55 protein-coding genes and 1 tRNA gene (2 of these 56 cut by a window edge) are annotated in these 55,602 nt (G+C 70.1%); 37 read left to right on the top strand and 19 right to left on the bottom strand.

Annotated elements, in window-relative coordinates:
• The 3 genes from Ari01nite_RS06710 to Ari01nite_RS06700 form a co-directional block, all read left to right on the top strand.
• Window positions 1-238 carry the 3' portion of a hypothetical protein gene (locus tag Ari01nite_RS06710; protein ID WP_203780159.1) on the top strand. 62 nt of this gene lie to the left of the window's left edge, so only the last 238 of its 300 coding nucleotides appear in the window; its start codon lies beyond the left edge, outside the window; it ends in the stop codon at window positions 236-238.
• Between the two features lie 105 nt (window positions 239-343).
• A complete protein-coding gene (locus tag Ari01nite_RS06705; RefSeq protein WP_275410825.1) occupies window positions 344-1,246 on the top strand; it encodes a S1 family peptidase in 903 nt (300 codons plus the stop codon).
• 164 nt (window positions 1,247-1,410) lie between these two features.
• Window positions 1,411-2,856, top strand: coding sequence for a UDP-N-acetylmuramate--L-alanine ligase (locus Ari01nite_RS06700; RefSeq protein WP_203780157.1), 1,446 nt, complete (start codon window positions 1,411-1,413; stop codon window positions 2,854-2,856).
• Between the two features lie 82 nt (window positions 2,857-2,938).
• Here Ari01nite_RS06700 and Ari01nite_RS06695 read toward each other — a convergent pair whose 3' ends face one another.
• Both Ari01nite_RS06695 and Ari01nite_RS06690 read right to left on the bottom strand, forming a co-directional pair.
• Window positions 2,939-4,318 carry a UDP-N-acetylmuramoyl-tripeptide--D-alanyl-D-alanine ligase gene (locus tag Ari01nite_RS06695; protein WP_275410824.1) on the bottom strand — a complete coding sequence of 460 codons (1,380 nt, stop codon included), beginning with the start codon at window positions 4,316-4,318 and terminating at the stop codon, window positions 2,939-2,941.
• 460 nt (window positions 4,319-4,778) lie between these two features.
• The gene (locus Ari01nite_RS06690) at window positions 4,779-5,300 is read right to left on the bottom strand and encodes a hypothetical protein (protein WP_203780155.1); all 522 of its coding nucleotides are present in this window, start codon (window positions 5,298-5,300) and stop codon (window positions 4,779-4,781) included.
• 576 nt (window positions 5,301-5,876) lie between these two features.
• On the opposite strand from Ari01nite_RS06690, the gene Ari01nite_RS06685 reads away from it, so the two are divergent.
• Window positions 5,877-6,074, top strand: a complete 198-nt coding sequence (locus Ari01nite_RS06685) for a hypothetical protein (protein ID WP_203780154.1) — start codon at window positions 5,877-5,879, stop codon at window positions 6,072-6,074.
• Between the two features lie 698 nt (window positions 6,075-6,772).
• On the opposite strand, the gene Ari01nite_RS06680 is transcribed toward Ari01nite_RS06685, so the two are convergent.
• The 8 genes from Ari01nite_RS06680 to Ari01nite_RS06645 form a co-directional block, all read right to left on the bottom strand.
• Window positions 6,773-7,003: a hypothetical protein gene (locus Ari01nite_RS06680; protein ID WP_203780153.1), complete on the bottom strand. Its 231-nt coding sequence runs from the start codon at window positions 7,001-7,003 to the stop codon at window positions 6,773-6,775.
• Between the two features lie 320 nt (window positions 7,004-7,323).
• Window positions 7,324-8,616 (bottom strand): ThiF family adenylyltransferase, encoded by a 1,293-nt coding sequence (locus Ari01nite_RS06675; RefSeq protein ID WP_203780152.1) that lies wholly within the window; start codon window positions 8,614-8,616, stop codon window positions 7,324-7,326.
• Window positions 8,613-9,155 (bottom strand): hypothetical protein, encoded by a 543-nt coding sequence (locus tag Ari01nite_RS06670; RefSeq protein ID WP_203780151.1) that lies wholly within the window; start codon window positions 9,153-9,155, stop codon window positions 8,613-8,615. Before Ari01nite_RS06670 ends, Ari01nite_RS06675 begins: the two co-directional genes overlap by 4 nt.
• 23 nt (window positions 9,156-9,178) lie before the next feature.
• Window positions 9,179-10,153 carry a nucleotidyltransferase family protein gene (locus Ari01nite_RS06665; RefSeq protein WP_203780150.1) on the bottom strand — a complete coding sequence of 325 codons (975 nt, stop codon included), beginning with the start codon at window positions 10,151-10,153 and terminating at the stop codon, window positions 9,179-9,181.
• A gap of 159 nt (window positions 10,154-10,312) precedes the next feature.
• Window positions 10,313-11,467 (bottom strand): SAVED domain-containing protein, encoded by a 1,155-nt coding sequence (locus Ari01nite_RS06660; RefSeq protein WP_203780149.1) that lies wholly within the window; start codon window positions 11,465-11,467, stop codon window positions 10,313-10,315.
• Between the two features lie 262 nt (window positions 11,468-11,729).
• Window positions 11,730-11,801 (bottom strand) — tRNA-Arg (locus tag Ari01nite_RS06655).
• 55 nt (window positions 11,802-11,856) lie between these two features.
• Window positions 11,857-12,519, bottom strand: a complete 663-nt coding sequence (locus tag Ari01nite_RS06650) for a DUF305 domain-containing protein (protein ID WP_203780148.1) — start codon at window positions 12,517-12,519, stop codon at window positions 11,857-11,859.
• Window positions 12,520-12,521: 2 nt separating this feature from the next.
• Window positions 12,522-13,343 (bottom strand): thioredoxin-like domain-containing protein, encoded by an 822-nt coding sequence (locus tag Ari01nite_RS06645; RefSeq protein WP_203780147.1) that lies wholly within the window; start codon window positions 13,341-13,343, stop codon window positions 12,522-12,524.
• 86 nt (window positions 13,344-13,429) lie between these two features.
• Between Ari01nite_RS06645 and argS the strand changes: the two genes are divergently transcribed.
• The 5 genes from argS to thrC all read left to right on the top strand — a co-directional run bounded on the left by argS (window position 13,430) and on the right by thrC (window position 19,305).
• Complete coding sequence (argS, locus tag Ari01nite_RS06640; RefSeq protein WP_203780146.1) at window positions 13,430-15,094, top strand: arginine--tRNA ligase; 1,665 nt, start codon at window positions 13,430-13,432, stop codon at window positions 15,092-15,094.
• 3 nt (window positions 15,095-15,097) lie between these two features.
• Window positions 15,098-16,483: a diaminopimelate decarboxylase gene (lysA, locus tag Ari01nite_RS06635; protein WP_203780145.1), complete on the top strand. Its 1,386-nt coding sequence runs from the start codon at window positions 15,098-15,100 to the stop codon at window positions 16,481-16,483.
• Window positions 16,480-17,808, top strand: coding sequence for a homoserine dehydrogenase (locus Ari01nite_RS06630; protein ID WP_203780144.1), 1,329 nt, complete (start codon window positions 16,480-16,482; stop codon window positions 17,806-17,808). The genes lysA and Ari01nite_RS06630 overlap by 4 nt, the downstream gene beginning before the upstream one ends.
• A 4-nt stretch (window positions 17,809-17,812) precedes the next feature.
• The gene (locus Ari01nite_RS06625) at window positions 17,813-18,181 is read left to right on the top strand and encodes a VOC family protein (RefSeq protein ID WP_203780143.1); all 369 of its coding nucleotides are present in this window, start codon (window positions 17,813-17,815) and stop codon (window positions 18,179-18,181) included.
• Between the two features lie 74 nt (window positions 18,182-18,255).
• The gene (thrC, locus tag Ari01nite_RS06620; RefSeq protein ID WP_203780142.1) at window positions 18,256-19,305 is read left to right on the top strand and encodes a threonine synthase; all 1,050 of its coding nucleotides are present in this window, start codon (window positions 18,256-18,258) and stop codon (window positions 19,303-19,305) included.
• Here thrC and Ari01nite_RS06615 read toward each other — a convergent pair.
• Entirely contained in the window at window positions 19,297-19,746 is a 450-nt protein-coding gene (locus Ari01nite_RS06615) for a MarR family winged helix-turn-helix transcriptional regulator (protein ID WP_203780141.1), read from the bottom strand. The two genes, thrC and Ari01nite_RS06615, sit on opposite strands and share 9 nt — an antisense overlap.
• A gap of 179 nt (window positions 19,747-19,925) precedes the next feature.
• Here Ari01nite_RS06615 and Ari01nite_RS06610 point away from each other — a divergent pair, with 179 nt between their 5' ends.
• The 6 genes from Ari01nite_RS06610 to Ari01nite_RS06585 all read left to right on the top strand — a co-directional run bounded on the left by Ari01nite_RS06610 (window position 19,926) and on the right by Ari01nite_RS06585 (window position 29,448).
• A complete protein-coding gene (locus tag Ari01nite_RS06610) occupies window positions 19,926-23,201 on the top strand; it encodes an efflux RND transporter permease subunit (protein ID WP_203780140.1) in 3,276 nt (1,091 codons plus the stop codon).
• 68 nt (window positions 23,202-23,269) lie between these two features.
• Window positions 23,270-24,490 (top strand): MFS transporter, encoded by a 1,221-nt coding sequence (locus Ari01nite_RS06605; protein ID WP_203780139.1) that lies wholly within the window; start codon window positions 23,270-23,272, stop codon window positions 24,488-24,490.
• A gap of 35 nt (window positions 24,491-24,525) precedes the next feature.
• A complete protein-coding gene (gene thrB / locus Ari01nite_RS06600; protein WP_203780138.1) occupies window positions 24,526-25,437 on the top strand; it encodes a homoserine kinase in 912 nt (303 codons plus the stop codon).
• A gap of 330 nt (window positions 25,438-25,767) precedes the next feature.
• Entirely contained in the window at window positions 25,768-27,711 is a 1,944-nt protein-coding gene (gene rho, locus Ari01nite_RS06595) for a transcription termination factor Rho (RefSeq protein ID WP_203780137.1), read from the top strand.
• Between the two features lie 134 nt (window positions 27,712-27,845).
• Entirely contained in the window at window positions 27,846-29,015 is a 1,170-nt protein-coding gene (locus Ari01nite_RS06590; protein ID WP_203780136.1) for a nitric oxide synthase oxygenase, read from the top strand.
• 37 nt (window positions 29,016-29,052) lie between these two features.
• Complete coding sequence (locus Ari01nite_RS06585) at window positions 29,053-29,448, top strand: VOC family protein (protein ID WP_203780135.1); 396 nt, start codon at window positions 29,053-29,055, stop codon at window positions 29,446-29,448.
• Here Ari01nite_RS06585 and Ari01nite_RS06580 read toward each other — a convergent pair.
• Together Ari01nite_RS06580 and Ari01nite_RS06575 are read right to left on the bottom strand one after the other, a co-directional pair.
• Window positions 29,445-30,074 carry an RNA ligase family protein gene (locus tag Ari01nite_RS06580; protein ID WP_239162513.1) on the bottom strand — a complete coding sequence of 210 codons (630 nt, stop codon included), beginning with the start codon at window positions 30,072-30,074 and terminating at the stop codon, window positions 29,445-29,447. The two genes, Ari01nite_RS06585 and Ari01nite_RS06580, sit on opposite strands and share 4 nt — an antisense overlap.
• Window positions 30,064-30,432 carry a phosphatase domain-containing protein gene (locus Ari01nite_RS06575; RefSeq protein ID WP_203780134.1) on the bottom strand — a complete coding sequence of 123 codons (369 nt, stop codon included), beginning with the start codon at window positions 30,430-30,432 and terminating at the stop codon, window positions 30,064-30,066. Before Ari01nite_RS06575 ends, Ari01nite_RS06580 begins: the two co-directional genes overlap by 11 nt.
• Before the next feature lie 251 nt (window positions 30,433-30,683).
• Between Ari01nite_RS06575 and rpmE the strand changes: the two genes are divergently transcribed.
• Window positions 30,684-30,911 carry a 50S ribosomal protein L31 gene (gene rpmE, locus Ari01nite_RS06570; RefSeq protein WP_203780133.1) on the top strand — a complete coding sequence of 76 codons (228 nt, stop codon included), beginning with the start codon at window positions 30,684-30,686 and terminating at the stop codon, window positions 30,909-30,911.
• A 64-nt stretch (window positions 30,912-30,975) separates the two neighbouring features.
• Window positions 30,976-32,067 carry a peptide chain release factor 1 gene (gene prfA / locus Ari01nite_RS06565; RefSeq protein ID WP_203780132.1) on the top strand — a complete coding sequence of 364 codons (1,092 nt, stop codon included), beginning with the start codon at window positions 30,976-30,978 and terminating at the stop codon, window positions 32,065-32,067.
• Here prfA and Ari01nite_RS06560 read toward each other — a convergent pair.
• Genes Ari01nite_RS06560 through Ari01nite_RS06550 form a run of 3 tightly spaced genes read right to left on the bottom strand, consistent with a single transcriptional unit; the run spans window position 32,051 to window position 36,161 of the window.
• Entirely contained in the window at window positions 32,051-33,364 is a 1,314-nt protein-coding gene (locus Ari01nite_RS06560; protein WP_203780131.1) for an outer membrane protein assembly factor BamB family protein, read from the bottom strand. The two genes, prfA and Ari01nite_RS06560, sit on opposite strands and share 17 nt — an antisense overlap.
• Entirely contained in the window at window positions 33,361-34,659 is a 1,299-nt protein-coding gene (locus Ari01nite_RS06555) for an outer membrane protein assembly factor BamB family protein (RefSeq protein WP_203780130.1), read from the bottom strand. The genes Ari01nite_RS06560 and Ari01nite_RS06555 overlap by 4 nt, the downstream gene beginning before the upstream one ends.
• Window positions 34,656-36,161: a GGDEF domain-containing protein gene (locus Ari01nite_RS06550; protein WP_203780129.1), complete on the bottom strand. Its 1,506-nt coding sequence runs from the start codon at window positions 36,159-36,161 to the stop codon at window positions 34,656-34,658. Before Ari01nite_RS06550 ends, Ari01nite_RS06555 begins: the two co-directional genes overlap by 4 nt.
• Window positions 36,162-36,242: 81 nt before the next feature.
• Between Ari01nite_RS06550 and prmC the strand changes: the two genes are divergently transcribed.
• Genes prmC through Ari01nite_RS06530 form a run of 4 tightly spaced genes read left to right on the top strand, consistent with a single transcriptional unit; the run spans window position 36,243 to window position 39,405 of the window.
• On the top strand, window positions 36,243-37,118 hold the full coding sequence (prmC, locus tag Ari01nite_RS06545) for a peptide chain release factor N(5)-glutamine methyltransferase (protein WP_438872137.1): 876 nt from the start codon (window positions 36,243-36,245) through the stop codon (window positions 37,116-37,118).
• Window positions 37,119-37,155: 37 nt separating this feature from the next.
• Window positions 37,156-37,845 carry an L-threonylcarbamoyladenylate synthase gene (locus tag Ari01nite_RS06540; protein WP_203780340.1) on the top strand — a complete coding sequence of 230 codons (690 nt, stop codon included), beginning with the start codon at window positions 37,156-37,158 and terminating at the stop codon, window positions 37,843-37,845.
• Window position 37,846: 1 nt separating this feature from the next.
• Window positions 37,847-38,440 carry an arsenate reductase/protein-tyrosine-phosphatase family protein gene (locus Ari01nite_RS06535; RefSeq protein ID WP_203780127.1) on the top strand — a complete coding sequence of 198 codons (594 nt, stop codon included), beginning with the start codon at window positions 37,847-37,849 and terminating at the stop codon, window positions 38,438-38,440.
• Window positions 38,437-39,405: an L-threonylcarbamoyladenylate synthase gene (locus Ari01nite_RS06530; RefSeq protein WP_239162512.1), complete on the top strand. Its 969-nt coding sequence runs from the start codon at window positions 38,437-38,439 to the stop codon at window positions 39,403-39,405. Before Ari01nite_RS06535 ends, Ari01nite_RS06530 begins: the two co-directional genes overlap by 4 nt.
• Window positions 39,406-39,412: 7 nt before the next feature.
• Here the strand turns inward: Ari01nite_RS06530 and Ari01nite_RS06525 are convergent, their stop codons facing one another.
• Window positions 39,413-40,903 carry an SDR family oxidoreductase gene (locus Ari01nite_RS06525; RefSeq protein ID WP_203780125.1) on the bottom strand — a complete coding sequence of 497 codons (1,491 nt, stop codon included), beginning with the start codon at window positions 40,901-40,903 and terminating at the stop codon, window positions 39,413-39,415.
• Window positions 40,904-40,984: 81 nt separating this feature from the next.
• Here Ari01nite_RS06525 and glyA point away from each other — a divergent pair, with 81 nt between their 5' ends.
• The 14 genes from glyA to Ari01nite_RS06455 all read left to right on the top strand — a co-directional run bounded on the left by glyA (window position 40,985) and on the right by Ari01nite_RS06455 (window position 52,838).
• The gene (glyA, locus tag Ari01nite_RS06520) at window positions 40,985-42,274 is read left to right on the top strand and encodes a serine hydroxymethyltransferase (protein WP_239162511.1); all 1,290 of its coding nucleotides are present in this window, start codon (window positions 40,985-40,987) and stop codon (window positions 42,272-42,274) included.
• A complete protein-coding gene (locus Ari01nite_RS06515) occupies window positions 42,271-42,831 on the top strand; it encodes a hypothetical protein (RefSeq protein ID WP_239162510.1) in 561 nt (186 codons plus the stop codon). The genes glyA and Ari01nite_RS06515 overlap by 4 nt, the downstream gene beginning before the upstream one ends.
• Before the next feature lie 256 nt (window positions 42,832-43,087).
• Window positions 43,088-43,249, top strand: a complete 162-nt coding sequence (locus Ari01nite_RS06510) for an AtpZ/AtpI family protein (RefSeq protein ID WP_239162509.1) — start codon at window positions 43,088-43,090, stop codon at window positions 43,247-43,249.
• Between the two features lie 15 nt (window positions 43,250-43,264).
• Entirely contained in the window at window positions 43,265-44,056 is a 792-nt protein-coding gene (atpB, locus tag Ari01nite_RS06505; protein ID WP_203780122.1) for a F0F1 ATP synthase subunit A, read from the top strand.
• A gap of 76 nt (window positions 44,057-44,132) precedes the next feature.
• Complete coding sequence (locus tag Ari01nite_RS06500) at window positions 44,133-44,372, top strand: ATP synthase subunit C-like protein (RefSeq protein WP_203780121.1); 240 nt, start codon at window positions 44,133-44,135, stop codon at window positions 44,370-44,372.
• A gap of 30 nt (window positions 44,373-44,402) precedes the next feature.
• Window positions 44,403-44,951 carry a F0F1 ATP synthase subunit B gene (locus Ari01nite_RS06495; protein ID WP_203780120.1) on the top strand — a complete coding sequence of 183 codons (549 nt, stop codon included), beginning with the start codon at window positions 44,403-44,405 and terminating at the stop codon, window positions 44,949-44,951.
• A complete protein-coding gene (locus Ari01nite_RS06490; protein WP_203780119.1) occupies window positions 44,951-45,772 on the top strand; it encodes a F0F1 ATP synthase subunit delta in 822 nt (273 codons plus the stop codon). The genes Ari01nite_RS06495 and Ari01nite_RS06490 overlap by 1 nt, the downstream gene beginning before the upstream one ends.
• 83 nt (window positions 45,773-45,855) lie before the next feature.
• Window positions 45,856-47,544, top strand: a complete 1,689-nt coding sequence (gene atpA, locus Ari01nite_RS06485; RefSeq protein ID WP_203780118.1) for a F0F1 ATP synthase subunit alpha — start codon at window positions 45,856-45,858, stop codon at window positions 47,542-47,544.
• Between the two features lie 3 nt (window positions 47,545-47,547).
• A complete protein-coding gene (locus tag Ari01nite_RS06480) occupies window positions 47,548-48,477 on the top strand; it encodes a F0F1 ATP synthase subunit gamma (protein ID WP_203780117.1) in 930 nt (309 codons plus the stop codon).
• Complete coding sequence (gene atpD / locus Ari01nite_RS06475; protein ID WP_203780116.1) at window positions 48,477-49,919, top strand: F0F1 ATP synthase subunit beta; 1,443 nt, start codon at window positions 48,477-48,479, stop codon at window positions 49,917-49,919. Before Ari01nite_RS06480 ends, atpD begins: the two co-directional genes overlap by 1 nt.
• A gap of 92 nt (window positions 49,920-50,011) precedes the next feature.
• Window positions 50,012-51,151, top strand: a complete 1,140-nt coding sequence (locus Ari01nite_RS06470) for an LCP family protein (RefSeq protein ID WP_203780115.1) — start codon at window positions 50,012-50,014, stop codon at window positions 51,149-51,151.
• A 101-nt stretch (window positions 51,152-51,252) separates the two neighbouring features.
• Window positions 51,253-51,534: a F0F1 ATP synthase subunit epsilon gene (locus tag Ari01nite_RS06465; protein ID WP_203780114.1), complete on the top strand. Its 282-nt coding sequence runs from the start codon at window positions 51,253-51,255 to the stop codon at window positions 51,532-51,534.
• Window positions 51,535-51,541: 7 nt separating this feature from the next.
• Window positions 51,542-51,997 carry a DUF2550 domain-containing protein gene (locus Ari01nite_RS06460; RefSeq protein WP_203780113.1) on the top strand — a complete coding sequence of 152 codons (456 nt, stop codon included), beginning with the start codon at window positions 51,542-51,544 and terminating at the stop codon, window positions 51,995-51,997.
• Between the two features lie 22 nt (window positions 51,998-52,019).
• Window positions 52,020-52,838 carry a PhzF family phenazine biosynthesis protein gene (locus Ari01nite_RS06455; RefSeq protein ID WP_203780112.1) on the top strand — a complete coding sequence of 273 codons (819 nt, stop codon included), beginning with the start codon at window positions 52,020-52,022 and terminating at the stop codon, window positions 52,836-52,838.
• 42 nt (window positions 52,839-52,880) lie between these two features.
• Here Ari01nite_RS06455 and Ari01nite_RS06450 read toward each other — a convergent pair whose 3' ends face one another.
• Complete coding sequence (locus tag Ari01nite_RS06450) at window positions 52,881-53,453, bottom strand: cob(I)yrinic acid a,c-diamide adenosyltransferase (RefSeq protein WP_203780111.1); 573 nt, start codon at window positions 53,451-53,453, stop codon at window positions 52,881-52,883.
• 42 nt (window positions 53,454-53,495) lie between these two features.
• Between Ari01nite_RS06450 and murA the strand changes: the two genes are divergently transcribed.
• Window positions 53,496-54,782, top strand: a complete 1,287-nt coding sequence (murA, locus tag Ari01nite_RS06445) for a UDP-N-acetylglucosamine 1-carboxyvinyltransferase (protein ID WP_203780110.1) — start codon at window positions 53,496-53,498, stop codon at window positions 54,780-54,782.
• 29 nt (window positions 54,783-54,811) lie between these two features.
• Here the strand turns inward: murA and Ari01nite_RS06440 are convergent, their stop codons facing one another.
• Entirely contained in the window at window positions 54,812-55,168 is a 357-nt protein-coding gene (locus Ari01nite_RS06440) for a hypothetical protein (protein ID WP_203780109.1), read from the bottom strand.
• Window positions 55,169-55,320: 152 nt separating this feature from the next.
• Between Ari01nite_RS06440 and Ari01nite_RS06435 the strand changes: the two genes are divergently transcribed.
• Window positions 55,321-55,602 carry the 5' portion of a 3-hydroxyacyl-CoA dehydrogenase family protein gene (locus Ari01nite_RS06435; RefSeq protein WP_203780108.1) on the top strand. 567 nt of this gene lie beyond the right edge of the window, so 282 of the gene's 849 nt are visible here — the first part of the coding sequence; its start codon is at window positions 55,321-55,323; its stop codon lies beyond the right edge, outside the window.

The following is a 55,602-nucleotide window of genomic DNA, read 5'->3' as shown; positions in this document are numbered from 1 at the left end:
GCCCGCGGTGGTCGAGGCTGCGAAGGCCGACTACGCGCGAGCGAAAGACCAGCTAGAAGAGTTCACCGGCAAGGTCCGGGATCTGCTCGCTGCCGGTTGGACTGACTTCGAAGCCGTCGCAGAGGTGTACGGCACTATGCGCACGCAGCCGGGCACCCAAATGACCCTGCTCAGCGCCGTCGCCCTCGTACGGCTCGCGAAGACCCCCACGCCATCACTGGGTGAACTCACTGAGTAACGCGTGGCACCGGATCGCCCAGACGAACGCTGACGATCCACCCCTCAGGCAACCCGACACACCACCCGTGTCGGGCCGTGCAATCTCACGCATCGAAAGGTATCGATGAAACTCCTCAGACGATCAACGATCGCCGTGGCCGGCATTCTCGGCACGCTTCTCCTGGGGGCTGCCCCTGCCCTCGCGATCGTTGGCGGGCAAGAAGCGACGCGCTCGTATCCGGGAATGACCGCGGTGGCGGTGGACTACCCGGGACTGGGCATCCTCAAGTGCGGTGGCAGCCTGATCACCCCCAGGTACCTGCTCACTGCCGCCCACTGCGTGTCCGACTTCACCGTTGAGCCGACCGTGGTGCCCGTGGCCCCGGAGCGGATCACGGTACGGATCAACTCGCGCAACCGGCTCAGCGGCGGGCAAGAGGCGGTCGGCGCGACGGTGCTGATCCATCCGGACTGGGCCTGGCTCCAGCCCACCGGCCAGCCGATCGCCGACATCGCGCTCGTCAAGCTGGACCGGGCTGTCGCCGGGCCGCTGATGCCGCTGTCCTGGGCGCGCAGCGCTCGGAGCGGGCCGAGCCGGCTCATCGGGTGGGGACTCCCGGAATTCCCGGTGCCGGCCGGCACCGAGCTGCCCGAGATGCTGCGCCAGCGCGACGTCACCGTGCTGCCCGACGAGGACTGCGCCGGCGGCCTGATCAGCGCGGGAGAGATCTGCACCAGCCCCGGCGCGTGCTTCGGCGACTCGGGCGGCCCGGCGCTGCAATGGCTGAGCCTTACCGACCGCCGCACCAAGCAGTTCAAGTCGGTCGGCGTCGCCAGCCGCGAGACCAGCGGGACCAACCCGTGCGGATCGCCGATCATCTACACCGTTCCCGCGTTCTACATGCGGTGGATCGTCACGACGATCGTCTCCGGCACGGTCGCGCCGAGTAGGCACGTCCGGACGTTTTCCGCGCAGGCGACGACTCCCGCCGACGAGTTCACCTTCCTCATGAAGCCGACTCCATAGCGAGCAACACCCTGTGAGCCCCGGTCCAGCTGCTGCGCGCTGCCCGACCGCCCCCGTTCGACGCAGGGTGCGGCGGCTGGACCGGCACACGATTTCGGCCGTTCACCGACCTCCCAACAGGGTCGGCGGCGATACATCCAGTCCGGTTCAACGAGAGGAACGTCATGGGTGACACCGTCACTGGTAACCCCACACTGCACCCGTACTCCGGCCCGATCGACCTGACCCGACCGTACTTCGTCGGCGCGGGCGGTACCGCCATGTCCGCCCTGGCCCAGCTCTGCCAGGCCACCGGCAGCACCGTCGTCAGCGGCAGCGACGCCACCGACTCCGACCGCCTGGCCCGGCTGCGCGATCTCGGCTGCCGTGTCACGGTCGGCCACGAGCAGGCCGCGGTCGAGGGCGCGAGCTGCGTCGTCTACACGACGGTCACCGCGCACACCAGCGAGGTGGCCGCGGCCCGCGTGGCGGGCATCCCGGTCGTGCACCGCGCGCAGGTGCTCCAGGAGATCAGCAAGGACCGGCGGCTGATCGCGGTGGCCGGCACGCACGGCAAGTCCACCACCACCGCGATGATTGCGACCGCGCTGACCGCGCTCGGCGAGGATCCGTCGTACCTGATCGGCGCGGACCTCGACCGGCCGGGCTCCGGCGCCCGTCACGGTAAGGGCGACCTGATCGTGGCGGAGGCGGACGAGTCCGACCACTCGTTGCTGTTCCTGCACCCGCAGGTCGCGGTGGTGACCCGCATTGCGCACGATCACCCGGAGAACTTCGGCGGCCTCGACGACCACTTGGACGCCTACACCCTGTTCGCCGGTGGTCTGCGGGCCGGCGGTGTGCTCGTCGTCGACGCGGACGACCCGACCAGTGCCCGGCTCGCCGAGCGGATCGGCAAGCTGCGGCCGGACGTCAGCGTGGTGACCTTCGGCAACACGCACGCGGCGACGGTGCGGATCGAGTCGATCGAACGGCACGGCTGGTCGACCAAGGTCATGGTCACCACGCCCGGCGATGTGCCGGTGGTGCTGCGGGCGAACACGCCCGGCCTGCACCACGCCCGGGACGCGGTCGCCGCGCTGACCGCACTGGTAAGCGTCGGCGTGAGCGCGGTCGACGCCGCCGAAGCCCTCTCGCAGTTCACTGGGGTGCAGCGTCGCTTCACCACCATCGGGGAAGCCGGCGGCGTCACGGTGGTGGACTGCTACGCCCACCACACCAACGAGATCGCCGCGGACCTGGAGGCGGCTGGCGCGGTCGCGGGCGAGCACCGCGTCATCGCGGTCTGCCAACCCTCCGGCTATCCCCGGGTGCGAGCGTTCGGCGGCGAGATCGGCCGGGCGTTGGCCGACGGCGCCGACTACGCGGTCCTGCTTCCCGTGCACGGCGGCGACCCGATTCCCGGGGTGTCCCAGACGGTCCTCGGCGACGCCGTCGCCGAGGACGGCGGCCAGGTCCGTTTCGCCGATCTCGGCAACGCCGCCGAGGTGGTCACCGGGCTGGCCCGGCCCGGGGACATCGTCGTGCTCCTGGGCACCGGCACCGTCACGGACCTGGCAGAACCGATCCTGCGTCAGGTCGCGCAGGGCGCCATGACCTCGGTCCGATAGTCGTGGGCCGTCCACGGCCATATTCCCTCTGAAACGCGACGGGTGCCCGCGGTCTGCGGGCACCCGTCGTGCATGCGCAGCTTCAGGCGGGCGTGGCCGCCAACTCGGCGGCGACCGCCATCAGGCCAACGCTGTTGGAACCCTTCAGCAGCACCACATCATCAGCACGGACATGCTCAGCCAACGCGGCCCGCGCGGCGGCACTATCCGGCACGTGCAGCGCCGCCACACCACAACGGGCGGCAGTCTCGGCAAGCAGGCCGGCGTCGTCGTTACCCACCGCCAACAGCCAGTCCACGCCGACCTCGGCAACCTTCTCGCCCACCACACGATGGTCAGCGGCCGACGAGTCGCCCAGCTCGTTCATCTGCCCCAGGACGGCAATCTTGCGGCGCCGGCCCGCAGCCAGCCCATCAAGCGCGTTCAACGCGGCAACCATCGACACCAAGCTGGCGTTGTATGCGTCATTGATGACGGTGACACCGTCACGGCCCTCGACCACCTCCATACGGCCCTTCGACACAGCCTCGGCCGCGCTGAGCGCGTCGGCGACGAAGGCCACGTCGGTGGTGAAATGCATGGTGGCCGCCGCAGCCGCAAGGGCGTTCGGGACCAGGTGCGCGCCGTGCAGGCGCAGCGACACCGGCGCCGACCCGTGCGGGCTGTGCAGCATGAACGAGGCCCGACCCACAGCGTCCAAGGTGACGCCCTCGGCCCGGACCGTGGCCTCGGGGCTCAGGCCGAACGTGACCACCCGTGCCTTCGTGCGGTTCGCCATCGCCGCAACCAGCGGATCATCCGCGTTGAGCACGGCGGTGCCCTCGGCGGCCAGCGTTTCCACCATTTCGCCCTTGGCCAGCGCGATGTTCTCCCGCGAGCCGAACTCGCCCAGGTGAGCGGTGCCCACGGTGAGCACCACGCCCACATCCGGCCGCACCAGTGAGGTCAGGTACGCGATGTCGCCCACATGTCGGGCACCCATCTCGAGGACCAGGTATTCAGTGCCCGGAACCAGCCGGGAGACGTTCTCTGGCATACCGGACTCGCTGTTGCGGTTACCGGGCGGCGCCGTCGTCGGCCCCAGCCGCGCGAGCACCTGACCGAGCAGATCCTTGGTCGTGGTCTTGCCCACCGACCCGGTCACCCCCACCACGCCCAAGCCCGGCAGCCGGGACACGATCGCGGTGGCCAGCCGGCCGTACGCCTTAAGCGGGTCATCAACCACGATCGCCGGCACACCGAGCGGACGGGCAGACAACACCACCGTCGCCCCAGCCGCGATGGCCTGCCGGGCGAAGTCATGACCATCGACCCGAGCCCCGGCCAAAGCCACGAACAGGCTGCCGGGCTCGACAGTGCGCGAGTCGAACGTGCACAGCCCTGTCACCCGGGCCTGCGGGTTGGCGTCGTGCAGGGCGCCGCCAACTTCGGCGGCGATTTCAGCGAGAGTCAAAGGCAGCACCCTGGCACGTTACCGCCATCCCACGCGGGGCAGACCGGGGGCATGACGCCGCCAGGCCGCGAAACGCCTGGTTAATCGGATCTTGGTTTGGGACGTGTTCCCGTTGATCTCAGCCGGTTTGGGCGCCACCACCAGCGTCCGAGGGTAGGAAAGCGGCGTGGACCGCCGTGGATGAGGTGCGCTCCGTCCGTAAGCGATCCCACTTCCCCTCCCGATGACCAGCAAGCAGGAAATCGATCCGGCCATCGCCTTCTTCTCCCGGCCGACCCCTCCGAGACCGCAGCCCCGGGGCGGGGTCGCCGCTCCGGGGCCATAGTCGAAAGACGTGCCGTCGTGGTGTCCTGCACCAGGAACACGGTGGTGTTCCTGATGCAGACAACCACGACGTCGATGCATTGTTTCTCCCGGAAGTGCCCCGTTCTGGCTGATCAGCCACCTGAAGCCGGATCCCGGGTCGCGCTCAGCGGCTACGAGGCCGCTTATTCTTACCCCGCGCGTTGATCCGCTTCTCGAACTTGCGCTGGTCCAGAGCGCCGCTGGAGGTGTGGTGGGGGGTGCGCCGACGCAGGTTGACCACCGGCGGCTTGTTGGGGTCGTACGCCTTCTCCATCTTCAGCAGCTTGTGGGCGAACCACCCGGCCGAGCCCAGGACGAACATCGAGAAGATGGCCACCCCCAACAGGGTCCAGCCGGCGTACGGGCTCTGGCTCATCTTGTACGCGAAGAACATACTGCCGCCGACCAGCGCCATCGCCAGCAACGGAATGAACACGTAGCTCGAGAGCTTGAGGCTGACGGCGTAGGTGACGTCACCCAGACCGACCTCAACGGACGCGTGTTCGGAGGGAGTCCCCTCGATCTCGGTGAAGTCGTGGAACTCCTGCGCGGCAGCGCCGCCACCGGGCTCGCCATTGGGCCCGGGCCCCGGCGCGGCTGCTCCCGGACCTTCGTCGCCCGGGTCGCCGGGGGTGAACTCCGCCATGGTCGGGGGGTCCTTTCTGTCGGTGATCGGCGCCTCGCGCCTGAGTACACCGGGAACCGTATCCGGACATCGCACAGTCGGACGAAAGACTGTTATGTAGCTCACACACCTCTAGTAAGCGGATATCCGTACAGATCCTGTGTGATGCACATCACAAATTGTGTCACGACCTAACAAATGCACCTCCGCCTTCGTTTGACGGACGGTGCGGAACGATGGCAAAGTCACTCTCAGTATAGATTGTCTGCATTATCCGTACTGAGAGTTACAACGAGAACTCGGGGGTAGTCATACGTTAACCACCTTCCTTGGATGGCCACAAGGGTCGCAACGTACATGAGTTGGAAGTATGGTTGCCGTATCGCTGACTCACATCTGCGGTACGAACAACCCTCACCCCATCACCCCTCACCCCCGCAGATGTCCGGATCGGAAGGAGTTTCAGTGAACACCCGCCCTCTTGAAGCAGTTGAAACAGTGGCCGGCGCCGACATTGACGACGCGCCTGGGCTGCCGCCCCAAGCCTCTCCTGAACCCCCGGCTCCCCGGCCCGGTCCGGGTCGACGCCGTGGTCCGGTGAAGATCACCGTCAACTTGCTGGCACGAGTCATGGACAAGCTCGAAGAGATCACCGACTGGACTGGCGAATCCAAGACGGACGCGATCAACCGCGCGATCCAGCTCTACGGGCTATACCAGGACGCCGTTCGCAAGGGCGAGACGTTCCGCCTCGTCAGCGCTGACGGCACTCAGCGAGACGTACACATCCTCTGAATCGTCACAAGGATGCCCGCTGAGTCAATTGAGGACCCGGGCCACCTCAAAGATCTCGGATGATCCAGCCGGAGCCTACTCATGGCCCTCACCAGGGTAAAGACCGGTGCTGCGAGCACCGAGTTGAAGGAAGGGTAGAACCAATCGGCCGCCCATCCGACGTCGCCAGTTGATCGCTACCAACCTTAGGTAGACGTTCACTAGCCGTGGATAGAACCAAGCTGCCGATGCCCGTGGCACCGGAATCTCCATTCCGCCGGCACACCGAGATCGTGTGACGGCTGCTACACGGCCGAAAGATCACGCCTGATCGCCAACGGCGCCTTGGAGAAACCTCGCTTTTCGCACCCACGAAGGATGACCTCATGAGCAAGGGAAGGCCCATGAGGTTGCCAGGTCGCTGAGGGCGTCCTGGCCACCTAGCCGGGATGCCCTCAGTGCTCGGCCTGTGCCGCCGGCAGCCACGCAAGCGCTCGGCTGACCTTCAACCAATCAGCGCGAGAGGATCCGAATGACCTGTCGACACGCCGCACTTAATCACCCCCACTGTGGGGGTTACTTCCTCGGCCTCGGTGTAGTCTTGCCGTGTTGCGTCGATAGCTGGTAACGACTACAGACGACGGTCGGAAGGCATCGGCGCCGTGGATAACGGAGGAGCTCGGTGAGGGCGGCTACCCTCACCGAGCTCAAAGTGGGCCTTACCGGCGATGCTCGCGGAAGAGATCAATGCCGACCAGCCCAGCCGCAGCGAGGGCCTTGGCGATCCAAGTGATCAAGCTGAGGCCCTCGTCCCATGATGCTGCCGGGATCGGCGGTACTAGCATGATCAGCCCAAGTCCTGTCCGGATCACCGACCACATCAGTTCGGTGCGGCGGCTAGGAGGCGGGACTTGCTGCAGTTCCTTGCATTGCTGTAATTCAGGCTTCATGCGGGCCTTCCAGTAAGGCCTCGGGCCGAAGGGGGCACCGCGGGATGCGAGCCCTCATTGGCTTCAGTCCGATGACCCCCGAAGCCATCGGTACGGCCTTCAGGAACCGGATGTCGCGCTGAACGAGCAACCCACTCACGTTATGTGATCGACTTGTGAGACCGCGCTCGACACGCCGAAACGAAAGAGTGCACGCAGACGCAACTCCGAACTTCGCGTACTGAGCATGACGCCCAGCTTGTCGTAGCGGGTGGCCAGTCCACGCCAGTTGTTTGCGCCGGTTGAAGCCGCGTTCAATGCGCGGACGCGCAGCTTCCAAACTAGCCAGAGGGTGCGCAAGTGGAACAACCCAGTTTCGGCGGTGCTACGGGCGTCCATCGAGTTTGGCCGGTGAAGCCTAAATCGAACGGACCCGTCCATCCTCTGCGGGCCTGTAGCCCGACCGTAAGGGTCTCACCCGGAAGGCGGTGTTCGAAGTGGCCCGCCGCCTCCAGCACCGTTGCGACGGTGATCTTGGCCGCTAGATCTCCGACGAGGGCCAGGTCGGAGCCGACCGCGGTCATCGGGCGATGCAAGGTACCGGTGCCGTACGCGGCCTCTAGTTCGGGTTCCGGGTCGAGTACGCCGGTGTCGATGAGGGCCTGTCGGCGGCAGAGGAGGCAGCCGTGGTCGAGCCAGGGTCGGAGACGGATGATCTCGCCGATGCCGCCGTCAGCTAGCACGCAGCCGAGAACTGCGGGTCGGTGCGCCCGGCGGGAGAGGTGGCTGACGGTTCGTCGGGCGCCGACCCCGTCGGCACAGCACAGCACGATGTCGGTGTCTGCCAGGAGACCACGTACGTGGTCGGCGTGTTCGACGACGTCGAGGCGGTGTGCTTCCAGTGCGGTGTGTGGATAACAGTCGGCGAGAAATGCGTGCATCGCGTCGGCCTTGTACTGCCCGACGTATTGCTCGGGGAGGACGTGGCGGACGAGGTTGTGCCACATCAGCCGGTCAGGGTCGAGGAGCCGTAGCCGACCGATGCCGTACCCGGCGAGGGCGCGGGCGGCTGCACCGCCGATGCTGCCGACCCCGATCAGTAGTGTCGTGACTTTCGCCAGGTCGTCCACTGGCCAGTAGCGGCGGATCTGGTCGAGCCCGACCGTCTCCGGTTCGGTTTCTACCCGCACCGGTTCGGCGCCCCGCCGGGTGACGAACCAGCCGGCGAACACCGGGATGGGTACTTCGGTGTACGGCGTGACGGCGGCGTCCGGCGCGTAGGTCAGGACGATGTAGCCCGTGTTGCCAGGATCTTTCAAGGCGACGGGGACCATGTCTTTGAAGGCGTCGAACGTGGTCATCGCCGCGTGTCGTCGGGCCATCTCGTACCAGGCGAGGTGGAGGTCGACCGGGACCGTGCACCAGAGTCCCTCGCCGCCTGGGTCGGCGTTGTTCAACGGGTGACGCCTGGGACGCAAATTGGTCTGGAACCCCGATGTTCCGTTGTGGACGAAGCTGATGACCGTGAGGTTGTCACGAGGAGCACGACGGAAACGGATGGTGCCGCGGGTGCCGGGCGACGCGAGGAGATGGCGGGCGCCCTCGTGCGGGAGCAGGATGAGGGGTCCGATCATGCGGCGTCCGCTATCGGGTCTGGCGGTGTGCTGCTGGCGTTCGACATACCGGTGCGGGTGATCAAGGCGTCGTGGCCGCTATCACTGACAATGCCGTTGAGGGTCATCCCGTCGATAGCGCCAGCCTTGACGAGGGCGTACTCGATGCGCCAGGCGGCGGCCTTGACGATAAGATCGCAGATCGAGTCGTTCGGGTTCCAGGCTGTCTCGCTCTGGAACAGGCACAAGCTTCCGTCGCCCAGCACGTGCCAGCGGTGTTGCGTGCACTCGAGGGGCTCCGGGCGCGGATCAACCGGGTAGATCCGGGGGGCCACCATGGGATACGCCTGTCGGTACACGATGACGACAACCATTCCCGACCCCCCGAGCAGTTCGGTCAGGCCCGGCGGCTGGGGCCGGTCGAGGGGCCACATCGGCAGGCGGCCCTCCCACCGGCCAGCGCCCTCGGCCACCCAGCGGAGATCAGGAAATCGGGCGGCCACTTCCTCCTGGTCCTGGGCGAAGCGGTGCGGCTCGGCCTCCCACCAGTTGATCGGCACGACGCTGTGACGGTCCGGCACGGTCAGCCCTGCGGAGCATCCCGAATGCGGCGTGGTGCCACCGCCGGGACGATCAGCGCCGGTCCGGCGCTGGCCTTGCCCTTCGGAGCCGGGAAGTCGCTGCCGAACACATCACGCCACAGGCGCTTGGCATCATCCGTGTACCCCTGCTCGGCCGCCTCACACGCCTGATCGGCCAGATCCGCGGCGTCGGACAGCGAGTTGCGCAGGCCGACGTAGTCAAGATCCCGCTGGATCTCCCCGCAGTGCCCGGCCGGGTCCTCGACGGGGCCATCGCCGACGGCGACGGCGGCGGCGGTGAAGAACCGCTTCAGGGCCTCCGGCCGTGAGTACCCGGTCGGCAGGTGGTGAAGGGCGAGCACCTCCATCACCAGCTTCTTGACCTTGTCCTCGACCTCGGCCCGCCGCGTCCACCACCGGAGAACGCGGATCATGCGTAGGTAGAAGTCCCACTTCGCGCTCTGCTTCGCGATCTCCTGTACCAGGTACATCGGGTCGGCCGGCACCCACAGACGGGAACTCTTCTCGGGGATCAGCAGCGCCCCGTTGTGCCGCAGCGCCGGCATCGAGTCGACCGTGAAGCCGTCCTTGTCCCCGGGCAGGTCGATGAAGCACTTCACCGCGTGGTCGCGAGGGCTGGCGAGGCGGACGAGCTTCTCCACGGTGCCGTGCGTCGCGCCGAGCAGCTTGTTGACCTTTCCGCCCAGCACATCCAGCGCCTCACCGGCCGAGTCGCCGGCCTGTCCCCACTCCGGGTGCTCGTCCGACTCGAAGATCACCACGAGGTCAAGATCGTGAATCTTCGGCCCGATGTGCGTGCTGCGTCGCAGCGACCCGGAGCCCCAGACCTCGGCGACGTCTGCCTCGCCGCCCAGGGCCGCCTTGAACGTGTCGCGGCGGGTGCGTGCCTCCTTGACCTGCTCCGGGTCAGCGTCGACCTTTTCCTGGAAGGCGTCGAACGCCTCGTTCAACGTCACAGAATCCCCCTCATGCCATGCGATGGCACCACCGGTCACCAGGTCGTGGGCGCACCACGATCCGGCCCTTCCTGACCTGTGGGCTACCTCTTCGCCTCAAGGGTAGGCCGAGGGTACGACAGTTTCTCCGGTCCGACCGCTGGCTCGATCGCCTCCAGCTCAGGGAGCTGAAGGCGGTGGGAACGGTTCGTAGGAACTGGTCGAGGTGTCGAACGTGAACGCGGTCCACTTGTTCTTCTCGGGCGCGGCGAGCCGCGCGCCCAAGGCCACTGCGATCGCTACCGGGCCGCTGAGGAAGATGGCGTGTTGGCCGGTCCTGGCCGCAGCGGGCAGCGCAGCCGTACGCCAGGCGTGGCAAGTCTGCTCCACGACGCCGTTGAACGTCTTGCCGTCCTCCGCTAGGCGGGGCGTGAAGGTGCGCAGCCGCAACAGGTACCCGATCCGGTGCTGACGGCAGGCCGCCAGGACTTGGTCGGTGAACTGGTCTCCAAAGCCCTGGAGATCCAGCGCGAGCGCGACCTTGGACGGGTCGCCGCCGTCGACCGCTTCCAGCCGCTCCACGTTCAACGGCGTCACGTTCGACTCCACTGCGCGCAAGGATGTGGCCGGGAAGTACGGGGGTGCCCCGTCCGCTTGGCGGATCGCGTGCACCGCAACCTCCCGGGCGTGGGTATGCCCCAATCGAGCCCCGAACCAGAACGCCACATTCAACGGCATCGTCGGAATCAGGTTGATCCGGGCTGCGTCCGGAGTCAGGCGTTCGGCCATCATCGTCGCCACGAGAGTCTCGTCGGCCAGCAGATCCACCAGGTGCCGATCTTGAGACCCGTCGCCGGACAATTCGACGTCCGTTTTCAGTGTGACTGTGGATGTATCCCGGCTGAACGTCTCCGCCTGCTGATCGAGCTGACGCGCCCGCGCCAAGCCTCGCCGCGCGTCCATCGCGGTGACCACGATGCCCACCCGCACACGACGTCGGGCACGACCCCGGAGCCGGAAACCCAACACAACGAGCGCCACCCCAACCGCACAGCCCAGGAAGAACCACCACCGCCCGGCGGCCTCATCGGTCATCAGGGACTTGAGCGCCTCGATACCGAAGCCGCCCGCGACTACACCACCAACCGTGATCGCCGCTGTCCCGTCGAGAAACGCCTCCCAGAAACCGCTTGCGCCGCGTCCCGCGTTTCCGGATCCCACGACCGTCAGCCGCGGCGAGGCACCTACTTGCTGCGTCACATCAACCAATCCATTCGGCCCGAACACGTGGTCAAGATCAAGCGCTCGATCCTCGACGCCACGGAGATCGGTCACTGTACGTAACGAATGCTGTCGAGAGCCGGGGGTGTCCGACCCACGAAGGCGACTACGAGCCTCAAACCTGGAATACAGGCCGTGGGGTCGTTGGACGGCCGGCACCGACCCATCCGCCGCAAAAGGTAACCGAGACCCCCCTTGACGCGATGCGAGGCCCGGACACAGTCAGGGCCTCGCATCATTCGTCTAGGTGATCGCGAAGGAGGCTCCTACTATGAGGAGTCGATCAGCAACGCTACGTTGTTGCAGTTCTGTGACGTGCCCCCGGCAGGATTCGAACCTGCGCTTTCGCCTCCGGAGGGCGACGCTCTATCCCCTGAGCTACGGGGGCTCAGTGGTTCAGAAGCCTAGCAGGCCCCGTTTGCGCGCCGCCAACCGGTTCCCGTTCAGGCTGTTTGCAGCTTCTTGAGCAGCATGTCGATCAGGTTTATCTCGCCCTGCTGGGCGGTGACCATGGTGCCGGCCAGCCAGGTGACGTTTTTGTCGTCGGACAGCTTGAGGATTTCCTGGGCCATGTGGATGCCGCCCAGGTGGTGCTGGCGCATCAGGGTCAGGAACTCGACGTCCAAGGGCTTGCCGGTCATCGCGCGCAGCGCCGTCATCTGTTCGGGGGTCGCCATGCCGGGCATCAGGCCGTTGACGATGGAGCCCTCGGCGTCGGGCATCCAGGCCATCGGCTCCTGGGAGCTGGTCGGGCTCAGGTTCCAGTCGCGCAGCCAGGCCTGCATGTAGCCGATCTGGGCGTGCTGGGTGAGGGCGATGTCGCTGGACAGCGAAATGATCTCGGGTGTGGTCGAGGCGCTGTGGGCGATCATCGACATCTCGACGGCCTGGGCGTGGTGGGTCGACATGTCGCGCAGGAAGCCGGCCTCGGGCGACGTGTCGCCGGGCTTGAGGAACTGCGGGATCACCAGGCCGACGCCGATGCCCAGCAGGAGGCCCAGCGCGAGGGTGAGGGCGAGCCACACCGGGCCGCGGTGGCCGCGGCCCGGTGCGTTGCCGTTGACCGGTGGGGCGGCCGTAGCCGCCTCGCCAGGGTCGGTGGACACGGTCACTGCGGGGTGGCTCCGGCGCCGGGCGGCGCGGCGGCCAGCGGGCCCGTGGTGGTGTTGCCGCTGGAGCAGGGCGCGCCGGGCTCCTTGGAGGCGACCATGCGGGTGTCCTTGATGAACTGGTCGATCCGCGCGTCGTTCACGTCGTCGGTCTTGAGCTGGTAGCCCCAGACCTGGACCGAGACGCTCTTGTCGAGGCCCGCGTACGGCGACATGAGCATGAACTCGGTGCCCTGGACCTTCTTGGCGAGGACCGCGACCTGGTCGGCGGGGAGGCCCTGCTTGTAGGTCACCCAGACGGCGCCGTGCTCGAGGCTGTGCACCGCGTGCTCGTTGGCGATCGGCTCGGTGTAGACGTCGCCCATGCAGTTCTGCCAGCGGTTGTTGTGCGCGCCGCCGACCGGGGGCGTGGTCGCGTACTGCTGTGGGCCCTCTTTGTGCTGTTGCGAGTCGATCGCCGGGTTTTTCTGTGCGCGGTAGTTGACCACGCCCTGAATCTCGGCGACCTTGTCGGTCCAGTCGCGCGAACCGCGCACGACGCTGTAGGTGCCGAAGCCGATGATCAGGATGGCGACCAGGGAAACCCCGCCGATCATCGCGATCGGGCCCCAGCTGCGGCTGCCGGCGACCTTGACCGGCGTGACCGGCTTGCGGCCCTTGCCGCCGCCCTTACCAGCGCCGGGCTTGGCGCCGCCTTTGGGGCCGCTGGACTTGGCGCCGGCGGCCTTTGCCGGGCCGGCGGGCGGTTTGCCCTGGCCGGACGTCTTATCGACCTTGACCGTTGACGGGACCCGCTCGGGACCCGGCGTACTCATGCTCATCGTGCCTCGTCGATTCGTTCAGAAGCGGAAGGGCGGGGCTCGGGTGGCCGCCGAGTGCGAAAGTCTACCCCCGATAGCATGGCCGGGTGACTCCCGCCAACCTTGCTGCCACTGTTCTCTCAGCTGCTCGTGCCGTGTTCGAGACCCGCGGCCTCGACGCGTCCGCGCTGCCCGAGACCGCGACCGTGGAGCGCCCGCGCAACCCTGAGCATGGTGACTACGCCTCCACGCTAGCCCTTCAGCTGGGTAAAAAGGCCGGGGTTGCGCCACGCGAGCTGGCCGGGGCGCTCGCCGAGGAGCTGGGCCGGCAGCCGGGGATCAAGTCGGTGGAGATCGCCGGGCCGGGCTTCCTGAACATCCGGCTCGACGCGGCCGCCGCCGGTGTGTTGGCCCGCGACATCGTCCTGGCAGGTGAGTCGTACGGGCACGGCGAGACCCTGCGCGGCGAGCGGATCAACCTGGAGTTCGTCTCGGCCAACCCGACCGGGCCGGTGCACATCGGCGGGGTCCGGTGGGCCGCGGTCGGCGACGCGCTGTCCCGGCTGCTGCGCGCGGCCGGTGCCGAGGTCGGCACGGAGTACTACTTCAACGACGCCGGGTCCCAGATCGACCGGTTCGCGAAATCGCTGTACGCCAGCGCCAAGGGCGAGCCGGCCCCCGAGGACGGCTACGGCGGCGCGTACATCGCCGAGATCGCCGCCGCGGTGCAGGCCGCCGCCCCGGACGCGCTCCAGCTGGGCGAGGAGGCCGCGCTCGAGACGTTCCGCCGGGTCGGCGTCGAGCTGATGTTCGCCGAGATCAAGCAGTCGCTGACCGAGTTCGGGGTCCGGTTCGACACCTACTTCAACGAGAAGGACCTGCACGACCGGGGCGAGCTCGACGAGGCGCTCGGCAAGCTGCGCGAGCAGGGGCACGTCTTCGAGGCGGACGGCGCGACCTGGCTGCGCACCACCGACTTCGGCGACGACAAGGACCGGGTGCTGCGCAAGTCGGACGGCGACTGGACCTACTTCGCCGCCGACTGCGCCTACTACCTCGACAAGCGCAAGCGCGGCTTCGGCCGGGTCGTGATCATGCTGGGCGCCGACCACCACGGCTACATCGGCCGGATGAAGGCGATGGCCGCGTGCTTCGGCGACGACCCGGACCAGAACCTCGAGATCCTGATCGGCCAGCTGGTCAACCTCGTCCGCGACGGCGAGCCGGTGCGGATGAGCAAGCGGGCCGGCACCGTGGTGACGCTCGAGGACTTCGTCGACGCGCTGGGCGTGGACGCCAGCCGGTACGCGCTGGCCCGGTACTCGTCCGACTCGCCGATCAACCTGGACATCGCGGTCTGGACCAAGGCCGGCAACGACAACCCGGTCTACTACGTGCAGTACGTCGCCGCGCGCACCGCGAACGTGGCCCGCAACGCCGCCGACGTGGGGCTGACCCGGGGCGAGGCGGCCGCCTTCCAGCCCGCGCTGCTCGTCCACGAGAAGGAGAACGAGCTGCTCAAAGCGCTCGGCGAGTATCCGGACGTGGTGGCTCGGTCGGCGCAGCTCCGGGAGCCGCACCACATCGCGCGCTACCTCGAAGAGGTCGCCGGGGCCTACCACCGGTTCTACGACAGGTGCCAGGTGGTGCCGAAGGGCGACGAGCCGATCACCGATCTGTCGGTCGCGCGGCTGTGGCTGAACGACGCCACCCGACAGGTGATTGCCAACGGTTTGGGCCTACTGGGGGTCTCGGCCCCCGAAAGGATGTAGGGCATGCGAGCTCATGAGGCCGGCGCGCTGCACGGCGACCTCGGTTACCGGGGGCCCGCCTGGTTGCGTACCCCCGAGGATGTCAATGCCCTCGTGCCGCAACTCTGGCCACGCACCGTGAGTCGCACCGAGGCCGGAGCGTTAGCGATCGGCGGCGTCAGCGTGACCGCGCTGGCGGCCGAGCACGGCACCCCCGCCTACCTGCTCGACGAGGACGACCTGCGCTCCCGGTGCCGGGAGTTCGCGGCCGCGTTCGGCGACGCCGACGTCTATTACGCGGGCAAGTCGTTCCTGTGCAAGGCGGTCGTCCGGGTCGTCGACGAGGAGGGACTCTTCCTGGACGTGTGCACGGGCGGCGAGCTGGCGGTGGCGCTGGCGGCCGGCTTCCCGGCCGACCGGATCGGCTTCCACGGCAACAACAAGTCGGCGTCCGAGCTGTCCCGGGCACTGGACGCCGGCGTGGGCCGGATCGTGGTCGACTCCTTCGACGAGATCGCCCGGCTCACCGCGTTGTCCGAGCAAAAGGGCAAAAGGCCAAAGGTGCTCGTACGCGTGACAGTCGGCGTCGAGGCGCACACGCACGAGTTCATCGCGACCGCCCACGAGGACCAGAAGTTCGGTTTCTCGCTGGCCGGCGGCGCGGCGTTCCGGGCCGCCATCCGGATCCTCGACGAGGGCGTACTGGATCTTCGAGGGCTGCACTCGCACATCGGCTCGCAGATCTTCGACACCAGCGGGTTCGAGGTGGCCGCCCGGCGGGTGCTGGAGCTGCAGGCGCAGATCCGGGACGCGCGCGGGGTGGAGCTCGAGGAACTCGACCTGGGCGGCGGCTTCGGCATCGCGTACACCACCCAGGACGACCCCTCGACCCCGGGCGATCTGGCCAAGCGGATCAACAAGATCGTCGAGTCCGAGTGCGACCTGGCCCAGCTGCGCAAGCCGCGGCTGTCCATCGAGCCCGGCCGGGCCATCGTCGGCCCGTCGGTCCTCACGTTGTACGAGGTCGGCACGGTCAAGGACGTCGACGGCATCCGCACCTACGTGAGCGTCGACGGCGGGATGAGCGACAACATCCGGACCGCTCTCTACGACGCCTCGTACTCGGCCACCGTGGCCGGCCGGCGGAGCAGCGCCGAGCCGATGCTGGCCCGCGTCGTGGGAAAGCATTGTGAATCCGGGGACATCGTCGTGAAGGATGAATTCCTGCCCGCGGACGTGCAGCCCGGAGATCTTATTGCGGTGCCGGGCACCGGCGCCTACTGCCGGAGCATGGCCAGCAACTACAACCACGTTCCTCGGCCGCCGGTGGTCGCGGTGCGCGACGGCGCCTCGCGCGTGATCGTGCGCCGGGAGACCGAGGACGACCTGCTCGCATTGGATGTTGGATGAGCTCAGAAGCTGTGCCACCTGGTAAATCGCCGATCCGCCTGGCCCTGCTCGGCTGCGGCACCGTCGGCTCGGAAGTGGTCCGCCTGCTGCACGAGCAGGCGGAGGACCTGACCGCCCGGATCGGTGCCCGGCTGGAGATCGCCGGCATCGCGGTGCGCCGTCTCGGCCGCCAGCGCGGCCCGCTCCCGATCGACCCGGCGCTGTTCACCACCGACGCGCTCAGCCTGATCAAGCGGGACGACGTGGACGTGGTGGTCGAGGTGGTGGGCGGCATCGAGCCGGCCCGCACCTGGCTGGTCGAGGCGCTGCGGGCCGGCAAGAGCGTGATCACGGCGAACAAGGCGCTGCTCGCCGAGGACGGTGCGGCGCTGCACGACGCGGCCGCCGACGGCGGTGCCGACCTCTACTACGAGGCCTCGGTGGCCGGCGCCATCCCGCTGCTGCGCCCGCTGCGCGAGTCGCTGCACGGCGACCGCGTCACCCGGGTCACCGGCATCGTCAACGGCACCACCAACTTCATCCTCTCGTCGATGGACGCCACCGGCGCCGGCTTCAGCGAGGCGCTCGAGGAGGCCACCGAACTCGGCTACGCGGAGGCCGACCCGACCGCCGATGTGGAGGGCTTCGACGCCGCGGCCAAGGCGGCCATCCTCGCCTCGCTGGCGTTCCACACCCGGGTCACCGCGGCGGACGTGTTCCGCGAGGGGATGACTGGGGTCACCGCCGGCGACATGGCCAGCGCCAACGAGATGGGCTGCACGATCAAGCTGCTGTGCATCGCCGAGCGCGGCCCGGACTCGGCCGGCGCCGAGTCGGTCAGCGTCCGGGTGCACCCCGCGATGATCCCGCGCAGCCACCCGCTGGCCAGCGTGGGCGACGCGTTCAACGCGGTGTTCGTCGAGGCCGAGGCGGCCGGCCAGCTGATGTTCTACGGCCGGGGTGCGGGCGGCACGCCGACCGCGAGCGCGGTGCTCGGCGACATCGTGGCGGCGGCCCGCAACCGGCTCTCCGGCACCCGGGCGCCGAGCGAGAGCAACTACGCCCACCTGGCGATCCGCCCGATCGGCGAGGCGGTCACCCGCTACCACATCAACCTCGACGTGGCCGACCGGCCGGGCGTGCTGGCCACCGTGGCCGGGGTGTTCGCCACCCATGAGGTGTCCATCGCGACGGTCCGCCAGTCCGGCCGCGAGGAGGACGCCAAGCTGGTGATCGTGACCCACGTGGCCCCGGACGCCAACCTGGCCGCTACCGTCGAGGCACTGTCGCAGTTGGACATTGTCCGGTCCATCGCGAGCGTGCTGCGCGTCGAGGGAGGGGTCTGAGCCGATGCTCGACCACGTGGGTTTCCAGTGTGCCGACCTGGCCAAGAGTGCCGCCTTCTACGACGCCGTGCTGGCGCCGCTGGGCGGCAGCCGGTTGATGGACTTCAAGGTCGCGATCGGATACGGCACCGAGCACGCGAACTTCTGGATCGGCGAGTTCAACGAGGGCGAGGGCTTCCGCGAGTCGCACATCGCGTTCGCCGCGGCGACCCGCGCCCAGGTCGACGGCTTCCACCAGGCGGCGGTCGCGGCCGGCGCCGAGGTGCTGCACGAGCCGCGGGTCCACGAGGAGTACCACGAGCACTACTACGGCGCGTTCGTCCGCGACCCGGACGGCAACAACGTCGAAGCTGTGTGCCATCGTCCCGAGTAATGGACACTCGTCTCAAGATTCGGTGCGCTGCGGCACCCTGGGACGGTCTGGCCAGCTGAGTGAGGAGTAGGACCATGTGGCGGGGACTGATCGAGGCCTACCGGGACCGGCTGCCGGTCACCGACGCCACCCCGGTGGTCACGCTGCACGAGGGCAACACGCCGCTGGTGCCGGCCCCGGTGCTGTCCCAGCGGGTCGGTGCCGACGTCTACCTCAAGGTCGAGGGCGCCAACCCGACCGGCTCGTTCAAGGACCGCGGCATGACCATGGCCGTGTCCAAGGCGGTCGAGGAGGGCTCCAAGGCGATCATCTGTGCCTCCACCGGCAACACCAGCGCCTCCGCGGCGGCGTACGCGGCCCGGGCCGGCCTCACCTGCGCGGTGCTCGTGCCGCAGGGCAAGATCGCGCTGGGCAAGCTGGCCCAGGCGCTCGTGCACGGCGCCAAGCTGCTGCAGGTCAACGGCAATTTCGACGACTGCCTCGCGCTGGCCGCCAAGCTGTCCCAGGACTTCCCGGTGGCGCTGGTCAACTCGGTCAACATCTTCCGCCTGCACGGCCAGAAGACGGCCTCGTTCGAGATCGTCGAGGCCCTCGGCGACGCCCCCGACATCCACTGCCTGCCGGTCGGCAACGCCGGCAACATCTCGGCGTACTGGATGGGCTACCTCGAGGACAACGAGGCGGGCAACAGCACCAGACTGCCGAAGATGTACGGGTTCCAGGCGTCCGGCGCGGCGCCGATCGTGGGCGGCAAGGTGGTGCCCGAGCCGTCCACCATCGCCACCGCCATCCGGATCGGCAACCCGGCCAGCTGGACCAAGGCGCTGGACGCCCGGGACACCTCCGGCGGCCTGATCGAGGCGGTCACCGACCGGGAGATCCTCACGGCCTACCGGCTGCTCGCCCGCGAGGTCGGCGTGTTCGTCGAGTTGGCCAGCGCGGCCAGCGTGGCGGGCCTGCTCCAGCAGGCCGCGGCGGGCAAGGTGCCGGCCGGTTCGACCGTGGTCTGCACGGTTACCGGGCACGGCCTGAAAGACCCGGAGTGGGCCATCTCGACCGCGCCGTCGCCCACCACGATCCAGAACGACGTGCTGGTCGCGGCCCGCGAGCTGGGCCTAGCCTGACCCCAGCTCCTCCTCCACCGCCTTCACCAGCAGCTGCGTCGCCTGGGACACGAGATCGAGCTCGTCGGCTGAGAGCCGGCTGAGGAGCGCGCGCATCTTTTCCTCGCCGGCGTTGAAGATGCTCCCGATGAGCTCGGCGCCTTTTTTCGAAAGCGCGATCCGGCGGACGCGCCGGTCGTGCAGGTCCTCGGCGCGGTTGACGAGGTCCTGCTGCACGAGTCGATCGATTATGCCGCTCAGCGCGGCCGGCCCGATGCCGAGCATCCCGGCCAGCTCGCTGCCCGACACACTGCCGTGGCGGGAGAGCAGCATGAGGATTTTGAACTGCGACAGCGTCAGGTGCGAGGAAAAAAGCGGATCCGAGCGGTCGTACGCAAACAGCTGCTGCACTCTCTGCTGGGCACCCATAATGTCCGCGATGAGCTGTTCGTTCCCGGCCACTCCCGACCTTTCCTGGTGACGCGCAGAGCGTTCTCCGTCCAACCACCCCGCCAACCGCCCTTGACCGGACTGAAGGCGGTTGGCCTTGGTCGGACGGTACCAGCGACCCCCGCGAAAACCATTTGTTCGCGTGGGGCAAACTATTCGTGTCGGCCGAACTTTCAGCGGGGGGAGCGCCCATGTCATTCCTGACCCGACTCAGTCTTGCCAATCGAGGGCTCGTGGCCCTGATCGCGATCGTGATCAGCGGCTTCGGCATCTACGCCATTCCATCGCTCAAGCAGCAACTGTTCCCGTCGATCGAGCTGCCCGCCGCCTTCATCGGCGCGGCGGTGCCGGGCGCCGGCCCGGAGATCATCCAGGACCAGGTCACCAAGCCGATCGAGGACGCGGTCAAGGGTGTCGACGGCATCGACCGGGTCACCTCGACCACCCGTGAGGGTTCGGCCACGGTCGTCGTCGAGTTCATCTACGGCACCGACATCGACCAGGCGGTCAACCAGCTGACCACCTCGGTCAACCGAATCCAGCCGACGCTGCCCGACAACGTCACCCCGACGATCTTCTCGGGCGGCACCGACGACATCCCGGCCATCGTGCTGGCGGCGTCCGGCGGCAGCAACGAGAGCGACCTGCTCACCAAGCTCAACCAGACCGTGGTGCCCGAGCTGAACGCCATCGAGGGCGTCCGGGACACCCAGGTGACCGGTGCGCGCGCGGCTCAGGTCGTGATCACCCCGGACCTGGCCAAGGTGGCCGCGGCCGGGGTCAACCCGCAGTCGATCACCACGGTGCTGCAGGCCAACGGCATCTCGATCCCGGCCGGTTCGCTGGTCGAGGGCGACAAGGCGCTCAACGTGCAGGTCGGCACGCCGGTCACCTCGGTCGACGACGTCAAGAGCCTGTACCTGACCGGCAGCCGCGGCCCGGTCAAGCTCGGCGACGTCGCGACGGTGGAGAGCAAGCTCGCGGCCGCCACCTCGTTCACCCGCACCGACGGCGTGGACAGCCTCGGCATCGCGGTCACCGCCAAGCCGGACGGGAACCCGGTCCTGATCTCGCACGAGGTCCGGGACAAGCTCGCCGACCTGGAGCGCGACTCCGGCGCGCAGCTGACCGTGGTGGTCGACCAGGCGCCCTACGTCGAGAAGTCGATCGAGAGCCTGACCACCGAGGGCCTGCTCGGCCTCCTGATGGCCGTGATCGTCATCCTGGTGTTCCTGCTCTCGGTGCGGTCGACCCTGGTCACCGCGGTCTCCATCCCGCTCTCCGTGCTGGTCGCGCTGATCGCGCTGTGGGTCGGCGACTACACGCTCAACCTGCTCACCCTCGGTGCGCTGACGATCGCCGTGGGCCGGGTGGTGGACGACTCGATCGTCGTCCTGGAAAACATCAAGAGACATCTGGAGTACGGCGAGCCGAAGGTTCACGCGATCACCTCGGCGGTCAAGGAGGTGGCCGGCGCGGTCACCGCCTCGACCCTCACCACGGTCGCCGTGTTCCTGCCGATCGCGCTGGTCGGTGGCCTGATCGGGCAGATCTTCTCGTCCTTCGCGGTCACCGTCACGGTCGCGCTGCTGGCCTCGCTGCTCGTGTCGCTGACCGTGGTGCCGGTGCTCGCGTACTGGTTCCTCAAGCCGCCGGCCGAGGGCGCCGACACCGAGGCCATCCGGAAGGCAGCCGAAGAGAAGGAGCTGCGCAGCCCGCTCCAGCGCTCCTACCTGCCGGTGATCCGGTTCGCCACCAAGCGGCGCTGGGCCACCCTGCTGATCGGCGTGCTGGTGCTGTTCGGCACATTCGGCCTGTCCACCCAGCTCAAGACCAACTTCCTGGACCAGTCCGGCCAGGACTCGCTGAACATCAGCCAGGAGATGCCGGTCGGCACCAGCCTGGCGGCCACCGACGAGGCGGCCAAGAAGGTCGAGGCGGTGCTCGCCGCCCGCGACGACGTGAAGACATACCAGGTCACGGTCGGCAACGGCGAGTTCAACCCGTTCGCCGGCGGCGGCGGTGCCAGCGCCGCGTCGTTCCAGGTCGGCCTCGCTGAGGACGCCGACGCCGAGGTGGTGGGCGACCAACTGCGTGCCGAGTTCGACACGATGACCGGCATCGGCGAGGTCAGCATCGGGCAGGACTCCGGCGGCCTGGGCGGCGGCCAACTCGCGGTGAACGTGCAGGCCGCCGACGCCGGCGTGCTGGCCGAGGCCACCGAGCAGGTGCGGCAGGCGATGGCGGCGACGTCCGGCGTCTCCGACGTGAGCACCACGCTGGCGGCGAGCGTGCCGCGCCTCGATGTGGCGGTCAAGCGCGACGCCGCGGCCCGGTACGGCCTCACCGAGGCGCAGATCGGCCAGCTCGTGGCCGGTTCGTTCCGGTCCGCGCCAGCCGGCCAGATCACGGTCGACGGCACCTCGCAGGACGTGGTGGTGTCGTTCGGCGCCGCACCGGCCGGCGAGGCGGCGCTGCGGGCGCTGCCGATCACCACCCCGCAGGGCCCGGTACGCCTCGACCAGGTGGCCGACGTCAAGCAGGTGGGCGGCCCGGAGCAGGTCACCCGGGTGGACGGCGACCGCACCGCGACGGTCAGCGGCACCGCGACCGGCTCGGACGTGGGTGCCTCCAGCGAGGACCTGAACAAGCGGCTGGCGGCACTGACCCTGCCGGCCGGCGCGTCCTACTCGGTGGCCGGTGTCGGTGCCGACCAGGCAGAGGCGTTCCAGCAGCTCGGCCTCGCCGTGCTGGCCGCCATCGCGATCGTGTTCATCATCATGGTGGCCACCTTCCGCAGCCTGATCCAGCCGATCATCCTGCTGGTGTCGATCCCGTTCGCGGCCACCGGTGCGATCGGCCTGCTGCTGCTCACCGACACCGCGCTCGGCGTGCCGGCGCTGATCGGTGTGCTGATGCTGGTCGGCATCGTGGTCACTAACGCCATCGTGCTGTTGGATCTGATCAACCATTACCGGGCCGAGGGCATGGGCGTGCAGGAGGCGGTGATCGAGGGCGGCCGGCACCGGCTGCGGCCGATCCTGATGACCGCGATCGCGACCATCTTCGCGCTGCTGCCGATGGCGTTCGGGCTCACCGGCGAGGGCGGTTTCATCTCGCAGCCACTGGCCATTGTGGTCATCGGCGGCCTGGTCAGCTCGACGCTGCTGACCCTGGTGCTGGTGCCGACGCTCTACACCATGGTGGAGAACCGCAAGGAGAAGCGGCGCGCCAAGCGGGCCGCGAAGCGGCTGGCCAAGGTGGGCAGCGCGCCGGTACCGGACGACGCGCCGCGGCACGCGGCCGACGAGCCGGACGCCGACCCGGTGCCGGCCGGCGGGGTGCCCGCCCCGGACAGCAGCGGCGGCGCGCACGAGGCGCCGGAGAAGCCGGGCGGTGCGCTGCGCGGCTACACCGACCAGTTCGAGGTGCTGAAGGTGCCGCGGCGTCCGAACGAGTCGAAGTAGGCGAGCCGAAGTGAACGGCGGGGCCGGTCCAGCGGGCCGGCCCCGCCCGCACGGTAACGTCTCGGTACGTGGTGGCAGCGTTCTCGGTCGTTACCCGCAATCGCGACTTCCGGCGGCTGTTCGGCGCCGAACTGGTGGTTTTCGGCGCCGACTGGTTCGTCCTGGTTCCGTTGCTCGTGCTGCTGCCGGAACTCACCGGCAGCGGCATCTGGGGCGGCCTGGTGCTGGCCGTCGACACCGGTGTCACGGCCCTGCTGCTGCCGTTCACCGGCACGGTCGCCGACCGGCTGGACCGGCGCCGGGTCATGATGGTCGCCAACCTGGCGGCGGTCGCCGCGGTGCTGCTGCTCCTGACCGTGCGCTCGGCCGCGACCGCGCCGCTGGCCCTGGTGGCGATCGGCGCGATGGCCGTCGCCAAGGCCTTCTACACGCCCGCGGTCTCGGCCGCACTGCCCAACGTGGTCGAGCCCGGCGACCTGCCGGCCGCCAACGCGATCGCCGGTTCGGCCTGGGGCACCATGACGATCGTCGGTGCCTCGCTCGGCGGCGTGGTGGGCTCGATCGCCGGGCCGCACTGGTGTTTCGCCGGCACCGCGGGCGCCCTCGTGGTGGCGGCGCTGCTGACCGCGTCCATCCGCACCCCGCTGCAGGCCGAGCGGGAGGCCGGCACGGCACCGCCGCAGACCTGGCACGCGCTGCGCGAGGGACTGCGCTACATCGTCGCCCGGCCGATGATCCGGGCGCTGGTCACCGTCAAGAGCGCGGCCGGACTGGGCAACGGCGTGCTGATCGCGTTCCCGCTGATCGCCACCCTGCACGACGTCGGCGCGCTCGGCGCCGGCCTGCTGTTCGCGGTGCGCGGGGCCGGCGCGCTGGTCGGCCCGTTCCTGCTGCGGCCGGTGCTGCGGCGCGGTTCCTGGCTGCTGCCCGGCCTGGCGCTGTCCATGGCGGCGTACGGCGCCGGATATCTCGCGGTGGCCGCGACGCCGTGGTTTCCGCTGGTTTTGGTGCTGGTCTTCGTCGCGCACTGCGCCGGCGGGACGAACTGGACGCTGTCCGCGTACGCACTACAGACCGAGGTGCCGGACCGGCTGCGCGGCCGGGTGATCGCCACCGACCTGATGCTCGCGATGCTGGCCATCGCGATCAGCCAGCTGGCCGCCTCGGCGGTGGTCGACCACGTCGACCTGCGTGTGATCCTGGCCGGCTGCGGGGCGATCACGCTCAGCTATGCGATCGGCTGGCGGATCGCCACCCGGCGGCTGCGCCCGGCGGTCGTGTCCCGATGATCTCCGCCCCGCAGGTGGCGATCTAGCATGTGGCCATGGGCCTGACCTTCGTCACCGCGCCGGTGTCCGTGAGCACGCCGGCCACCAGCGCCAACCTCGGTCCCGGATTCGACGCGTTGGGTCTCGCGCTGACCCTCTACGACGATCTCACCGCCCGGGTGACCGATGGCGGCTTCGCGGTGACCGTGCGGGGCGAGGGCGCCGGCGAACTGCCCGGCGACGAGCAGCACCTGGTGGTGCGGGCCATGCTCGCGACGTTCGACGAGCTGGGTGAGCGGCCGGCCGGGCTGGCCGTCGAGTGCGTCAACCGGATCCCGCAGGCCCGCGGCCTGGGCTCGTCGTCGGCGGCGATCGTCGGCGGCGTGCAACTGGCCCGCGGTCTGGTGGCCGGCGGCACCGACCGGCTCGACGACGCGGGTGCGCTGCGGGTCGCGGCCCGGCTCGAGGGCCACCCCGACAACGTGGCGCCGTGCCTGCTCGGCGGGTTCACCATCGCCTGGACCGAGGGCACCGGTGCGCGGGCGGTGCGCCTGACGCCGTCCGGCCGGTTGCGGCCGACCGTCTTCATTCCGACTGAACGCGGCTACACCGCGACCGCACGGGCCGCGTTGCCGCCGACCGTGCCGCACGCCGACGCGTCCTTCAACGCCGGCCGGTCCGCGCTGCTCACGCACGCGATGACCGCCGATCCGGCACTGCTGCACGCGGCCACCGAGGACCGGCTGCACCAGGGTTACCGGGCCGAGGGCATGCCGGGTACCGCATCGCTCGTGGCGGCGCTGCGGTCGGTCGGTGTGGCGGCTGTGGTCAGTGGGGCGGGTCCCACAGTCCTGGCGTTAACCGAGGTCCCGGCCGATTTCCACCCGGGAACAGAATGGCATGTCCAGACGTTGGGCGTGGATGCCGCCGGTGCTCTTGTCAAAGGGAGTATGGTGGAACTCGCCTAGCGGGGCCCTGTTGCCGCAGGTCGCACGAGTTGACTACGCTCAAGACCTAGCACAGCCGCGAAGCAAGCGATCTCTGCGGTTCGGCGCGCACCCCCGAGACTTCAAGGCCTTCTCCGGGCGTCTCAATTCTCAGCAAGGCACACGCCGAGCAGCAGACTCCCAGGTCGCTGCACTCGCCGAGACCTACTCGTCAACGTGAGACGGGCAGGGACACCGTCGAGCTGCCGTGCTGCATACTCCCGCGCCGCTGGAGAGCGAAGCGGGTTCTGAGACAACCGGCCGTCAGGCTGCAACCGGGAGTCTCGAGCTTTTTCCGACGGAAGGAATCCATTGAGCGACACCACCGACGTGACGTCGGGTGTTTCTGACGTCGCTGACGGCGCCGGCACCACCGCGACCGCCACGAAGCGCCGCCGAGGCGGCACCGGGCTCTCCGCGATGCTGCTGCCCGAGCTGCAGAGCCTCGCTGCCTCCCTGGGCATCTCCGGCACCGCCCGGATGCGCAAGGGCGAGCTGATCACCGCCATCACCGAGCGTCAGAGCGGCGGCGCTTCCGCCGCCGGCTCCGCGCCGCGGGCCGCGTCCGCGCCGGTCGTCGAGGCCGCCCCGGTAGCGGCTCCGGCCCAGGTGGCGGCCCCGGTCGAAGCACCCGCTGCCGCGCTGGTCCAGGCGCCGCAGGCCGCTGCCGTGCAGCCGGAGGCCGCGCCGGTCGCCGAGGGCGGCAGCCGCCGCAACCGGGAGCGCAACAACGCCCAGCGCGACTCCGCCCCGGCCGCCGAGACCACCGCCCAGCCGGCCCAGCAGCCCGCCCAGTCGACGGGCCATTCGACGGGCCAGCCGACGGGTCAGCCCGAGGCCGGCGAGCGCCCGGAGCGCCCGGAGCGGGGCGAGCGCAACCGCGATCGGCAGCGCAACAACAACCAGCGCGACCAGCGGGACGACCGCGGTCCGCGGAACAGTGACCAAGGTCACGACGATGATGACGGTGACTCCTCCGACGGTGGCCGCCGCAGCCGGCGCAGCCGGTTCCGGGACCGTCGGCGGGGTCGCGACCGCGACGGTGACGGCGGCGGCGGCGGTCAGCGTGACAGCGGCGGACGGGACAGCGGCGGCCGCGAGCCGCACGTCAGCGAGGACGAGGTCCTCGTTCCGGTGGCCGGCATCCTCGACGTGCTGGACAACTACGCGTTCGTCCGCACCACCGGTTACCTGTCCGGGCCGAACGACGTCTACGTGTCGATGTCGCAGGTGAAGAAGTACGGCCTGCGCCGCGGTGACGCGGTGACCGGTGCCGTGCGGTCCGCGCCGCGCGACGGCGGCGACAACCGCCGCGACAAGTACAACCCGCTGGTCCGGCTGGACACCATCAACGGCATGGAGCCCGACGAGGCCCGGCGGCGGCCGGAGTTCTACAAGCTCACGCCGCTCTACCCGCAGGAGCGCCTGCGGCTCGAGACCGAGCCGCACATCCTGACCACCCGGGTCATCGACCTGGTCATGCCGATCGGCAAGGGTCAGCGCGCGCTGATCGTCTCGCCGCCCAAGGCCGGTAAGACGATGGTGCTGCAGGCGATCGCGAACGCGATCACCCACAACAACCCCGAGTGCCACCTCATGGTCGTGCTGGTCGACGAGCGGCCCGAAGAGGTCACCGACATGCAGCGCTCGGTCAAGGGCGAGGTCGTCGCGGCCACGTTCGACCGGCCGCCGCAGGACCACACCACGGTCGCCGAGCTCGCCATCGAGCGGGCCAAGCGGCTGGTCGAGCTGGGCCACGACGTGGTCGTGCTGCTCGACTCGGTGACCCGTCTCGGCCGGTCGTACAACCTGGCCGCGCCGGCCTCCGGCCGGATCATGTCGGGTGGTATCGACTCGACCGCGCTCTACCCGCCGAAGCGGTTCCTGGGTGCGGCGCGCAACATCGAGAACGGTGGTTCGCTCACCATTCTCGCCACCGCGCTGGTCGAGACCGGCTCGATGATGGACACGGTGATCTTCGAGGAGTTCAAGGGCACGGGTAACGCCGAGCTCAAGCTCGACCGCAAGATCGCCGACAAGCGGGTCTTCCCGGCCATCGACATCGACCCGTCCGGCACCCGTAAGGAAGAGATCCTGCTCGGCAAGGAAGAGCTGGTGATCATCCACAAGCTGCGCAAGGTGCTCCACTCGCTGGACTCCGGCGCGGCGCTGGACCTGCTGCTCGATCGGCTGAAGCAGACCCGCACCAACGTCGAGTTCCTGATGCAGATCGCTAAGTCGACGCCCGGCGAGTAATCGGTCATTTCAGGACGCAGCCCCTCCAATCGGAGGGGCTGCGTCCTTTTTGTCGCACACGCTGTGTGATTCGACGCCGCTCACATCGTGCAAACCTCCGATATCACATCGGCCGCACCGTGGGAGGCAACCCGATGATCGTGCCCGGGTACCGGGACCATCCGACCGAGCCCTGGGATCCGGTCGCGCCGGTCGATCCCGCCGAGGCGGAGGATTTTCTCCGCCGGTGCTACGTGGAGAACCCCCGCCTGGGCCCGGTCGAGCCACGGCTGGCCATCGTCCGCGCGCAGATCGCGGCCACCGGCTGTTACGTGCACACCACCGACGAGCTCAGCTACGGCGCCAAGATGGCCTGGCGCAACGCGAGCCGGTGCATCGGCCGCCTCTACTGGCGCAGCCTCATGGTGCTGGACCGGCGCCGGGCGCGTACCGCCGACGAGATCTTCTCCCTGCTCGTGCACCACCTGCACACCGCCGGCACCGGATCGATCCGGCCGGTGATCAGCGTGTTCGCCGCCGCGCAGCCCGGCCAACCGTGTGCTCGGGTCTGGAACGAGCAGCTCATCCGCTACGCCGGCTACCGCGACGAGGACGGCCGCACCACCGGCGACGCCCGGCAGGTCGGCTTCACCGCGGCCATGCGCGGCTTCGGCTGGCAGGGCAAGGGCGAGCAGTTCGACGTGCTGCCGCTGGCCATCGAGACGCCCGCCGAGGGGGTACGCCTCTACGAACTGCCGGAGCGCGCGATCCGTGAGGTGCCGATCGCACACCCCGAGTTCCCCTGGTTCGCGGAACTGGGTCTGCGCTGGCACGCGGTGCCCGCGATCGCCAACATGCGGCTCACCGTCGGCGGCGTGCACTACCCGCTGGCGCCGTTCAACGGCTGGTACATGGGCACCGAGATCGGTGCACGCAACCTGGCCGACGCCGACCGCTACGACCTGCTGCCGGTGGTCGCCGCCCGGATGGGACTGGACACCAGCCGGGAGTCGACGCTGTGGCGGGACCGCGCGCTGGTCGAGTTGAACCGCGCGGTGCTGTGGAGCTTCGAGCGGGACGGCGTCAAGATGACCGACCACCACACCGAGTCGCAACGCTTCCTGGCGCACATCCGCAACGAGGAGAAGGCCGGTCGCGAGGTGCCGGCCGACTGGACCTGGATCGTCCCGCCGATGTCCGGCGGCATCACCCCGGTGTTCCACCGCTACTACCCGGAGGCGGATCTGCGCCCGGCCTTCTACCTGGACGACGAGGCCGCCGCGCTGGCCCGGGACGGGATGCGTGGTTGCCCGTACGGTAAATAGGTTCTTGCCCGGACCGGAAGTGCGGGATCATGCCGGGATGACCTCCTACATCTCGCACACGACCGTCGACTGCGCCGACGCGCATGAGCTCTCCCGGTGGTGGCAGCAGGTCCTCGACTACGTGGAGGATCCGGCCGACCCCAACCTGCCGGGCCACGAGGAGTGTCCGATCACCTCCCGGGACGGCCGGCACACCGTGCTGTTCATCCAGGTCCCGGACGCCAAGCAGACTAAGAACCGGATCCACTTCGACCTGCGCCCGGTCGAGGGCAGCCGGGACCAGGAGCTGGAACGGCTGGTCGGGCTCGGTGCCAAGCCGATCGACGACCTGCGGCGCCCGGACGGCACCGGCTGGGTGACGATGGCCGATCCGGAGGGCAACGAGTTCTGCATCCTGCGCAGCGAGGCCGAACGAGTCGCGACCGGTGGTTAGGCGAACTCGTTGACGGCGAAGTCGTCCCGGTGCCGCCACGACGCCTCGGTGCGCACGTGGTCCGCGCGTACCCACTTGAGCACCTTGTGGGAGAACTCGGCGGAAGGGATGCGCCCGGCCGCACGCACCACGTAGCCCTCGGAGTTTTCCGGCGTGCGCTGCTGCCGCCAGGCGGCGCGCGCCTCGGACAGACTGCCGCCGCGGTAGAGCACCGGCACCACCGGAAGCTCCAGCCGGCGCGCCCAGTCGACGGTGTCGTCCCAGCCCAGCAGCGTGTCGGTCTCGTCCCAGATGCCGAAGACGATGAAAACCCCGGGCAGGTCCGAGTACGCGATGCTGCGCCGCGCCCACATCGACTCGCCGCACACCCGCCACTCGTCCGGGATGCGGTACGACGTCATGGCCCACAGCGCCTTGGCCGGCCGGTCCCAGGGCTGGGTTCCGGAGTCGAGCGAGCGGCCGTACATCGCGTCCCGGGTGAAGGTCAGGTTGCCGCCGTCGAGTTTCTCGGTCACCACCAGCTCACCGTCCAACCAGGACAGATCGGGTTGAACCCGGTCGTCCGCGGTGGCGCCCGGAGAATCGGGCAGATGGTAGGTGCGCGGATACTTCACCTCAGAAATCACCCTCCGCCACCTGAAAAACGGTCAACCCGAGCGCTCGCCACATGCGTACCACCTGCTGGCGGTCGTCGAAAACCCCGACGATCCGCCACCGGCAGCGGTCGTGCATCGCGCGGATCGAGGACGCACCCACCTGCTCCGCTTCCGGCCGCGCGGCGTCCCGCCGGATGCACTCGGCCAGCGGCACGTCGGCGAAGTCGTGCACCTCGAAGCCGGCCCCGAAGCGCGTGAAGAGCCGGGCGCCGTGCAGCATCCGGCGCAGGTCGTCCCGGTTGACCCGGGCGACCCGGGGTTGCAGCTTGCGGGCGAAGGTGGTCTTGCCGGCGGCCGGCAGCCCGCGTGTGATCAACAGTCGTGTCATGCCAGGGGAGAAGGTACTTCCCGGAGGCTGCCGCGGCCGAGTCGGATAAACCAGGCAAAACTCCCGGGAATGCGCGGGGGAGCGGTTACGTTGACGCAGACGCACTCCGATTACCGGTCCGCCGGCACGACATGGCAGACTGGTCCATCGGCCAGCAAAGGTTCCGGTTCACGCCGAGCCCACCGTCCTGGCGGGGCGGCGCGGTGCTGACAGCGACCCGGCGACCACGTTAATGAGAGGGACCGAGGAACATGAAGAGCGGTATCCACCCGGAGTACGTGACCACTCAGGTCAACTGCTCCTGTGGCAGCAGCTTCACCACCCGCAGCACCGCCAAGGGCGGCGAGATCCGCGTCGAGACCTGCAGCGCCTGCCACCCGTTCTACACGGGCAAGCAGCGTGTGCTGGACACCGCGGGCCGGGTGGCGAAGTTCCAGGCCAAGTACGCCAAGGTGAACGCCGGCGGCAAGAAGAAGTAGCTGCTTCAACGGCGCCCGCACCCTGGGAGAGGGTGCGGGCGCCGTTCACGTGTGGAGGACTACCGTGAGCAACGACCGGCTGACCACCCTTCTCGAGGAGTACGCGGACCTGGAGAAGCGGATGGAGGACCCTTCCATCCACGCCGACCAGGCCCTCGTGCGCCGGGTCGGCCGTCGCTTCGCCGAACTCGCACCGCTCTACGCGGCCCACGCCGAGCTGGAGGCCGCGCGGGCCGACCTGGCCGCGGCCCGCGAGCTCGCGGCCGAGGACCCGGCGTTCGCGTCCGAGGCGGACGCGGTGGCGGCCACCCTGCCGCCGCTCGAGGACAAGCTCGGCGAGATGCTGATCCCGCGCGACCCGAACGACGCCAAGGACGTGATCGTCGAGATCAAGGCGGGCGAGGGCGGCCAGGAGTCGGCCCTGTTCGCCGGCGACCTGCTGCGCATGTACACCCGGTACGCGGAGCGCCACGGCTGGGTGGTCGAGGTGATCGACTCGCAGGAGTCGGACCTCGGCGGGGTCAAGGACATCTCGGTGGCGGTCAAGACCAAGGGCATGCCCCAGGGCGGCCACGGCGTCTGGTCCCGGCTCAAGTGGGAGGGCGGCGTGCACCGGGTGCAGCGGGTGCCGGTCACCGAGTCGCAGGGCCGGATCCACACCTCGGCCGCCGGCGTGCTGGTGCTGCCCGAGGCCGAGGACGTCGACGTCCAGATCGAACCGAACGACCTGCGGATCGACGTGTTCCGCTCGTCCGGGCCGGGCGGCCAGTCGGTGAACACCACCGACTCCGCGGTGCGGATCACGCACCTGCCCACCGGCACCGTGGTGAGCTGCCAGAACGAGAAGAGCCAGCTGCAGAACAAGGAGTCGGCGATGCGGATCCTGCGCTCCCGGCTGCTGGCCATCGCGCAGGAGGAGGCGGACGCGGCCGCCTCCGACTCGCGCAAGGCGCAGGTGCGTACGGTCGACCGGTCGGAGCGGATCCGCACCTACAACTTCCCGCAGAACCGGATCACCGACCACCGGATCGGCTACACCGCCTACAACCTCGACCTGGTGCTGGGCGGGGAACTGGACGCCGTGCTGGACGCGCTGACCGACGCCGACCGGCAGGCCCGGCTGGCCGGCGACACCGAGATCAGCCGACGGCCGTGACCGTGAGCGTGCCGTAGTTCGTGCAGGCCAGGTAGCGTTCCGTCCCCAGACAGCCGGCATCGCCCAGCGGCGCGATGGTGCCGAGCAGCGTCCGGGCGCCGGTGGACACGTCCAGCCGGCGCACCGCGTACCGGCCGACCGGCGCCTCGCTGCGCTGCATGACCAGGATCGAGCCCTTGCTGCGGTTCCACATCGGGGTGCCGACGCCGGGCTCGCCGACCGGCCGGCCGGAGCCGGCCTCGACCACCTGGTGGGTGCCGTCCGGTCCGCCGCGGCCGTCGTCGAGCAGCAGCCGGCCCGGTCCCAGAGCGCGCAGGCCCTGCATGCCGGGGTGCCGCCAGACCTCCTGGCCGGTCTGCGGGTCGCGGCCGGCCACGCCGCCGCCGTCGATGGTGCACAGCAGCCGGTCGCAGCCGGTCACGTAGCCCAGCTCGTCGTCGGTGTGCCAGAGCGCCCGCAGGTCGCCGGGGCGGTAGAGGGTGGTGCTGGCCCGGTTGGCCCGGCTGTGCCGCAGGGCCAGGTAGGGGCCGGCGGTGAACAGCTCGGAACGCTCCGGGTCCCACGGGACGCGGGCGCTGCGCCGGAGCTTGCCGTCGTCGTACCCGTAAATGCGTAGTTCGCCGGAAGCCGTGACGGTCACGATGCCGGTCGGCTGATCGTCCTGGTAGATGGTCGACCAGGAGGCGAGGCCGGTCAGCGGGCGGCTCCACAGCTCGTGGCCGTCGGACAGCCGCACCAGCAACAGCCGGATGAGCTGGCCGGCGTCGTCGTACTCGGTGACCAGGCCGGTGCTGTCGTCCATGCCCGTGTTGAAGTCACCCGCGACGCGCCACCGCTCGGCGCCGGTGGTCGCGTCCAGGGCGATGGTGGCCCGGGCGTACATGATGTAGCGGGACTGTTCGGGCCGGGTCTCGGCCAGGTTGACCACCTCGGTGGCGACCAGCACCCGGTTGGCGGTCACCAGCGGCGTGAAGCCGGCCAGCGTCTCACCGGTCGGGGCGGCCCACCGCAGCCGGCCGGTGGCCAGGTCGTACGCGGCGACCTCGGCCCCGCCGCGGTCGGTCATCCGGTTGAGGAAGGCGGTGTCGCCGGACAGCGAGACGGATTCGCCGTTGTCCAGTGGCGTCGTCCACAGGGTGCGGACGGTGGGCGGGGCGGGCGGGGCCGCGCCGGTCAGCACCAGGCTGCCGAGCAGCGCGAGACCGGCCAGGACGGCACGCCGGACCCGCGGCACGTTCACCGGGACGGCCGGCGGCGCCGGGTCAAGGGCGACCTCGCCCAGGTCGATCATCGTCATCTGCCGACCGCCGTGATCTCGAGATGGTGGTCGCGGTTGCAGGCAAGATAGTGGCCGGTCAGCCAGCAGCGGTAGCCCGCCAGCATGTCGGTCGTCCCGAGCAGGTGCCGGCGCCCGGTGACCAGGTCGAGGCGGGCGACCGCGGTGCGGTTGGGCGGCGCGGTGGTCGGGGTCAGCAGATACAGGTCGTCGGTGCGGTCGGTGGTCCACACCGTGGTGCCGCCGCGGACCCGTCCGCCGATCGGCGCGCCGGTGCGCACGTCGAGCAGGATCAGCCCGGTGCCGTCGTCGGCGTCCAGGACGAGGCGGTCCGGCGCCGCGGCCCAGATGTTGCCGGCCACCGGCCGCTCCCACCGCAGTTCGCCGGTGGCCAGGTCGTACGCGGTCATGGTGGTCTGGTCGTGCACGCACAGCAGGGTGCCGCAGGCGAAGGTGTAGCCCGAGTACTCGATCTGCCACTGCTCGGCCAGCGTGTCGAGCCGGTAGACGCTGGTGGCGCCGCGCTCCGCCCAGCGGCGGCTCACCACTAGGTGGTCGCCTTCCACGGTCACGTCGTCGAACTGGTTGTCCTCGGGCTTGGGGACGACCCAGCGGACCTGGCCGCTGCGCAGCACGGCACCGTCAGTGCGGCGCAGGACCTCGACCCGGCCGGTGACCGTGGCGGTGACGATCCGGTCGGCGGCCGGGGCGAAGGTGTGCAGGGCGGCGGTCTCGCGCCGCCAGACAACCACGCCGTCGGCGAGCCGGAGGAGTCGTAGCCGGATGATCTCGCCCCGGTCCGAGAAGTCGCCCATCAGAGCCGTGTGGCCGTCGGCGGTGAGCACCTGCCCCGGCACGGTCCACACCTCCCGGCCGGTCCGCGCGTCCACCGCGACGGTGCTGCGGTGGAACTCGACGAAGACTCCGTTGACGCCGCCGGCCTGGCGGTCGGCGCCCATCAGCAGCCGGCCGGCCGGCTCGTTCAGGTCGACGGTGCCGGTGGTGTGGTCGGTCAGCGTCTCCCACCGGACGGCGCCGGTGGCCAGGTCGTACCCGGTGAGGTGGGAGGTGCCCGCGACGATCCGGTTAATGTAGACGGCGTCCGGGCCGAGCAGCACGGCGTCTGCCTCGGACATCGGTACCCGCCAGAGCAGCCGCAGGGCGTCCGGCGCGGGCCGGGCCGAGGCGGTCACCCCGGCCAGCGTGAACAGCAGCGTCACGGCCAGCGCCAGGTTGCGGATCAGGCGGCGGTCGAGGCCGTCCGCGGGCTGGTGGCCGGGCGACGAGTCGATCTCGCCCAGCTCGATGGTGGTCATCGGGTGGGGGCACGGTTGGCCGCGGCGGCGGCCAGCGCAGCGCTCAGGGTACGGCCGTTCGTGCCCACCTCGGACCAGCCCGCGGCCAGCCCGATGGGCGTACCCGGCACCAGGATCTGCCAGTTCTCGGCGTTGGTGGCCGCGCTGATCCGCCGGGACACCTCGGCGGCCTGCGCCGCGCCGGCCCCCGGCAGCACCACCACGAACTCGTCGCCGGCGAACCGGGCCACGAAGTCGCCGCGGCGCATCACCCGGTTGAGCACCCCGGCGATCCGCTGGAGCACCAGGTCACCGCAGTGCCGGCCGTGCCGCACGTTGACCGCGGCGAAACCGATCAGGTCGCAGACGCCGATCGCGGCCTTCTCGCCGCGTTCCAGCATGCCGCCGACGTAGCGCTCCAACTGGCGGCGGTTGGGCAGGCCGGTGAGCGGGTCGGTCATCGACTCGTCGCCGTAGCGGCCGGCGTCGCGCTGGGTCTCCTGCGCGTCCAGCCGGGCCGCGACCCCGTCCAGGTAGCCGTCGCGCAGCCGGTCGATCCGCTGGCAGGCGAGGCGGAACGCGTACCGGTCGGCGGCGTGCGCCGCAGCGTGGTCACCGGCGGCCGCGTGGCAGATGCTGCGCAGCCGGGCCGGTTCGGCGGCGCCCAGGATCTCGGCGGACACCGGGATGGTGTCCAGTGTGGCCAGTGCCTGCGCCGGCTTGCCGGCCGCGATCTGCAGGCAGACGGTGCCGAGGTGGTGCAGGTCGTGGGTGCGGATGCTGTCGCCGCCGCCGGTCAGCCACTCGACCGCGTTGGCCTCGGTCTCCTCGCCCAGCGCGGCCCGGCGGGCCAGGGCATAGCCGTACGCGGCGCGGCTGCCCGGCCGCATCTGGTCGGCGCCGATTGCCACGTACCGGGACAGCTCGGCGTCGATGTCGCGCAGCACCCGCAGGCAGCCGTCGGTGTCGCCCTGGTGGTCGAGGGAGACCGCGTTGCGCAGCCGGATGCCGGGCGCCGCGAAGATCTCGGGTGCCAGCCCGACCGCCGCGCCGACCTGCCGGGCCTGCTCGATGGCGGTCAGCGCGTGCCCGTGAAAACCCAGATAGGAGTACGCCATGGCGAGGTCGTGCCAGCCCCAGGCGGTCTCCCGGTCGCTCTCCCGCACCGCGGCCAGAGCCCGGGACGACTGCACCAGGTGGGTGACGCCACGGTCCAGATTGCGCTGGAGGTGCGAGCCGAGCGCCGCGAACGCGTGCATCTGGCCGCGCAGGAATGCGTCGGGGATCTCCCGGACCGCGTTGGCGGCCGCGGTCATGGCCGCCGACAGCTCGGCCACCCGACCGAGGTTGATCAGCACGCCGCAGCGCTGCACCAGCGCATATGCCCTGGTGGTCGGGTCGGTGGCGGTCGCCAGCACCTGGTCGAAGATCGGGAGCGCCTCCGCGGACCGGCCGTTCTGTTGCAGGTGGCCGGCCCGGGACAGCTCCTCGACGTTCTCCGCGAGCTGGTCCAACCAACTCACCAGGCGCCTCCCACCGCATGTCGCGCGTCGATGCACCGACCCGGCCGGTCGGCGTCGCACGTGACGTTTGATGATTATGCCGTGACACCGGACGACGAACACCCCTCCCGGCGATTGGTACGGACGAGCCTGAGTCACGCACTCGCCGCCGCGGTCGCCGATCTCACCGCGGCCGGGGTGCAATCGCCGCGGGTCGATGCGGAACTGCTGGCCGCGCACGTCCTGGAAATCCCGAGGGGACGGTTGTTGCTGGTCGACTCGCTGCGCGCGGACGAGCTGCGCCGGTTCACCACGCTGGTCGGCGAGCGCAGCCGGCGGATCCCGTTGCAGCACCTGCTCGGCACGGCCGCGTTCCGGTACCGGGAACTCTCGGTGGGCGACGGGGTCTTCATCCCGCGGCCGGAGACGGAACTGCTGGCCGGCTGGGGCATCGAGCGGACGCCGCCGGGCGCCGTCGTGGTCGATCTGTGCAGCGGTACGGGTGCCATCGCGCTCGCGGTGGCCGACGAGACCACGGCCGCCAGGGTGTACGCGGTGGAGCGTTCCCCGGTGGCGCTGTCCTTCCTGCGCCGCAACGCCGCCGGCTGCCCGGCGGTCGAGGTGGTGGCCGGCGACGTCACCGACCCCGGCCTGCTCGCCGACCTGGCCGGCACCGTCGACCTGGTGCTCTGCAACCCGCCGTACGTGCCGGACGGCACCCCGGTCCCGCCCGAGGTGGCCGACCACGACCCGGCCGAGGCCGTCTTCGGCGGCGCCGACGGCCTCGCGGTGATCCGCCCGGTGCTCGCGCTCGCCGCCACGCTGCTCAAACCCGGCGGCCGGCTGGGGATCGAGCACGACGACGTGCACGGCACCGCGGTGCCCGGTCTGCTCCGCGCCGACGGCCGGTTCGCCGAGGTGACCGCACATCCGGACCTGAGCGGCCGCCCGCGGTTCGCGACCGCCCGCCGCACCTGATCGCTACCGGCCCCCGCATGGCAGACTGCACGGTGTGATGCTCTACGACTGCCGCACCACCGCGGACCGCGATCGCGGTGTCGCCGCCGCCGTCGAGGCGGTCAAGAGCGGCGAGCTCGTGGTGATGCCCACCGACACGGTGTACGGCATCGGCGCGGACGCCTTCACCCCGCACGCGATCACCGCGCTGCACCACGCCCGCAGCGTCACCGACCGGGTGCCGCCGCCGATCCTGGTCGGCTCCCGGCACACGCTGGACGGCCTGGTCTATTCGCTGCCGGTGGCGGCGCGCGAGCTGGCCGACGCGTTCTGGCCGGGCGCGCTCACCCTCTACGTCGAGCACACCCCGAGCCTGCAGTGGGACCTGGGCGAGACCGGCGGCAAGGTCGCGGTGCGGATGCCGCTGCACCCGGTGGCGCTCGAGGTGCTGCGTGAGGTCGGCCCGATGGCGGTCACCACGGCCAACCGGGTGGGCAACGTCCCGCCGACCACGGCCGAGGAGGCGCGCGACCAACTGGAGTACTCGGTCCGCATCTACCTCGAGGCGGGCGCGGCCAGCGACCCGGCGCCGAGCACCATCGTCGACGTGACCGGGACGACCCCGCGGGTGCTGCGGGCCGGCGCCATATCGTTCGAAAAGCTGCGGGATGTGGTTGCGGACATCGAGCCCTCTGATAGTTCTGGGTTTTCCGCGCCGTCAGGCGCTGGCCGAGGCACAGGGTCCTGACGTGGCGCCCTTCACCGTCCTGCACGTCTGCATGGGAAACATCTGCCGGTCGCCGATGGCCGAGCGCCTGCTCGCCCGGGCGCTGCGGGACCGGGCCGGCGAGACCGGCGACGAGCTGGTGCGCAGCGTGAGCGCCGGCACCGGCGGCTGGCACGAGGGCGAGGAGATGAACCCGCCGGCGTCCCGCCTGGTGCTGGCCCGGGGCGGCTCGGTGACCGGGTTCGCGGCCCGCAAGCTGCGCGGCGACTTCATCGACGAGGCCGACCTGATCTTCACGGCCACCGCCGACCAGTACGACTACGTGGTGGCGCTGCGCCCCGACGCGGCCGAGCGCACGTTCGTGATGGGCGAGTTCGGCCGGCTGCTCGGCGCGGTCGACCAGGCCACGCTGCCGGCCGCCGAGGCCACCCCGGACGCGGTGTACGCCCGCGGTACCGCGATCGTCGAGGCGGTGCACCGGCTGCGCGGCGACTCACCGCCGCAGCTCGGCGACGACCTGGACGACCCATGGGGCCGCGGCGACCAGACGTTCCAGCGCATCGCCGACGAGATCGAGGACACCACGGTCCCGTTCGCCAAGCTCCTGCTGCCGTGACCGGCTCCCGATCCGCCGGCGGGCGCTGCACCACACCGGACGACGCCGGCATCGCCGCCGCGGTCGAACTGCTGCGCGCCGAGTCGGTGGTCGCCTTTCCCACCGAGACCGTGTACGGCCTGGGCGCCGACGCGTTCTCCGAAAAGGCGATCGGCGAGGTCTACCGGCTCAAGAACCGGCCCTCGTGGAACCCGCTCATCGTGCACGTGGCGACGGTCGACGCGGCGCGCGCCCTGGCGGCGTCCTGGCCCGCAGTGGCCGACCGGCTGGCCGCGGCGTTCTGGCCGGGCCCGCTGACCGTGGTGGTCCGCCGGGCCGCGCACCTGACCGCGGTCGGCGCCGCGAACGACACCATCGCGATCCGCATCCCGGCGCACGAGGTCGCCCTGCGCCTGCTGGCCGCGTCCGGCCTGCCGCTCGCCGCGCCCAGCGCCAACCGGTCCGAGGGGATCTCGCCGACCACCGCCGGGCACGTGCTGCGCAGCCTGCCGGACGTCCCGCTGGTGCTGGACGGCGGGGCCTGCTCGTGGGGCATCGAGTCGACCGTGCTCGACCTGACCGCCGAGGTGCCGCGCCTGCTGCGGCCGGGCGCGCTGAACCTGCGCGCGCTGCGCGAGGTGACCGGGGCGATCGCGCTGCCGGAGGCGGACACCGCGGACGGCGCCGACCGCTCGTCGCCGGGGATGAGCCGCCGGCACTACGCGCCGCGGGCCACCCTGGTGCTGGCCAAGGACGTCGATCCCGCCGGGCTGGCCGGTCCGGTGGGCGTGCTGACGTACGAGTCCGCGGATGCCGCCGGAGCCGAGATCCTGTCGGCCGACCCGCGGGAGTACGCCGCCGACCTGTACGCGGCCCTGCACCGGCTGGACGACGCCGGGGTGGCGACCATCCTGGTGCAGGAGCCGCCGCAGACCGAGGACTGGCTGGCCGTCCGGGACCGGCTCGCCCGGGCCGCCGCCAGGTAGCCCCGCCCTAGGAAGCAGCCCGGCGCGCGATGTTGCGGGCCATCCCGTTGAAGACCAGGCCGTGGAACGGCAGCACCGAGGCCCAGTACGCGTGCCCGGCCAGCCCGCGCGGCAGGAATACGGCCCGCTGCCGGTAGACGCTGCGCCCCTCGCCGTCCGCGGTGGCCCGCATCTCGAGCCAGGCCCGGCCGGGCACCCGCATCTCGGCCCGCAGCCGCAGCAGCGACCCCGGCACGATCTCCTCGACCCGCCACCAGTCCAGCGCCTCGCCGACCCGCAGCCGGTGCCGGTCCCGCCGGCCGCGGCGCAGTCCGACCCCGCCGGCCATCCGGTCCAGCCAGCCGCGCACCGACCAGGCCAGCGGGAACGAGTACCAGCCGTTCTCGCCGCCGACGCCCTCGATGACCCGCCAGAGCGCGTCCACCGGGGCGTCCACCGGGCGGCTGCGCTCGTCGACGTAGACGCTGCCGCCGGACCAGTCCGGGTCGCTGGGCAGCGGCTCGGCGGCCGCGTCCCGGCCGGCCGCGCTGGACCAGCGGGTCTCCACGTCCGCGTTCCGGATCTTGCCGAGGGCCAGCCGGACCGCCTCGTCGAAGCCCAGCGGCTCGCCCGGCTCGTAGGCGCGGATGTCCTGCTCGTGGGCCACCGCCTCGTGCACCAGGCTGGCCACCAGCGGGCGGGCGATGGCGTTCGGCACCGGGGTGACCAGGCCGACCCAGTGCGAGGAGAGCCACGGGCTGAGCGCCCGGGTGGGCACGATCAGCCGCCGGCGCAGGCCCGCCACCCGCGCGTACCGCTGCATCATCTCGGCGTAGGTGAGCACGTCGGCGCCACCCAGGTCGAAGCCGCGGTTGACCTCGGCCGGCAGGACGGTCGCCGCGACCAGGTAGCGCAGCACGTCGCGGACCGCGACCGGCTGGATCCGGTTGCCCACCCAGCGCGGCGTCACCATGGCCGGCAGCCGCTCGGTCAGGTAGCGCAGCATCTCGAAGGACGCCGAACCGGACCCGATGATCACCGGAGCGCGCAGCACGGCGGTCGGCACCCCGCTGTCCAGCAGGATCCGGGCCACCTCGGCCCGCGAGCGCAGGTGCGCCGAGGCGGTTTCGCCGGGTCTCCGGTCTCCCCTGGGGTTTTCCGCCGCGGGTGGGCTCTGTGGCTCCGGACCGCCGAGGTAGATGATCCGTTTGACGCCGGCTTCCCGGCAGGCCTCGGCGAAGTTGTGCGCGGCCCGCCGGTCGACGTCCTCGAAGTCGCGCCGGCCCAGCGAGTGGACCAGGAAATACGCCACCTCGATGCGGTCCAGCGCCCGGCGTAGCGAATCGGGATCGGGATCGGTGAGATCACCCTCGGCGATCTCGACCCGGCCGGCCCAGGGCACGTCCCGCAGCCGGGCCGCACTGCGTGACAGACAGCGGACGGTATGGCCCTCGTCGAGCAGCCGGGGCGCCAGCCGGCCGCCGATGTATCCGGTCGCACCGGTCACCAAGCAGTGCATAACCGCAGAGTGTGCCCACGTGAGGGGCCTTTTAAGCAATATGCTCGAATCCGGCAGCGTCGCCTGGTCGGGGGAGGGCACGTGGACACCTTCTGGGGGCCGGATTTCGCGTCGCTCGAGCGCGACGATCCGGAGATCGCCCGCGTCCTCCTCGACGAGCTCGACCGGCAGCGCGACGGCCTGCAGCTGATCGCCAGCGAGAACTTCACCTCGCCCGCCGTGCTGGCCGCGCTCGGCTCCACGCTGAACAACAAGTACGCCGAGGGCTACCCGGGACGGCGCTACTACCGCGGGTGCGAGCAGGCGGACCGGGCCGAGGAACTGGCGGTCGAGCGGGCCCGGGAGCTGTTCGGGGCCGAGCACGCCAACGTCCAGCCGCACTCCGGCGCGTCGGCCAACCTGGCCGCGTACGCGGCGCTGGCCGAGCCGGGGGACGTGGTGCTGGCCATGGAGCTGTCGCACGGCGGCCACCTCACCCACGGCAGCCGGGTCAACTTCAGCGGTAAGTGGTTCCACCCGATCGGCTACCGGGTCGCCGCGGACACCGAGGAGATCGACTACGACGAGGTCCGCGACCTGGCCCTGGCGCACCGGCCCAAACTGATCATCTGCGGCTCCACCGCGTACCCCCGCCTGATCGACTTCCGCCGGTTCCGGGAGATCGCCGACGAGGCCGGCGCCTACCTGATGGTCGACGCGGCGCACTTCATCGGCCTGGTGGCGGGCCGGGCCATCCCGTCGCCGGTGCCGCACGCCGACGTCGTGACCTGCACCACGCACAAGATCCTCCGCGGCCCGCGGGGCGGCATGATCCTGTGCCGTGCCGACCTCGCCCAGCGCGTCGACAAGGCGGTCTTCCCATTCAGCCAGGCCGGTCCGATGATGCACGCGGTGGCGGGCAAGGCGGTCGCCCTGCGGGAGGCGGCCCTGCCGGGATTTCAGGGGTACGCCCGGCAGGTCGTCAAGAACGCCCAGGCCCTGACCGCGGGCCTGGTGGCCGAGGGGATGCGCCCGGTGGCCGGCGGCACCGACACCCACCTGGTGCTGGCCGATCTGCGCGAGCTCGGGGTGACCGGGTGCGACGCCGAGGCCCGGTGCGCCGAGGCGCAGATCCTGCTGAACCGGTACGCGCTGCCGTACGACCCGGAGCGGGCCACGGTGGGCTCCGGCATCCGGATCGGTACCCCGGGGGTGACCACCCAGGGGATGCGTGAGGGCGAGATGCGTACGATCGCGGAGTTGATTGGCGCGGCGGTCCGCGCCCGGCCGGACAGCGTGTCCGGTGCCGAGGCCCTGCACGAGCTGGCCGCGCAGGCGCGCGGCCTGGCCCGGGGTTTTCCGGCCTACGAACGGCAGGAGGTGTTCGCATGACCGAACACGGCACGACGCCCGCGGAGGCCGAACCGGTCGTTCCCCCGGCGCCGGACCAGCCGGTGGTGCCCGTGCAGCCGCGGGCCGGTGTCGTGCGCACCATCCTGGGCCGGGACGAGGACGACGAGGACGACCGCCCGCTGCCCGACCTGGCCCCGCTGCCGGCCGACCCGCGCTGGCGGATCGAGCACCTGCCGTTCGTCACCGCGGTCGGCTTCGCTTTCGTGCTCTGCGGCGGCTCGGTCGGTTTCCTGTTCGGCGGCCCGGTGGCGGCTCTCGGCGCGGCGGCCGGCGTGCTGGTGGTAACGGTCGGCGTCACGATCACCACCCTGGTCATCGCCTGGGCCGACGTGGTGCGCCCGGCCCTGGTGCTGCCGGCCGGCCTGGCCGTCTATGTGATCAAGTACGCACTGATCGTCTTCCTGCTGTTCGCGATCGCGTCCAGCGGCTGGGACGGCGCGTACGCGATGTTCTGGGGCCTGGGGATCGGCGCGGTGCTGGTGACCGCCGTGCAGGCCTGGTGGCTGGCCCGGCTGGCCAGCCGCCACAATCCATGAATCACCAGCTCAGCTGCGCTGACCCGCCCGTATCGGTGACAGCCGCGCGGCGGTCGTGGTTTCGACTTGCCATAGGGGAGTACTGTTTCGCCAATTGGCGAGAGCGCCCCGGGACCGAACAACAGGCCGTTGTCCGGGGGGCGCTGCGTAGCTTCCTCCTGCTGGCTGATATCGTTCGCCCGTCATGGCCGGTCAGCAGCCCCCGTCTGAACCCCGCAAGGACGACACCCCACCACCCCTCAATTCCGGGGCCGGTATGGCGGCAGTCAGCTACCTCATCGGGGGCATGCTCGTGTGGGGTGGGATCGGCTGGCTGGTGGACAAGTGGCTCGGCACCGAGGGCATCGCGATGGGAATCGGCGCGGTGGTCGGCGGGGCCGCCGGGGTCTACCTCATTGCGCGCCGCTTCGGCGCCTGACCTGGAAGGGCTATCGTGACCGGTCAGACGAGCCTCCTCGCGGCGGAAGTACCGTTCCCGCCCGGCGTAGGGGACTTCTACCTGCCCAGCATCTATCCGTGGGGTGAGCACGGGGTCTGGTTCACCAAGATCACGCTGCTGCTGTGGCTGTCCGTCGCGATCGTGATTCTCTTCTTCCTGTTCGCTTACCGTAAGCCGCAGCTGGTTCCGACCAAGAAGCAGTGGCTCGCCGAGTCGATCTACGGCTTCGTGCGCAACAACATCGCCACCGAGATGCTCGGCAAGGACGGCGTGCGCTTCGCCCCGTACCTGGCCACGCTTTTCTGCTTCATCTTCGTGATGAACTTCTGGGGCATCGTGCCGGGCGCCCAGATCTCGCCGAACTCGCACATCGCGTTCCCGATCGTGCTGGCGATCAGCAGCTACGTGCTGTTCATCTACCTGGGCATCAAGAAGCACGGCTGGGGCTACTTCAAGCACACGCTGATCCTGCCGGCGCCGTGGTTCATCCAGCCGATCCTCATTCCGATCGAGTTCTTCTCGACCTTCATCGTGCGGCCGTTCTCGCTGGCCGTCCGGCTCTTCGCGAACATGTTCGCGGGCCACATGCTGCTGCTGGTCTTCACGCTCGGCGGCTTCGCGATGATCAACGCGAACGCCCTGCTCGCGCCGATCTCCCTGCTCTCGTGGGTGATGACGATCGCGCTCACGTTCCTGGACTTCGCGGTCATCGCGCTCCAGGCATATGTGTTCACCGTGCTGACCGCCAGCTACATCCAGGGCTCGCTGGCCGAAGAGGGCCACTGACCGTCCCAGCTGTTTGGTAACGCCCCGTAGTCGTCCCGCGTGACAAGCACGCGAGATATCAGGAGGAATTTCCGAAATGATCGTCGCCGAAGTAGTTGGTAGCGTCGCCGCAATCGGTTACGGCCTTGCCGCCATCGGCCCGGGTATCGGTGTTGGCCTGATCTTCGCCGCCTACATTCAGTCCACCGCGCGCCAGCCCGAGGCCGCCCGCATCACCCAGCCGTTCATGTGGATCGGCTTCGCCGTGGTCGAGGTTCTCGCGCTGCTCGGCATCGCGTTCGGCTTCATCTGGCAGGCCACGACGGTGGCCCCCTAGCCCTCCCTCCATCCTCGAAGGAGGTTGCCCATGTATGAGACCTATCTGGCGGCCGAGACCGAGCACAACCCGATCATCCCGCTCTGGCAGGAGCTGGTGCTCGGCACGATTGCCTTCGCGGTCATCGCCTTCGTGCTGATGAAGTTCGTCTTCCCCCGCATGGAGGAGACGTTCAAGGCACGGGTCGACGCGATCGAGGGCGGCATCAAACGGGCCGAGGACGCGCAGGCCGAGGCCAACCAGCTGCTCGAGCAGTACAAGGCGCAGCTGGCCGAGGCGCGCACCGAAGCCGCGCGGATCCGCGACGAGGCTCGCGCCGACGCCGAGGGCATCCGGCAGGACGTCCTGGCCAAGGCCCGGGAGGAGTCCGACCGGATCATCGCGGCCGGCCGGGACCAGCTCGCCGCCCAGCGCGAGAGCATCGTCCGCGAGCTGCGGGCCGAGGTCGGCACGCTGGCCGTGGACCTGGCCGGCAAGATCGTCGGTGAGTCCCTGGCCGACGAGGCCCGGTCGCGCGGCACGGTGGAGCGGTTCATCGCCGAGCTGGACGCGGCCGGTACGACGAGCGGACGGCGCTGATGGCGTCCAGCCTTAGCCAGCAGGCCTACGCCGAGGCGGTGGAGAAGCTCGCCGCCTCGACCGGAACCGCCACGGCCGCGCAGCTGGCCACGGTCGCCGACGAGATCCTGTCGGTGGCCGCCCTGCTGCGCGCCCAGCCCCGGCTGCGGCGGGCGCTGACCGACCCCTCGCGGGACGGTGCCGAGCGGGCCGAACTGCTGCGCAGCCTGCTGTCCGGCAAGGTGTCGGAGGCCTCCGTGTCGACCCTCACCGCGCTGGTCGCCGGGCGTTTCTCGGCGCCGGCCGAGCTGCTCGACGTGACCGAGCGGCTCGGCGTGGAGGCGGTGCTGCGCTCCGCCGACAAGGGCGGAAAGCTCGCCGACGTCGAGGACGAACTGTTCCGGTTCGGTCAGATCGTCTCCGGCAACCCCCAGCTCGCCGTCACGCTCGGTGACCCCGGTGCGCCCACCACCCGCCGCGTTAAGCTGGTCGAGGATCTGCTGAAGGGCAAGTCCCAGCCGGCCACGGTGCGGCTCGTCGAGGTGGCGCTCGAGGGTTTCGGGGGCCGTGGCTTCGAGGGCTCGTTGACCCGGCTGGTCGAGCTGACCGCCGCAAAACGTGACCGGCAGGTCGCGTACGTGACGGTCGCGCGACCGCTCACCGACGCCGACGAGCAGGCTCTGGCTGCCAAGCTGGCCACCATCTACGACCGACCGGTCTCGATCCAGATCGAGGTGAACCCCGCGATCATCGGCGGGGCCAGCGTCCGGGTCGGGTCCGACCTCTACGACGGCACGATCCTGCGGCGGCTCAACGCCGCCAAGCAGGCGTTCGCGAAATAGTTCTTCCCTCGGTTCGCGGCGACGCGGATCGAGTAGGCCCCTCGGTGGCGGCGACGTCCCGAGCTAGACAGAGAAGGCAGAGGATGGCCGAGCTGACCATCTCCTCGGACGAGATCCGGGGGGCGCTAGAGCGCTACGTCTCGTCCTACACGCCCGAGGTCTCCCGCGAGGAGGTCGGCATCGTCTCCGATGCGGGCGACGGCATCGCGCACGTCGAGGGCCTGCCCTCGACCATGGCGAACGAACTGCTCGAGTTCTCCGACGGCACGCTGGGTGTCGCCCTGAACCTCGACGTCCGCGAGATCGGCGTCGTGGTCCTCGGCGAGTTCGGCGGCATCGAGGAGGGCCAGCAGGTCAAGCGCACCGGCCGGGTCCTCTCGGTGCCGGTGGGCGACGCGTTCCTCGGCCGGGTGGTCGACCCGCTGGGCCGGGCGATCGACGACCGCGGCGACATCGCCGAGGAGGGCTTCCGCGAGCTGGAGCTGCAGGCTCCCAACGTGATGGCCCGGCAGCCGGTGAAGCAGCCGCTGCAGACCGGCATCAAGGCGATCGACGCCATGACGCCGATCGGCCGGGGCCAGCGCCAGCTGATCATCGGCGACCGGAAGACCGGCAAGACCACGGTCGCGATCGACACGATCATCAACCAGAAGGCCAACTGGGCGTCCGGCGACCCGGAGAAGCAGGTCCGCTGCATCTACGTGGCGATCGGTCAGAAGGCGACCACGATCGCCTCGATCAAGGGCACCCTCGAGGCGCAGGGCGCGATGGAGTACACCACCATCGTCGCCTCGCCGGCCTCGGACCCGGCCGGCTTCAAATACATCGCGCCGTACACCGGCTCGTCCATCGGCCAGCACTGGATGTACGCCGGCAAGCACGTCCTGATCGTCTTCGACGACCTGACCAAGCAGGCCGAGGCGTACCGCGCCGTGTCGCTGCTGCTGCGCCGCCCGCCGGGCCGCGAGGCGTACCCGGGTGACGTCTTCTACCTGCACTCCCGCCTGCTGGAGCGGTGCGCCAAGCTCTCCGACGAGATGGGCGGCGGCTCGATGACCGGCCTGCCGATCATCGAGACCAAGGCCAACGACATCTCGGCCTACATCCCGACCAACGTCATCTCGATCACCGACGGCCAGATCTTCCTGGAGTCCGACCTGTTCGCCTCGGGTGTCCGCCCGGCGATCAACGTCGGCACCTCGGTGTCCCGGGTGGGCGGTTCGGCGCAGGTCAAGGGCATGAAGAGCGTGTCCGGCCGGCTCCGCCTCGACCTGGCCCAGTTCCGTGAGCTGGAGGCCTTCTCGGCGTTCGCGTCCGACCTGGACCGTGCGTCGCGGGCCCAGCTGGAGAAGGGTGTCCGCCTGGTCGAGCTGCTCAAGCAGCCGCAGTACTCGCCGTACTCGGTCACCGACGAGACCATCGTGATCTGGGCCGGCACCACCGGCCAGCTCGACGACATCGCGGTCGGCGACGTGCGGCGGTTCGAGGCCGAGCTGCTCCAGTGGATCAAGCGGCACCGCAAGGACATGTACACCGCGATCGAGTCGACGAACAACCTCACCGACGACAACATCGAGAGCCTGAAGTCCGGCCTGGACGAGTTCAAGAAGCTCTTCAAGCAGGGCGACACCGGCGTACACCTGAACGAGCCGGAGGCCGAGGCGCTCGGCGAGGGCAGTGAGTCGCGTGAGACGGTGACCCGCGAGGTCCGCCGTCCGGCGAACGACCCGTCCAACCACCCCGCCACCGCCCCTAACCGGACTGAAGGCTGAGCCATGGCCGGTCAGGTACAGGCGCTCCGGCGGCGCATCCGCACCGTCCGGTCGACCAAGAAGATCGCCAAGGCACAGGAACTGGTGGCGACCAGCCGCATCGCCAAGGCCCAGGAGCGGGTGAACGCCTCGAAGCCGTACGCGGAGGCGATCACCGAGGTCCTGACCGCGCTGGCGTCGAACGCGTCGATCGACAACCCGCTGCTGGTCCCGCGTGAGCAGGTCCGGCGCGCGGGTGTCCTGCTGATCACCAGCGACCGCGGCCTGGCCGGTGCCTACAACGCCAACGCCATCCGCACCGCCGAGCAGCTGATCTCCCGGCTGCGGGCGGACGGCAAGGACCCGGTGCTGTACGTGGTCGGCCGCAAGGGCGTCGGCTACTACCGGTTCCGGAACCGGCCGATCGAGGCCAGCTGGACCGGGTTCTCCGAGCGCCCGTCGTTCACGGACGCCAAGACGATCGGCGACGCGCTGCTGGAGGCCTTCGTGGCCGGAGCGGACGACACCGACACGCACTACGGCCCGGACGGCATCCAGGGCGTCGACGAGTTGCACATCGTCAGCACCCGGTTCAAGTCGCTGATGACCCAGAGCGCGGAGGCGCGCTTCCTCGCCCCGATGCAGGTCGAGGAACGCGAGCGCCCGGAGGGACTGCGGCCCGCCTACGAGTTCGAGCCGGAGGCCGACGAGCTGCTGGACGCGCTGCTGCCGAAGTACCTCAACACGCGGATCTACGCCGCGCTGTTGGACTCGGCGGCCAGCGAGTCGGCGTCTCGGCGGCGGGCGATGAAAAGCGCGTCGGACAACGCCGACGACCTGCTCAAGCGGTACACGCGCGAGATGAACTCCGCGCGGCAGGCTGCGATCACCCAGGAAATCAGTGAGATCGTCGGCGGCGCCAACGCGCTGGCCGCGGCGGGAAGTGATGTGTGATGACTGCTGTTGCTGAGCCCACCAAGGCGGAGACCCGCGTCGGCCGCGTCGTCCGGGTCATCGGCCCGGTCGTCGACGCCGAGTTCCCGCGGGACGCCATGCCCGCAATCTACAACGCGCTGCACGTCGAGGTGACCCTCTCCGAGGGCACCAAGAAGCTGACCCTGGAGGTCGCCCAGCACCTGGGTGACAACCTGATCCGGGCCATCTCGATGCAGCCGACCGACGGCCTGATCCGGGGCGCCGAGGTCAGCGACACCGGCGCGGCCATCTCGGTGCCGGTCGGCGACGTGACCAAGGGCCACGTGTTCAATGCCCTCGGCGACGTGCTCAACGCCGACCCGTCCTCGCTGGACGTGCAGGAGCGCTGGCCGATCCACCGCAAGCCCCCGCCGTTCGCCGACCTCGAGCCCAAGACCGAGATGCTGGAGACCGGCATCAAGGTGCTCGACCTGCTGGCGCCGTACGTGCGTGGTGGCAAGATCGGCCTGTTCGGTGGCGCGGGCGTGGGCAAGACGGTGCTCATCCAGGAGATGATCATCCGAGTGGCCCGGAACTTCGGCGGTACCTCGGTGTTCGCCGGCGTGGGTGAGCGCACCCGCGAGGGCAACGACCTCATCCTGGAGATGGAGGAGGGTGGCGTTCTCGACAAGACCGCCCTCGTCTTCGGCCAGATGGACGAGCCGCCGGGCACCCGGCTGCGGGTGGCGCTGACCGCGCTCACCATGGCGGAGTACTTCCGGGACGTCCAGAACCAGGAGGTGCTGCTCTTCATCGACAACATCTTCCGGTTCACCCAGGCCGGTTCCGAGGTGTCCACCCTGCTCGGCCGGATGCCGTCCGCCGTGGGTTACCAGCCCACGCTGGCCGACGAGATGGGCGAGCTGCAGGAGCGCATCACGTCGGTCCGGGGCAAGGCCATCACCTCGCTCCAGGCCATCTACGTGCCCGCCGACGACTACACCGACCCGGCGCCGGCCACCACGTTCGCCCACCTGGACGCGACCACCAACCTGGAGCGGTCGATCTCCGACAAGGGCATCTACCCGGCCGTGGACCCGCTGGCCTCCAGCTCGCGGATCCTGGCGCCGGAGTTCGTCGGTGCCGAGCACTACGCGGTCGCCCGCGAGGTGCAGCGAATCCTGCAGAAGTACAAGGACCTGCAGGACATCATCGCGATCCTCGGTATGGACGAGCTCTCCGAGGAGGACAAGGTCACGGTGCAGCGGGCCCGCCGCATCGAGCGCTTCCTCTCGCAGAACACGTACGCGGCCGAGCAGTTCACCGGCGTGCCGGGCTCGACGGTCCCGCTCAAGGAGACCATCGAGGCCTTCAAGAAGATCAGCGAGGGCGAGTACGACCACTTCCCCGAGCAGGCCTTCTTCATGTGCGGTGGCCTGGAGGACCTCGAGCGCAACGCGCACGAGCTGATGAAGGGCTGACGCCCAGGCGTTTTCCGGGGCCGCGCCGACCACCTGGTGGGCGCGGCCCCGTCGTTTCCTGCAGGTAGGCTTGGGGCGCGGTCCGAGGTCTGATGTTGATGTCTGGGGATGATGTGGCGAAAACGTCATCGAAACGTCGCGCGCCCCTGTGGGCGCGCCTGTGCGCGATCTTCGGCTGCATCCTCATGGTCCTCAGCGGCAGCGCCCTGGTCGGCGGCCAGGTCCTGATGGCCCGGTATGCGGGCGCCGTCGACAACGCCGACCTGTTCGGCAACGCGGCGTCGGCCACCAAGGTCTCCGACATCAAGGGCCCGCTCAACATCCTGCTGGTCGGCGTCGACCCGCGCAGCGAGGAACAGACCCCGCTGTCCGACTCGATCATCGTGGTGCACGTACCCAGGACGATGGACCAGGCGTACGTCTTCTCCATCCCGCGCGACCTTGTGGTCGACATCCCGTCGTTCGCCAAGACCGGCTTCCGCGGCACCCGAGGCAAGATCAACTCTGCGATGGGCTTCGGCAGCGCGGTGGGCAACGGCAAGCACGACCCGGTCCAGGGCTTCGACCTGCTGGCCCGGACGGTCCAGCAGCTCACCGGCATCCAGAAATTCGACGCCGGTGCGATCATCAACTTCGGCGGCTTCAAGAAAATCGTGGACGCCATGGGCGGCGTGACCATGAAGATCGACCAGAACGTGAAGTCGGAGCACCTCCAGCCGAACGGCAAGCCGCGCCCGCGCCTGGCCCGCTGCGCCGACCACAGCTGCGAGCACCCGTACTACGGCCCGCAGGCCGAGTACAAGGTCGGCACCCGGCACCTGGAGGGCTGGCAGGCTCTCGACTACGTCCGCCAGCGGTACGGCCTGCCCAAGGGCGACTACGACCGCCAGCGCCACCAGCAGCAGTTCATCAAGGCGATGGCGAAGCAGGCGCTCAGCAAGGACGTGGTGACCAACCCGACCAAGCTCGACAAGGTGCTCAAGGCGGCCGGCAACGCGCTCACCTTCGACGGCAACGGGCACAGCGTGGTCGACTGGGGATTCGCGCTCAAGGACATCAGTTCCGAGAACATGACGCTGATCAAGCTGCCCGGTGCGTCGCTCTTCAACAACGGCCGCTACCAGGGCGAGGGCCTCGAGGACAGCGCCGACGAGTTCTTCTCGTCGATCCGCACCGACGCGGTCGGCACGTTCCTGTTCCAGCACCCGGAGTACTTCAACAACAACGCCTGAGCGGGCTGGCGGCCGGGGTGTGGCGGTCGCCACCCCGTACCACGACGGCGAACGTCGCCGTCTAGACTTCACCCAATCGGTAATGGCACAAGGGAGACAGCGTGGCCAACCAGCTGCCCGTGAAGGTTGTCGCGGTCGAGGAGCGAGTGTGGTCCGGCGAGGCCGAGATGCTCGTCGCGCGCACCACCGAGGGTGAGATCGGTGTCCTCCCCGGCCACGCACCGCTGCTCGGCCTGCTCAAGGAACCCTCCCAGGTGCGGGTCAAGCTCGCCGGTGGCGAGCAGCTGACCTGGGACGTCAGCGGTGGCTTCCTCTCCGTCAGCCAGGACGGCGTGACCGTGCTCGCCGAGAGCGCCGAGTCCGCCAGCCCCGACGCGCACTGACCCCGACATGCAGATTCTGGAAGTCTTCGGAATCTGCATCGCCGCGTTCTTTGCGCTGCTCTTCATGATCTTCTTCCGCCGCCGGCTGCTCATGGTCGGCGGCGGCGCCATTCGGTTGCAGGTGCGGGTCAGCACCATGGTGCCGGGCCGGGGCTGGTCCACCGGCATCGGCCAGTTCGTCGGCGGCGAGTTGCGCTTCCACCGGATGTTCAGCCTCGCCTTCCGCCCTAAACGGGTGCTGGACCGCAGCCGCCTGGTCGTCGAGCAGCGGCGCGGCCCGGACGGCCCGGAACGGTTGATCATGCCGGCGCAGTGGGTGATCCTGCGCCTCGGCACCCGCTCCGGCGAGATCGAGATCGCGATGGCCGAGGCCACCGCCACCGGCTTCCTCTCCTGGCTCGAGGCCGGCCCGCCCGGCCAGCCCGGCAGTTTCGCCCCCCGCCCGCGGGCCGTCGAGCGCTGACGCCGACCGCATGATCCGGCCCATGCGCATCCGGGTGGTCGACGCCTTCACCGACCGGCCGTTCGGCGGCAACCCGGCCGGTGTGGTGGTCCTCGACGGCGACGCCTTCCCCGACCCGGCCTGGATGCAGCTGGTGGCCGCCGAGGTCAACCACTCCGAGACCGCGTTCCTGCACCCGCTGCCGGCCGGCGCCGAGGCCGACGATGCGCTGCGCTGGTTCACCCCGGCCGTCGAGGTCGCGCTGTGCGGGCACGCAACGCTGGCCACCGCGCACGTGCTGCACGCCACCGGCGCCACCGCGGGCACGGTCCGGTTCGCCACCCGCAGCGGTGTGCTGACCGCCACGGCCGGCGACAGCGACTGGCACACGCTCGACTTCCCGACCGCGCCGCTCGCCCCGATGGAGCCGCCGGCCGTGCTCGCCGGCCTGCTCGGCGCCCCGCCCGTCTCGGTGCACCACACCGGCCTCCACACCGACGACCTGCTGGTCGAGCTGGCCGACGAGGCGGCGGTGCGCGAGCTGCGGCCCGACCTGGCCGGCCTGGCCCGCGAGGAGCACCGCGGCGTGGTGGTCACCGCGGCCGCTGCCGCTCCGGACGCCGGCTACGACTTCGTCTCCCGCTTCTTCGGCATGGCGGCCGGCGTCGCGGAGGACCCGGTGACCGGCAGCGCGCACACGGCGCTGGCACCGTTCTGGTCGGCGCGGCTGGGTGGCCGCACCGAGCTGACCGGATACCAGGCGTCGGCGCGCGGCGGCCTGGTCCGGGTCCGGCTGGCCGGCGAGCGCACCCACCTCACCGGCCGCGCTGTCGTGGTGATCGACGGCGAGCTGCACGCCTGACCCGGCCGCGCCCGGCCCGGCTGCGCCGGTTGTTGCCCGCGGCTAGGCGCTGCCGCCGGGCACCCACTTCACGTCGCCGCCCGGGTTGGCGCTGCGGGCCAGGATGAAGAGCAGGTCGGAGAGCCGGTTCAGGTATTTCGCCGGCAGCTCGCTGGTGCGTGCCGCGTCGGCCGCCCGCAACTGCCAGGCCGAGCGCTCCGCCCGCCGCGCCACGGTGCGGGCCACGTGCAGCAGGGCGGCCGCCGGCGTCCCACCCGGCAGGACGAAGCTGTCGAGTTTCGGCAGGCGTTCGTTGAACTCGTCACACCACCCCTCGAGCCGGGTCACGTAGTCGTCGGTGATCCGTAGCGGGGGATAGCGGGGGGCGTCCTCGATCGGGTTGCACAGGTCGGCGCCCACGTCGAACAGGTCGTTCTGCACCGCGGTGATGACGGCCCGGATGTCCGCGGGCAGGTCACCCAGGGCCAGCGCCACGCCCAGCGCGGCGTTGCACTCGTCGGCGTCGGCGTAGGCGGCGATCCGCGGGTCGGTCTTGGCGACCAGCTCGTTGTTGCCCAGCCGGGTCTCGCCGCCGTCACCGGTGCGGGTGTAGATGCGGTTGAGGTGTACAGCCATGGGTCCACCCTACGGAGGCGACGTTGGGCCGTGGCCCATACCATGGCCCGCGTGGATGTGATCAGGGTGAAGGGCGGCGCACAGCTGTCCGGTGACGTGACCGTCGGCGGGGCGAAGAACTCGGCGCTCAAGCTGATGGCGGTCGCATTGCTGGCCGAGGGCCGCAGCGTGGTGGAGAACGTGCCCCGGATCACCGATATCGCGATCATGGCGGAGGTCCTGCGCCGGCTGGGCTGCCGGGTCACCCTCGACGGCGGCCGGGCCACCATCGACGTGCCGGCCGAACCGGGCAGCGAGGCCGACTACGACCTGGTCCGTCGCCTCCGCGCGTCGATCTGCGTGCTGGGCCCGCTGCTGGCCCGCCGCGGCTACGTCCGGGTGGCGCTGCCGGGCGGCGACATGATCGGCTCGCGCGGGCTCGACATGCACTTCTCCGGCCTGACCCGGATGGGCGCCGAGATCTCCGGCGAGCACGGCTTCGTGATCGCCTCGGCGCCCAGCGGACTGCGCGGCAGCAAGATCTGGCTGGACTTCCCGAGCGTCGGCGCCACCGAGAACCTGCTGATGGCCGCGGTCCTGGCCAAGGGCGTCACCGAGATCGACAACGCGGCCCGCGAGCCGGAGATCGTCGACATCTGCGAGATGCTGAGCGCGATGGGCGCCCGGATCGAGGGTGCCGGCTCCGCGACGCTCACGGTCGAGGGGGTGGGCGAGCTCAGGCCGGTCGTCCACACCACGATCGGGGACCGGATCGTCGGCGGCACCTGGGCGTTCGGTGCGGTGATGACCCGCGGCGACGTGACGGTCCACGGGGTGCGGCCGGAGTTCCTGGACATCGCGCTGGACAAGCTGGTCACGGCGGGTGCGCAGGTCACGCCGGGTGACAACCAGTTCCGGGTACGCATGGAGGACCGTGCCCGGGCGGTCGACATCGTGACGCTGCCGTACCCGGGCTTCGCGACGGACCTGCTGCCGATGGCGCTGGGACTGGCGGCGGTGGCCGGCGGCTCGTCGCTGATCACCGAGAACATCTTCGACGGCCGGTTCATGTTCGTGAACGAGATGGTCCGGCTCGGCGCCGACATCCGCACCGACGGGCACCACGCGGTCGTGAACGGACGGGAGCGGCTGTCCGGTGCGCCGGTGCGGGCCACCGACATCCGGGCCGGTGCCGGGCTGGTGATCGCGGGGCTGTGCGCCGAGGGCGTGACCGAGGTCGGTGAGGTGCACCACATCGACCGCGGCTACCCGGACTTCGTCACCGATCTGGCCAAGCTGGGCGTCGAGGTGGAACGGGCCGACGTGCCCGAGCCGACGTTCGACTTCTGAGCCTTCCCGGCGCCGCTCCGCCCGGGCGGCTACAGCGCGGGGGAACCGCCGACCAGGCGGCGCGCCTCCTCGACCTCCTCGGCGAAGACCAGGACCGCCATCCGGCCGTCGCGGTCCACCGCATGGGTGGCCCGGATGCCGGCGTCGCCGAGGAGCCGCCGGATCTCGTCGGCCACGTCCGGGTCGTCGGTCACCGCAGCGGGGTAGAGCAGGCCGTAGTCGTCGGGCTCGCCGAAGATCGCGAGGCCGTCCGCATACCTCTCCATGCTCTCTTCCCTTGCGAAAGTCCAATGCAGCCCCATGCGCCAGAAGACGGCGCCGAGAAAGCCGACCAGACCGACGGCAATCAATGGCCCGATGAGGTACCAGCCGTTGCCTGTGGCCATGGGCATAGTCTGGCACCGAGGTGCGGCCGTTTACTCGGATTTGCCCCGATCGGGACCGTGCTCCGGACCACCCGCCGGGCCTGAACTTCCGTTCAGTAGCATCGAGGCACCCCGGGCAGTGGCGCCCCGGGCGTGGCGGAAGGGGAAGACACATGGCGGGTCGTCTCGCGGTCATCGGATCCGGACTGATGGGCTCCGGCATCGCGCAGGTCTCGGCGCAGGCCGGCTGGCAGGTCACCATGCGCGACGTCGACGACGCCGCGACCGCGCGCGGCATGGCGGCGATCCGGGACTCGCTGGCCCGCTTCACCGCCAAGGGCAAGGTCACCGAAGAGGACGCGGCCGCCACCCTGGGCCGGATCACCCCGACCACCGACCTGGACGCGGCCGCCGACGCCGACGTGGTGGTCGAGGCCATTTACGAGAAGGTCGAG

Origin of the sequence: Paractinoplanes rishiriensis, assembly GCF_016862375.1 — a bacterium.
Taxonomy (GTDB): Bacteria; Actinomycetota; Actinomycetes; order Mycobacteriales; family Micromonosporaceae; genus Actinoplanes; species Actinoplanes rishiriensis.
Note: the sequence above shows the minus strand (reverse complement) of the source record. Positions and strands in the feature narration are given on the sequence as shown.

Excerpts from the sequence above, each read along its gene's own strand:
- Ari01nite_RS06705 (WP_275410825.1), top strand. The coding sequence starts at position 344 with ATGAAACTCCTCAGACGATCAACGATCGCCGTGGCCGGCATTCTCGGC.
- Ari01nite_RS06700 (WP_203780157.1), top strand. The coding sequence starts at position 1,411 with ATGGGTGACACCGTCACTGGTAACCCCACACTGCACCCGTACTCCGGC.
- Ari01nite_RS06690 (WP_203780155.1), bottom strand. The coding sequence starts at position 5,300 with ATGGCGGAGTTCACCCCCGGCGACCCGGGCGACGAAGGTCCGGGAGCA.
- Ari01nite_RS06680 (WP_203780153.1), bottom strand. The coding sequence starts at position 7,003 with ATGAAGCCTGAATTACAGCAATGCAAGGAACTGCAGCAAGTCCCGCCT.
- Ari01nite_RS06675 (WP_203780152.1), bottom strand. The coding sequence starts at position 8,616 with ATGATCGGACCCCTCATCCTGCTCCCGCACGAGGGCGCCCGCCATCTC.
- Ari01nite_RS06645 (WP_203780147.1), bottom strand. The coding sequence starts at position 13,343 with ATGAGCATGAGTACGCCGGGTCCCGAGCGGGTCCCGTCAACGGTCAAG.
- lysA (WP_203780145.1), top strand. The coding sequence starts at position 15,098 with ATGCGAGCTCATGAGGCCGGCGCGCTGCACGGCGACCTCGGTTACCGG.
- Ari01nite_RS06630 (WP_203780144.1), top strand. The coding sequence starts at position 16,480 with ATGAGCTCAGAAGCTGTGCCACCTGGTAAATCGCCGATCCGCCTGGCC.
- Ari01nite_RS06625 (WP_203780143.1), top strand. The coding sequence starts at position 17,813 with ATGCTCGACCACGTGGGTTTCCAGTGTGCCGACCTGGCCAAGAGTGCC.
- thrC (WP_203780142.1), top strand. The coding sequence starts at position 18,256 with ATGTGGCGGGGACTGATCGAGGCCTACCGGGACCGGCTGCCGGTCACC.
- Ari01nite_RS06610 (WP_203780140.1), top strand. The coding sequence starts at position 19,926 with ATGTCATTCCTGACCCGACTCAGTCTTGCCAATCGAGGGCTCGTGGCC.
- thrB (WP_203780138.1), top strand. The coding sequence starts at position 24,526 with ATGGGCCTGACCTTCGTCACCGCGCCGGTGTCCGTGAGCACGCCGGCC.
- Ari01nite_RS06590 (WP_203780136.1), top strand. The coding sequence starts at position 27,846 with ATGATCGTGCCCGGGTACCGGGACCATCCGACCGAGCCCTGGGATCCG.
- Ari01nite_RS06585 (WP_203780135.1), top strand. The coding sequence starts at position 29,053 with ATGACCTCCTACATCTCGCACACGACCGTCGACTGCGCCGACGCGCAT.
- Ari01nite_RS06575 (WP_203780134.1), bottom strand. The coding sequence starts at position 30,432 with ATGACACGACTGTTGATCACACGCGGGCTGCCGGCCGCCGGCAAGACC.
- rpmE (WP_203780133.1), top strand. The coding sequence starts at position 30,684 with ATGAAGAGCGGTATCCACCCGGAGTACGTGACCACTCAGGTCAACTGC.
- Ari01nite_RS06560 (WP_203780131.1), bottom strand. The coding sequence starts at position 33,364 with ATGACGATGATCGACCTGGGCGAGGTCGCCCTTGACCCGGCGCCGCCG.
- Ari01nite_RS06555 (WP_203780130.1), bottom strand. The coding sequence starts at position 34,659 with ATGACCACCATCGAGCTGGGCGAGATCGACTCGTCGCCCGGCCACCAG.
- Ari01nite_RS06540 (WP_203780340.1), top strand. The coding sequence starts at position 37,156 with ATGCTCTACGACTGCCGCACCACCGCGGACCGCGATCGCGGTGTCGCC.
- Ari01nite_RS06525 (WP_203780125.1), bottom strand. The coding sequence starts at position 40,903 with ATGCACTGCTTGGTGACCGGTGCGACCGGATACATCGGCGGCCGGCTG.
- Ari01nite_RS06515 (WP_239162510.1), top strand. The coding sequence starts at position 42,271 with ATGACCGAACACGGCACGACGCCCGCGGAGGCCGAACCGGTCGTTCCC.
- Ari01nite_RS06510 (WP_239162509.1), top strand. The coding sequence starts at position 43,088 with ATGGCGGCAGTCAGCTACCTCATCGGGGGCATGCTCGTGTGGGGTGGG.
- Ari01nite_RS06500 (WP_203780121.1), top strand. The coding sequence starts at position 44,133 with ATGATCGTCGCCGAAGTAGTTGGTAGCGTCGCCGCAATCGGTTACGGC.
- Ari01nite_RS06495 (WP_203780120.1), top strand. The coding sequence starts at position 44,403 with ATGTATGAGACCTATCTGGCGGCCGAGACCGAGCACAACCCGATCATC.
- Ari01nite_RS06490 (WP_203780119.1), top strand. The coding sequence starts at position 44,951 with ATGGCGTCCAGCCTTAGCCAGCAGGCCTACGCCGAGGCGGTGGAGAAG.
- atpA (WP_203780118.1), top strand. The coding sequence starts at position 45,856 with ATGGCCGAGCTGACCATCTCCTCGGACGAGATCCGGGGGGCGCTAGAG.
- Ari01nite_RS06480 (WP_203780117.1), top strand. The coding sequence starts at position 47,548 with ATGGCCGGTCAGGTACAGGCGCTCCGGCGGCGCATCCGCACCGTCCGG.
- atpD (WP_203780116.1), top strand. The coding sequence starts at position 48,477 with ATGACTGCTGTTGCTGAGCCCACCAAGGCGGAGACCCGCGTCGGCCGC.
- Ari01nite_RS06470 (WP_203780115.1), top strand. The coding sequence starts at position 50,012 with ATGTTGATGTCTGGGGATGATGTGGCGAAAACGTCATCGAAACGTCGC.
- Ari01nite_RS06460 (WP_203780113.1), top strand. The coding sequence starts at position 51,542 with ATGCAGATTCTGGAAGTCTTCGGAATCTGCATCGCCGCGTTCTTTGCG.
- Ari01nite_RS06455 (WP_203780112.1), top strand. The coding sequence starts at position 52,020 with ATGCGCATCCGGGTGGTCGACGCCTTCACCGACCGGCCGTTCGGCGGC.
- Ari01nite_RS06450 (WP_203780111.1), bottom strand. The coding sequence starts at position 53,453 with ATGGCTGTACACCTCAACCGCATCTACACCCGCACCGGTGACGGCGGC.
- murA (WP_203780110.1), top strand. The coding sequence starts at position 53,496 with ATGGCCCGCGTGGATGTGATCAGGGTGAAGGGCGGCGCACAGCTGTCC.
- Ari01nite_RS06440 (WP_203780109.1), bottom strand. The coding sequence starts at position 55,168 with ATGGCCACAGGCAACGGCTGGTACCTCATCGGGCCATTGATTGCCGTC.